The organism is Sphingobacterium sp. UBA5996 (assembly GCF_002429765.1).
Lineage (GTDB): Bacteria > Bacteroidota > Bacteroidia > Sphingobacteriales > Sphingobacteriaceae > Sphingobacterium.
This window is the reverse complement of record NZ_DJAS01000001.1, coordinates 115,343-173,013: the sequence shown is the minus strand read 5'-3', so window position 1 is coordinate 173,013 and position 57,671 is coordinate 115,343. Positions and strand designations below refer to the sequence as shown.

Annotated in this window: 46 protein-coding genes and 1 pseudogene (2 of these 47 running past the window's edge); 22 read left to right on the top strand and 25 right to left on the bottom strand. The window is 42.3% G+C overall.

Features of this window, described 5'->3' with window-relative positions:
• The 3 genes in view from B3E00_RS00680 to B3E00_RS00670 are tightly spaced (at most 33 nt apart) and all read right to left on the bottom strand, a layout consistent with a single transcriptional unit that may run on beyond the window.
• Window positions 1-722 carry the 5' portion of a heme ABC transporter ATP-binding protein gene (locus B3E00_RS00680; RefSeq protein WP_293936268.1) on the bottom strand. 70 nt of this gene lie to the left of the window's left edge, so the window shows 722 of its 792 coding nt (coding positions 1-722); the start codon lies at window positions 720-722; its stop codon lies off the left edge, out of view.
• A 33-nt stretch (window positions 723-755) separates the two neighbouring features.
• Window positions 756-1,787, bottom strand: a complete 1,032-nt coding sequence (locus B3E00_RS00675) for a FecCD family ABC transporter permease (RefSeq protein ID WP_293936266.1) — start codon at window positions 1,785-1,787, stop codon at window positions 756-758.
• 5 nt (window positions 1,788-1,792) lie between these two features.
• Window positions 1,793-2,650, bottom strand: coding sequence for a heme/hemin ABC transporter substrate-binding protein (locus B3E00_RS00670; RefSeq protein ID WP_293936264.1), 858 nt, complete (start codon window positions 2,648-2,650; stop codon window positions 1,793-1,795).
• A gap of 311 nt (window positions 2,651-2,961) precedes the next feature.
• Here B3E00_RS00670 and B3E00_RS00665 point away from each other — a divergent pair, with 311 nt between their 5' ends.
• The 10 genes from B3E00_RS00665 to B3E00_RS00620 all read left to right on the top strand — a co-directional run bounded on the left by B3E00_RS00665 (window position 2,962) and on the right by B3E00_RS00620 (window position 13,850).
• Entirely contained in the window at window positions 2,962-5,340 is a 2,379-nt protein-coding gene (locus B3E00_RS00665) for a TonB-dependent receptor (RefSeq protein WP_293936262.1), read from the top strand.
• A gap of 47 nt (window positions 5,341-5,387) precedes the next feature.
• Complete coding sequence (locus tag B3E00_RS00660) at window positions 5,388-6,143, top strand: HmuY family protein (protein ID WP_293936259.1); 756 nt, start codon at window positions 5,388-5,390, stop codon at window positions 6,141-6,143.
• 29 nt (window positions 6,144-6,172) lie between these two features.
• Window positions 6,173-6,856 (top strand): hypothetical protein, encoded by a 684-nt coding sequence (locus B3E00_RS00655; RefSeq protein WP_293936257.1) that lies wholly within the window; start codon window positions 6,173-6,175, stop codon window positions 6,854-6,856.
• Between the two features lie 223 nt (window positions 6,857-7,079).
• Window positions 7,080-7,820, top strand: a complete 741-nt coding sequence (locus tag B3E00_RS00650; protein WP_293936255.1) for an HmuY family protein — start codon at window positions 7,080-7,082, stop codon at window positions 7,818-7,820.
• 39 nt (window positions 7,821-7,859) lie between these two features.
• Window positions 7,860-8,846, top strand: a complete 987-nt coding sequence (locus B3E00_RS00645; RefSeq protein WP_293936253.1) for a hypothetical protein — start codon at window positions 7,860-7,862, stop codon at window positions 8,844-8,846.
• A gap of 67 nt (window positions 8,847-8,913) precedes the next feature.
• A complete protein-coding gene (locus B3E00_RS00640) occupies window positions 8,914-9,480 on the top strand; it encodes a hypothetical protein (RefSeq protein WP_293936252.1) in 567 nt (188 codons plus the stop codon).
• A 162-nt stretch (window positions 9,481-9,642) separates the two neighbouring features.
• Window positions 9,643-10,557 (top strand): hypothetical protein, encoded by a 915-nt coding sequence (locus B3E00_RS00635; RefSeq protein ID WP_293936250.1) that lies wholly within the window; start codon window positions 9,643-9,645, stop codon window positions 10,555-10,557.
• Window positions 10,558-10,565: 8 nt separating this feature from the next.
• Entirely contained in the window at window positions 10,566-11,708 is a 1,143-nt protein-coding gene (locus B3E00_RS00630; protein ID WP_293936248.1) for a cytochrome-c peroxidase, read from the top strand.
• 189 nt (window positions 11,709-11,897) lie between these two features.
• Window positions 11,898-13,145 carry a S41 family peptidase gene (locus tag B3E00_RS00625; RefSeq protein ID WP_293936247.1) on the top strand — a complete coding sequence of 416 codons (1,248 nt, stop codon included), beginning with the start codon at window positions 11,898-11,900 and terminating at the stop codon, window positions 13,143-13,145.
• Window positions 13,146-13,286: 141 nt separating this feature from the next.
• Window positions 13,287-13,850, top strand: coding sequence for a biliverdin-producing heme oxygenase (locus B3E00_RS00620; protein WP_293936245.1), 564 nt, complete (start codon window positions 13,287-13,289; stop codon window positions 13,848-13,850).
• Window positions 13,851-14,296: 446 nt separating this feature from the next.
• Here B3E00_RS00620 and B3E00_RS00615 read toward each other — a convergent pair whose 3' ends face one another.
• The 5 genes from B3E00_RS00615 to B3E00_RS00595 form a co-directional block, all read right to left on the bottom strand.
• Complete coding sequence (locus tag B3E00_RS00615) at window positions 14,297-15,301, bottom strand: metallophosphoesterase (RefSeq protein WP_293936243.1); 1,005 nt, start codon at window positions 15,299-15,301, stop codon at window positions 14,297-14,299.
• A 9-nt stretch (window positions 15,302-15,310) separates the two neighbouring features.
• Window positions 15,311-16,960 carry a RagB/SusD family nutrient uptake outer membrane protein gene (locus tag B3E00_RS00610; protein WP_293881316.1) on the bottom strand — a complete coding sequence of 550 codons (1,650 nt, stop codon included), beginning with the start codon at window positions 16,958-16,960 and terminating at the stop codon, window positions 15,311-15,313.
• 94 nt (window positions 16,961-17,054) lie between these two features.
• Window positions 17,055-20,093 carry a SusC/RagA family TonB-linked outer membrane protein gene (locus tag B3E00_RS00605; protein ID WP_293887389.1) on the bottom strand — a complete coding sequence of 1,013 codons (3,039 nt, stop codon included), beginning with the start codon at window positions 20,091-20,093 and terminating at the stop codon, window positions 17,055-17,057.
• A 5-nt stretch (window positions 20,094-20,098) separates the two neighbouring features.
• Window positions 20,099-21,157, bottom strand: coding sequence for a FecR family protein (locus tag B3E00_RS00600; RefSeq protein WP_293887387.1), 1,059 nt, complete (start codon window positions 21,155-21,157; stop codon window positions 20,099-20,101).
• 84 nt (window positions 21,158-21,241) lie between these two features.
• Entirely contained in the window at window positions 21,242-21,766 is a 525-nt protein-coding gene (locus B3E00_RS00595; protein ID WP_293887386.1) for an RNA polymerase sigma factor, read from the bottom strand.
• A gap of 274 nt (window positions 21,767-22,040) precedes the next feature.
• Between B3E00_RS00595 and B3E00_RS00590 the strand changes: the two genes are divergently transcribed.
• The 5 genes from B3E00_RS00590 (at window position 22,041) to B3E00_RS00570 (ending at window position 27,628) form a co-directional block, all read left to right on the top strand.
• Complete coding sequence (locus tag B3E00_RS00590; protein WP_293887385.1) at window positions 22,041-23,183, top strand: DUF4932 domain-containing protein; 1,143 nt, start codon at window positions 22,041-22,043, stop codon at window positions 23,181-23,183.
• A gap of 133 nt (window positions 23,184-23,316) precedes the next feature.
• A complete protein-coding gene (locus B3E00_RS00585) occupies window positions 23,317-24,372 on the top strand; it encodes a 3-oxoacyl-ACP synthase III family protein (protein WP_293936241.1) in 1,056 nt (351 codons plus the stop codon).
• Window positions 24,373-24,749: 377 nt separating this feature from the next.
• A complete protein-coding gene (locus tag B3E00_RS00580) occupies window positions 24,750-24,941 on the top strand; it encodes a cold-shock protein (protein ID WP_046676064.1) in 192 nt (63 codons plus the stop codon).
• A 765-nt stretch (window positions 24,942-25,706) separates the two neighbouring features.
• Window positions 25,707-27,257 (top strand): PAS domain-containing sensor histidine kinase, encoded by a 1,551-nt coding sequence (locus tag B3E00_RS00575; RefSeq protein WP_293881294.1) that lies wholly within the window; start codon window positions 25,707-25,709, stop codon window positions 27,255-27,257.
• 5 nt (window positions 27,258-27,262) lie between these two features.
• Window positions 27,263-27,628: a response regulator gene (locus B3E00_RS00570; RefSeq protein WP_209579874.1), complete on the top strand. Its 366-nt coding sequence runs from the start codon at window positions 27,263-27,265 to the stop codon at window positions 27,626-27,628.
• A gap of 89 nt (window positions 27,629-27,717) precedes the next feature.
• Here B3E00_RS00570 and B3E00_RS00565 read toward each other — a convergent pair whose 3' ends face one another.
• The 3 genes from B3E00_RS00565 to B3E00_RS00555 form a co-directional block, all read right to left on the bottom strand.
• On the bottom strand, window positions 27,718-28,089 hold the full coding sequence (locus tag B3E00_RS00565; protein ID WP_293936240.1) for a response regulator: 372 nt from the start codon (window positions 28,087-28,089) through the stop codon (window positions 27,718-27,720).
• Between the two features lie 217 nt (window positions 28,090-28,306).
• Complete coding sequence (locus B3E00_RS00560) at window positions 28,307-29,164, bottom strand: helix-turn-helix domain-containing protein (protein ID WP_293880375.1); 858 nt, start codon at window positions 29,162-29,164, stop codon at window positions 28,307-28,309.
• 125 nt (window positions 29,165-29,289) lie between these two features.
• The gene (locus tag B3E00_RS00555) at window positions 29,290-31,473 is read right to left on the bottom strand and encodes an ATP-binding protein (protein ID WP_293936238.1); all 2,184 of its coding nucleotides are present in this window, start codon (window positions 31,471-31,473) and stop codon (window positions 29,290-29,292) included.
• A gap of 278 nt (window positions 31,474-31,751) precedes the next feature.
• Between B3E00_RS00555 and B3E00_RS00550 the strand changes: the two genes are divergently transcribed.
• On the top strand, window positions 31,752-32,000 hold the full coding sequence (locus B3E00_RS00550; protein ID WP_209579862.1) for a hypothetical protein: 249 nt from the start codon (window positions 31,752-31,754) through the stop codon (window positions 31,998-32,000).
• A gap of 169 nt (window positions 32,001-32,169) precedes the next feature.
• On the opposite strand, the gene B3E00_RS00545 is transcribed toward B3E00_RS00550, so the two are convergent.
• From B3E00_RS00545 to B3E00_RS00535, 3 genes are all read right to left on the bottom strand, one after another.
• Window positions 32,170-34,299, bottom strand: coding sequence for a TonB-dependent siderophore receptor (locus tag B3E00_RS00545; protein WP_293936236.1), 2,130 nt, complete (start codon window positions 34,297-34,299; stop codon window positions 32,170-32,172).
• Between the two features lie 715 nt (window positions 34,300-35,014).
• On the bottom strand, window positions 35,015-37,261 hold the full coding sequence (ggpS, locus tag B3E00_RS00540; protein ID WP_293936234.1) for a glucosylglycerol-phosphate synthase: 2,247 nt from the start codon (window positions 37,259-37,261) through the stop codon (window positions 35,015-35,017).
• 1 nt (window position 37,262) lies between these two features.
• Window positions 37,263-38,252 carry an NAD(P)H-dependent glycerol-3-phosphate dehydrogenase gene (locus B3E00_RS00535; protein WP_293936232.1) on the bottom strand — a complete coding sequence of 330 codons (990 nt, stop codon included), beginning with the start codon at window positions 38,250-38,252 and terminating at the stop codon, window positions 37,263-37,265.
• Between the two features lie 169 nt (window positions 38,253-38,421).
• On the opposite strand from B3E00_RS00535, the gene B3E00_RS00530 reads away from it, so the two are divergent.
• Window positions 38,422-39,741 (top strand): mechanosensitive ion channel family protein, encoded by a 1,320-nt coding sequence (locus tag B3E00_RS00530; RefSeq protein WP_209579847.1) that lies wholly within the window; start codon window positions 38,422-38,424, stop codon window positions 39,739-39,741.
• Between the two features lie 64 nt (window positions 39,742-39,805).
• Here B3E00_RS00530 and B3E00_RS00525 read toward each other — a convergent pair whose 3' ends face one another.
• The 3 genes from B3E00_RS00525 to B3E00_RS00515 form a co-directional block, all read right to left on the bottom strand.
• Window positions 39,806-41,929, bottom strand: a complete 2,124-nt coding sequence (locus B3E00_RS00525) for a cation:proton antiporter (RefSeq protein WP_293936229.1) — start codon at window positions 41,927-41,929, stop codon at window positions 39,806-39,808.
• Window positions 41,926-42,498, bottom strand: a complete 573-nt coding sequence (locus tag B3E00_RS00520) for a hypothetical protein (protein WP_209579844.1) — start codon at window positions 42,496-42,498, stop codon at window positions 41,926-41,928. The genes B3E00_RS00525 and B3E00_RS00520 overlap by 4 nt, the downstream gene beginning before the upstream one ends.
• Window positions 42,499-42,610: 112 nt before the next feature.
• Complete coding sequence (locus B3E00_RS00515; protein ID WP_293936224.1) at window positions 42,611-44,617, bottom strand: BCCT family transporter; 2,007 nt, start codon at window positions 44,615-44,617, stop codon at window positions 42,611-42,613.
• Between the two features lie 353 nt (window positions 44,618-44,970).
• Between B3E00_RS00515 and msrA the strand changes: the two are divergent.
• From msrA to B3E00_RS00500, 4 genes and pseudogenes are all read left to right on the top strand, one after another.
• A pseudogene (gene msrA, locus B3E00_RS22190) lies at window positions 44,971-45,546 on the top strand (peptide-methionine (S)-S-oxide reductase MsrA); the annotation flags it as partial.
• Window positions 45,547-45,570: 24 nt separating this feature from the next.
• Window positions 45,571-46,074: a peptide-methionine (R)-S-oxide reductase MsrB gene (msrB, locus tag B3E00_RS22185; protein ID WP_349681455.1), complete on the top strand. Its 504-nt coding sequence runs from the start codon at window positions 45,571-45,573 to the stop codon at window positions 46,072-46,074.
• A gap of 161 nt (window positions 46,075-46,235) precedes the next feature.
• The gene (locus B3E00_RS00505; RefSeq protein ID WP_209579840.1) at window positions 46,236-46,961 is read left to right on the top strand and encodes a ferritin-like domain-containing protein; all 726 of its coding nucleotides are present in this window, start codon (window positions 46,236-46,238) and stop codon (window positions 46,959-46,961) included.
• A 21-nt stretch (window positions 46,962-46,982) separates the two neighbouring features.
• Window positions 46,983-47,816, top strand: a complete 834-nt coding sequence (locus B3E00_RS00500; RefSeq protein ID WP_293880397.1) for a ferritin-like domain-containing protein — start codon at window positions 46,983-46,985, stop codon at window positions 47,814-47,816.
• Window positions 47,817-47,899: 83 nt separating this feature from the next.
• Here B3E00_RS00500 and B3E00_RS00495 read toward each other — a convergent pair whose 3' ends face one another.
• Together B3E00_RS00495 and B3E00_RS00490 are read right to left on the bottom strand one after the other, a co-directional pair.
• The gene (locus tag B3E00_RS00495) at window positions 47,900-49,093 is read right to left on the bottom strand and encodes a DUF1501 domain-containing protein (RefSeq protein ID WP_209579836.1); all 1,194 of its coding nucleotides are present in this window, start codon (window positions 49,091-49,093) and stop codon (window positions 47,900-47,902) included.
• A 20-nt stretch (window positions 49,094-49,113) separates the two neighbouring features.
• Complete coding sequence (locus B3E00_RS00490) at window positions 49,114-50,490, bottom strand: DUF1800 domain-containing protein (RefSeq protein ID WP_209579834.1); 1,377 nt, start codon at window positions 50,488-50,490, stop codon at window positions 49,114-49,116.
• A 224-nt stretch (window positions 50,491-50,714) separates the two neighbouring features.
• Here B3E00_RS00490 and B3E00_RS00485 point away from each other — a divergent pair, with 224 nt between their 5' ends.
• The gene (locus B3E00_RS00485; protein WP_209579832.1) at window positions 50,715-51,182 is read left to right on the top strand and encodes a DUF6265 family protein; all 468 of its coding nucleotides are present in this window, start codon (window positions 50,715-50,717) and stop codon (window positions 51,180-51,182) included.
• 55 nt (window positions 51,183-51,237) lie between these two features.
• Here the strand turns inward: B3E00_RS00485 and B3E00_RS00480 are convergent, their stop codons facing one another.
• The 6 genes from B3E00_RS00480 to B3E00_RS00455 all read right to left on the bottom strand — a co-directional run.
• Entirely contained in the window at window positions 51,238-51,918 is a 681-nt protein-coding gene (locus B3E00_RS00480) for a type II CAAX prenyl endopeptidase Rce1 family protein (protein WP_209579830.1), read from the bottom strand.
• A 68-nt stretch (window positions 51,919-51,986) separates the two neighbouring features.
• Window positions 51,987-52,568, bottom strand: coding sequence for a Crp/Fnr family transcriptional regulator (locus B3E00_RS00475; protein WP_293880409.1), 582 nt, complete (start codon window positions 52,566-52,568; stop codon window positions 51,987-51,989).
• Window positions 52,565-53,194, bottom strand: a complete 630-nt coding sequence (locus B3E00_RS00470) for a histidine phosphatase family protein (RefSeq protein ID WP_209579826.1) — start codon at window positions 53,192-53,194, stop codon at window positions 52,565-52,567. Before B3E00_RS00470 ends, B3E00_RS00475 begins: the two co-directional genes overlap by 4 nt.
• A gap of 108 nt (window positions 53,195-53,302) precedes the next feature.
• Window positions 53,303-54,424 (bottom strand): glycoside hydrolase family 88/105 protein, encoded by a 1,122-nt coding sequence (locus B3E00_RS00465; protein ID WP_293880411.1) that lies wholly within the window; start codon window positions 54,422-54,424, stop codon window positions 53,303-53,305.
• Window positions 54,425-54,532: 108 nt separating this feature from the next.
• Window positions 54,533-56,551, bottom strand: coding sequence for a RagB/SusD family nutrient uptake outer membrane protein (locus tag B3E00_RS00460; RefSeq protein ID WP_293880413.1), 2,019 nt, complete (start codon window positions 56,549-56,551; stop codon window positions 54,533-54,535).
• Between the two features lie 20 nt (window positions 56,552-56,571).
• On the bottom strand, window positions 56,572-57,671 hold the 3' portion of the coding sequence (locus tag B3E00_RS00455) for a SusC/RagA family TonB-linked outer membrane protein (RefSeq protein WP_293936212.1). It continues 2,236 nt past the right edge of the window; 1,100 of the gene's 3,336 nt are visible here — the last part of the coding sequence; its start codon lies beyond the right edge, outside the window; the stop codon is at window positions 56,572-56,574.

Here is a 57,671-nt window from a genome sequence, read left to right as displayed (position 1 = left end):
TTTGATTCCACCGAAAAGATGGTATAAATTTCCTTTTTGGCGAGCACCTCTACAGGCGTTCCATGAAAAAGCTTACGCCCATTTTTTAGCATGAGGATACGATCGGCATACATTGCCGCAAAATTGACATCATGCACAATCAGCACTACCATAAATCCTTTACGGGCAAGCGCACGGGCTATCGCAAGGACTTTCTGCTGATAGTGTAAATCGAGGGCAGAGATTGGCTCATCCAATAACAGCAGTGAATCCGGATTGTCCCAGACCTGTGCCAAGATGCGTGCAAGATGGACACGCTGCTGTTCGCCACCCGATAAGCTCAGAAAATCCCGCTCAGCGAAAGCCGACACCCCACAAAGCTTCATGGTTTCCGCAACGACACTATAGTCATGTTCCTTCGGTGTATTCTTGTAATGCGGATACCTTCCCATCAGCACAATTTCCTTCACGTTAAAGCTTAGCGTCATCTGCTGCTGCTGGCTCAACAGCGCCCTGCATTTAGAGAGCGTCGCTGGGTCATATGTCGATAAAGCCCTTCCATTAAGATGAACAGCTCCCGAATCAGGCTTCTTTTCACCACAAAGCACCCCCATCAGCGTAGATTTACCCGCGCCATTGGCTCCTAGAATTGCTAGAACTTCACCTTTGCGCACCTGAAAGGTAATATCCTTCAGGAGCTTTCGTCCGTTCACTTCATAGTTGATCTTCTCTACACGTAGCATAATGCGATTATTTTTTAAGCTTCTGCCAAAAGGCTATTTATCTTTTATTAAAATATACAAGAATACAGGTGTACCCAGTAATGCTGTAATCACGCCGATGGGCAATTCGATGGGTGCCACGGCGACCCGGGCAATCACGTCTGCCAATGTCAACACCAGTGCCCCCAACAGAAGTGAACCCGGAAGGACAAAACGATGATCCGCTCCGCCCATCAGGCGAACAGTATGTGGAACAATCAATCCCACAAAACCAATGATACCCGATACGGCAACAGAAGCTCCCACTGCTAATGTGGAGAGGATGACAACCCATCGTTTGACACGGTCCGTGCGCATCCCCAATAGATCTGCCTGCAGTTCCCCCAATGCAAAAGCATTTAGCGACTTACCAAAAAAGGGCAATATCAATATGGGGATCAAAATAAATGGTGCCAAAGCCGTTAAGTTATTCCAAGTAGCACCGCCCAAACTGCCCAGCATCCAGAAAGTGATGGTACGCAACTGCTGTTCTGTAGACAGATAAGTAATCAAACCTGTTAGCGCCCCCGCAAATGCATTAATAGCAATCCCCGCCAATAACATGGTGGTTACATTGGGGCGCCCGTTCTTGCTTGCAATACGGTAAACGAGAAAGGCTGTTAAACCCGCCCCCACAAACGCACCAAAAGCCAATAAATAATAACCGATCCAGGCAGATAATGAAGTAAAGAGGAAAGTCTCAAAGGCAATGATCAATACCGCAAAAAGAGACGCTCCTGACGAAATCCCAATCAGTCCTGGTTCAGCCAGCGGATTACGGAATATACCTTGGATTGCAGCACCGGATATACCAAGCGCTGCACCTACCAAAAGTCCGAGCAAAAGACGCGGCATACGAATCTCAAAAAGAACATCTCCTTGCATATCAGGCACACTGCTGGCACTCCCCAAGTGCAATTTTTGCATCAACATCGTTAAGATATCAGCGGACGGAATATGATAAGCCCCCATCCCCAAGGCAACGATACTGACAACAACCAATACCAGGCCCAAAGCCAATAGTATAAATTTCTGCTTCTTTTGCACCGGCTTTATTTTGAATCCATTACTTTTCCAAAACCACGGTGTAATGCTAAGATAGCGTCTGGCAGCCGATTACTGAAATTGACCAGCAGCGAGGCATTCATCACCAAGATACGTTCGTTTTTACCTGCATTCGTGATACGCATCCCCGGCAATTTAAGGATAGCATCTTGCCCCCCAAGACTACTTGCGCCAAAATCAAATAGCAACACAATATCTGGATTGGCCTGCACCAGTGCTTCCGTTGTGTAGGGTTTGAAATCCGAAAATTCTTGAACCGCGTTTTTACCACCAGCCAGATTAATCATCGCATCCAGGCTACTACCTTTACCCGCTACACTCATGGTACCCGTACCACGGGCATATAAAAACAATACTTTGGGTGCTGCTTTACCCTGATTTTCCTTCTTTACTAATTCCATGGTATGATCCAAGCTTACTTTCGTGCGGGAAACCAGATTTTTACCGGCAGCAGATTCACCGACGGCATCTGCGACTTCCTGGATGTAACGAAGTGCCCCCGGAACAGAATAGTTTGGTTTAATGGAGACAAACTTCACACCAGCCGCACGGATTTGCTGAATGACCGATTTGGATACATCGCCTTCATTCGCAATAACGATGCTTGGCTTAAAAGATAATAAACCTTCGGCCGATACCGAACGGTTCTTGCTTACCCTCGGCAAGGCCGCCGCTGCTTTGGGCGATATACTTGTCACATCGGTAGCGACCATGTGCTCACCTATTCCCAGTCCATAGATCGTTTCGGTCAACGAACTGTTTAACGTAATGATTCTCTGCTGTGCCCTTGCCCATCCACCGATTTGCATCAAAAAACACAGTATAACAACATAAAATCTACTCATTGTAATTCTTTATCTCCACTATGGCGATAGCGGATCACCAGGAATGGTTTTACCTCTCGCCGTTCAACTTGAGTACAAAACAAATCAATAATCAGTCTAAATACAAATTATATTATTTTTTTTAAAACAGCATACCTCAACATAAAAAGCCTGACAAACCTTTAATAAACAGCAACATATAACTAAATCCAAACTACTTTTCACTCCATAAAAAACGGATTAAATAGAATTTATGACATTTTGCATAGAGAAAAATCCAAAAGGATTACCTTTTTTTGTAACATTATTTAGAATTATTAAAAATAAAAATAGTGTTTAAAAGCAGCTCACCTATTCGAACAAGCACACTGATCGCCCTTTGCGCCTGCCAGATCTACACTGTGCAAGCACAGGAAAAATGGAAAATCTCCGGTGTATTGAAAAACGAATCCAATAAAGGCGTCGCCAATGCGACTATCTATCTTTATCCAGATAAATATGCTTTTAAAACAGATACTGCTGGGAGATTTCAATTCTCCCAGCTCTATGCGGGGCGCTACGAATTACAGGTACAGGCCATGGGTTATCAACAGTACCGTCAAGTTATCGATTTGGATGACAAAAATCAGCAATTGACCATTGTGTTAAAAGCTGAAGAACGGCAGATGGATGTAGTTGATGTGCAGGGTAAAGTGCAGGCTGTCGACAATCTCGTTAAGGCCGAAAATGCCGCCATGCCCGTCAAGGTCATCACCAAGCGCGAGATCGAGCTTATGGGAAGCCGTCGTCTGGATGAAGTTTTAAAAGAACAGACCGGCATCGCCATCGTCAACGATATTGCCGGGGGCTCCAGAGCCGTCGGTGTACAGATCCAGGGATTCAGCAGCAACTACGTGATGGTTCTGGTAGATGGGCAACCTATGCTGGGGCGCAACAGTGGCAACTTTGACCTGTCCCGTATTTCGGTGACCAATATTGAGCGTATCGAGATCATCAAGGGAGCTTCCTCCTGCTTATACGGCAGTGACGCATTAGGTGGTGCAATCAATATCATTACACGCCATGGTGCTATCACACCACAGGCACAGGCATCGTTTCTTTACGGCAGTCTCAATACCGTCGATGCCACTTTGGAAGCTGAGACACCTTTTTCTAATCAGCGCGGCAGCGCAGTGTTTTCAAGCAATTACTACCGCACGGATGGTTTTAATACCGACAAGCAATACCTGGACTCCAAGAGCACCACTTTTCCACCCTATACCAACTATAGTTTCCAGGGGCGACTACGTTATCGTACAAGCAAAAATGGCACTTTGGGCGTTACAGGGCGTTATGCAGCCCGAGAATCTGAAATGATCAATGCATGGTCCGAATCGGCCACACTACAGGATAAACAAAAAGATCAGGACATCAATCTTTCGGCGAGTTACGACCATAATTTCGAGTCGGGACTGCGCAGTATGACGCGTTACTATTTCTCGCGTTTCCACTCCCAGATTGCCGCACAATGGTTGCAACAAGGTATTGTTGCAAGTGCCGAGCAATTTGGTCAGAATGTACACCGCATTGAACAGCAATTTGCGTATAGCCCCGCACAGCAGGTTAAACTTACCGGTGGTATAGGTGGTAGTCTTGAACTGATGGACAACCGGGATCTGGATGCCAAGCGCTCTTTGAACAGCGCATTCGCCTATTTGCAGACCGAATGGAAACCTGTAGACCGCTTATTGACGACGCTGGGTCTACGCTACGATCAGACCAATGTCTACAATGGCCATCTGAGTCCAAGTTTGGGTATACAATACCATGTCAGCCCTAAGCTTTTGATCAAAGGTGGTATCGGAGCAGGATTTAAGGCACCCGACTATAAGATGCGCTATCAGGTCTTTTTCAATCCAGCAGCCAACTATTTGGTCGTCGGTTCAGAGCGCGTAGCCGATGTGATTGCAGCCATGGATCAAGCCGGAGAACTGAGTTATAAAAACAGCTATATGCTCAATTTGGTAGCGGGTAATCTCAAAGCCGAAACCAGCATTTCAAACAATATTGGACTTACCTGGAGTCCGTCCAATAGATTTCAGGCCGATTTCTCGGTCTTCTACCATCGGATCAACAATCAGATCAACACAGTCAGTGTGGGTAACGGGACCAAAGTAGCACAGATCTATAGCTACCGCAACCTGCCCAAAGCCATGAATAAGGGTTTTGAAGTTTCATTGACCTATCAGGCGACCAAAGATCTGCAATTGTCGATGGGCTATCAATACTTGATTGCCAAAGACCTGAGTGTTTTGGATAGTATTGCCAAAGGCAGTTATCCCTACAACCAGATCAACGATCCCGCTACGGGCGAATATCGCCAGAGTAAAAAATCGGATTATTGGGGTATTGAGGACCGTTCGAGACACATGTTCAATGCAAAAGCCCAATATGAATATAAACCCTGGGGCGTCAATGTCAATGCGCGTGTCAATTTCAGAAGTGCTACACCTTTTCAGGAATATAATGGCAACCAGTTTATCGACAAATATGACATCTTTATCCCCTATCACACACTGGTGAATATGACGGTAGAAAAGAGTCTGATGAACCGCAGATTGACACTGCGTCTGATCGGTGACAATCTCTTCAATTTTACAAGCCGCTATTTACTCGGGCAACCTGGGAGGGTTATCATGGGCGGCGTGAGCTACCGTTGGATAAAAGAATAATAAGGACTAATGAACAAGAATTTAGCACACCAAGTACAAGATAAAAGATGAGAACGATTCGCATGATTATTGGAGAGTGTAGCATCTGGCTTTCCTTTCACAAGATTGGCCATTGTATTTTTTCAGCACTATTATTATTGACAATCGTATCCTGTGGGAAAGACAGAGACTATACGATCGGATTAGAAGATGGCAAAAGTACCTTGATCAAAGATCTTGCTGGCGATACCGATGCAGCCATGGGCGAAGGTACTGAAGGAAAAGAGCAAAGACCATTTTTTATATTTCTTTTTCGTTTTAAAGATCAAAAGCAAATATGGGTTAATACCAAAGCCGATTCTGCGCAGTGGCTTAAAACAAAAGATTGGGATATTGCCTTTACAGGTCCTTATAATTCAGAGATCTATGTGAACAACTCCCAGCATGAATACAATCCGGGTTATGGCGGCCAGGCAAATAATACCGCTGTGGTTTTACTGCGACAAGCCTATCAGAGTGTCACTGTAGCCCCTTCGGATGAAGAGTTTAATAAAAGTGAAGTAAACAAAATTGGCTGGGCAGCAACAGATGGTTCGGATGGCTGGTTTCGCTATAGTTTGAGCACCCATATTATGCAGGCGCTCCCCAATCGTACCTATGCGATTCGCTTACCCGATGGCAAATATGCCAAATTACAGCTGATCAATGCCTATAAGGGAAATCCAGCGGCGGTAACCAACCTCAATTGGCCTGCCCCATACTATACATTTAAATATTATGTACAGCAGGATGGCAGCAAAGATTTAAATACAAACACATTATAATAAGTAAAAATTACACAATTAAATTAAAGATGAATAGATTATTTACAACGGCAGCACTATTATGTGCATTGAGTTTAGGTTTTACTTCTTGTAGCAAGGATGATGATAAGGTGGAGCAAGTCGAGCCGGAATACCAAGCTAAGGTTATGGTCAAAGACGGTGAAACTGTTGATTTAACAAAGGTTTCCAAAACCATCAATACACAAGGAACAATCAAGCGTACAGGCAATACCTATTCACTTCGTAACTTCAAACAATTTACAATCGATGAAGATGGAAAAGCAACAACAACTGCTGCGCAAACCTATTATTTTGATTTTAAAGAGAACGATGGACTACAAACGACTGATGCTCCATTGACTCTTATAGCGCAACAACGCGTCATGGATGTGATTGCAAACACCACGAAATCATTTACACTATCCTATATAGATAAGGCTTATGAGACCGTCAATTCAGCTGATCAATTTGTAGCATTGACCGACAACAAAGCTGGAATTGTAATAGGTTCTACTGGTATTGGATGGGCAGGTTATAATACGACTACACACCATGTTATAGCTGTTAAGGACCGTACGTTTATTCTTTCAAAAGATGGAAAGCCATATTTTAAATTTAGAGTCAATAACGTATACTCGGATGAAACGCCTAATAAAGCAATTGCGTCAGATAATTATGTTTTCTACTCCATCGATTACCAAGAATTTAAATAGTATCAGCATAGTAGCTGGTTAAAATTCCAGCTGCTTTTGTTAACCAAAAATCAAAAACCGAAAAAAATATATTAAATACCAATTTTCATACACACTTTATCAGCAATAGATTTTATCTTTACCATTATTTAGAATAAATTTAAATAAAAATAACATACTAACAACCCTACTAAATGTATAGAAAAGGGACAAGGTATCAACTAACACAAAAAAACTAGTAACAATGAAAATAAAGAAACGCAGCAACCTATTAAAATTCATACCGGTATTGGCATTTTTAATTGTGTTGGGGGCCTGTAGCAAAAGCGAGCCCACAGTAGTAGAGCCTGAACCAGATCCTGTTGCACCAGAAGCTATGTTCAACCGCTTGATTACTGTTAAGAATTTTGGCGAATACTTACCTGCTGGAAGTGCACCTACAACAGAGCAGTCACCAATATATTACAGCTTAGAGCAGAACAAAGCTATTACTTCCGACTACGTCGGTACCGTCCGTTGGGATATGTCCTTTTCGGGTTTGTTCCGCAGCTTTATCAACTGCAACAACACAGCAAACGGATTTGGTAAAGGCGGCCCAGGCAAAGGCGGTATCTTGATTGTCGAGAAAAAATTTGAAGATGTCATCGATATCCCTTTAGATGCGGAGTTCCGTAAAGGTGAAAAAGCTTACGGTACTGATAATTCCGGCGATTTTGGTGAAGGCTTGGGCTGGTATCTGTATGATTTTTACGGTACGTTCAAAGGCGGTGGTGCTGAAAACAAAAAACACGTTGCTTATCCAATTGAGGGGCATACAATAATTGTTCGTACGGCACAAGGAAACTATGCCAAGATTAAAATGCAGAGTATCTACAAAGACCTATTGGACCCAAAAGATTGGTTTAAAGATTCACCAACACCATTCTTTACATTCCAATATGTACTTGCTAAAGCTGGTAGTACCAAATTTACAATCACTAACTAAAAAAATAAGTATAGCGCACTTTTTAGACACTAAACTAACATGAAAAGATTATACAGCATTTTAAGCTTCCTTTTTGTAGGATTGCTACTAACCCGCTGCACCAAAACGGAAGAATTAGCCTTACTTCCAGCAGACAAAATACTGGAATACAAAGTCACCAACCTCCCCAATGACGAAGTTATTTATGGAGCCGTAGACAATGAGGCCAATACCATTACGGTATATGTCCCTTACTACTATGGGCTATTGGTGATAGATCCGAGCATTAAACTCTCCAATGGAGCCAGTATAGCCGAAGAAATTTTACCTGTTAAAACAGATGAAAAGAACCAGACGTATACCGTAAAGTCCGCTACAGGTACCACTAGAACTTATAGCTTAAAGATTGAACTACAAAGTACACCATCTTTTGAAGCCGCTTTCGCCTCTACATCGTCCATTTCACTTACAAAAGGGCCCGGCACTGGTTTTCCAGCGATAAATGGAACGTTTATGCATACCAATCCTGCATTGGTAAGTATTGCGCTAATTAATCAAGAAACGAAAAAACGGTATCAAATGGCAACGCCCAATAGCTTAAAAGTATCGGGGATTGGATACCAATTAAGCTATACGGGTACCGAACGGGAAAACCGCATTCCATCCGATATTTTGGCAGGAACTTATGATGTTGAGGTCACCAATCTAAACCACGCCATTATTTTGGCCAATCCGCTCAAGATTACGTATCGCCAACCCGATGTATATATTAGCTTATTGGGACTAAATTTGGCAAAAAATAAAGACTGGACCATTACAGCCAACTTGGACAAAGTGATTTTAGATCCGACAGCTGTTATTATGACACTCAATGGCAAAGATTATCCATTGATTATCAAGTCGCACACGAGAACTGAAATGACAGTTTCATTACCTGCAGATCTTCCGACGGGAACATTTGAAAAGGTACAGGTCAAATTCCAATTTAAAGACTGGGCCGATGTGGTAAAAACGGAGCAAAATCCTAGTACGATAACAGAATCCTAAACAGACATCCACGAGATGCCATGGTGGCATCAAAATTAAATAAATTAAAACAAGAGAAGATCTCAACATGAACTCAAACATCAAAACTATCTTAAAATCAGCGATGGCCGTGACTATGCTATCGGCAGCAGTATGGGCAGCAGCCCCAACAACAGAATCAGCAACAGCTCCTTTGGCTTTAAACCAGGCTAAAGCAAACAGCAACTACACTGTAGTAGGTCAATGGTGGAGTCCTTCGGCAGCGGCAACTTGGCCGGCAGTCTATGTAGACCTTTCAACCGGAGCGCAAAGCCTGAGTAGCTCTGGTCAGGTTGCATTCTTTAGCCATGTGAATGGATCGATCAAAGCAAATTCTGGCTATTCAATCAGAACTATAACAAAAGACATCTCTTCCGTTGCAGCCGGAGATTGGGCTAGTGCTACTCCTGTGACATCACAAGGTAATAACGAATGGTATGAATATGACTTAGATAGCCATGGTAATGTAGCCGTTTCGGATCTTACCGTATTGGTGGGTGATGTAACTGGTGCTAAATATGCAGTCAAACTACTTAACTTCAGCAATGTCAGTCAAAGAAATATTACTGGATTAGAAGTAAAAGCAGATGTGAATATCGAAGTTAAGGCATTATAGTCTTTCCTATTTGATGAATAAAAGATTCCGCAACCTGGTGGATGGGTTGCGAATCTTTTTAGCCTAATTAACATCCGCATAACGATTTTTTTAACCAAAAAAATTATGCAACACTCATTTTTGAAAAAACAAATACATATCCTTCAATTCCTAGCTATTTTTATGCTAGCAATAACATGCTGGTCCTGTAAAACTGAATACCCAAGCCTGCCCTACAATGACATCGAATCTTTTAGTATTCAGGATGCTGACGGCAAAACCTTATCGGCAAGTATTGTAGATGACCAGATTATCCTATATTGGCCTCCATTAGTGAATCAACCCGAAAGCATTACACCGACGATTAAAGTTTCGGATTTAGCGACTATTACGCCGGCTTCGGGTACTGCCATACAGTTGCAATCCGAAAAACCTATTACCTATACCGTACGGGCACAAGATGGTTCCAGCAAAAATTATACATTGGTATTCCAGTACAACCAGCCCCTAGTACAGGCAAAAATGAATCTTCTAGAAGGTAAATATTACCTTAGTCACCCAAAAAATGAGGATTTGGTAGTACGAGGAGAAAATATCCTCCCGGAAGAGAACCAAACCAAGGGCTATCTGGTCGATAAGGATGGAAAAGAGACCTTACTTTCTTTTTCTCAACCTCCAACATCTTTCATTGCACAATTTAATACTCCAGAAGATCTCAAACCAGGCAAATACCACATCAAACTGATCTCCGGACGTTACACGAAACTCACCGATGTTTTTGAGGTATTCTTACCAACATTATACAATGTCATAAAATGGCAGGATTATACTGGCAAAAAGGGCGGCGACCTGGTGCTGAACATAAACAGTAAAGAGACTTATGAACTTTATTTCAAGGCAGATTTTGACCATTTTATAGCGATTGATAACCTCAATAACGAATATACTATCAACAATGTAGTCTTTGATGTTGCGACGATGACGATAAAGCTATCCATTCCCGTATCTGTACAGGGAAACGCAATTAAATCCTTGAAGATGATGGATAAAAACGGAAACTTATTATCAGAAGGCAATTTTAACATCTCTTTAAATTAATTAACACCTTGCCTAAGATATTTTTGACCGCATATTTTCGCAATCGTACAAAACCTTTAATCACAGCATGTTTCGCGGCACTAGCAGTATGCAGTTGCAGCAAGAGCGCTTCTGTCCCAGAAGAGCCTACAGCTCCTACTTTGCCTGAAGAAACCTTACGCCAACAATATAGTAAATCGGTAACGCAATGGCCAGCTGCCACTTGGTACAACAATATCAAGGTACGTGAACTGGCCGCTTTACCCGAAAACCCATCTAAAGATAAGGCCGAGCTTGTAGCACTTGGAAAAGCCTTATTTTTCGACCCCCGCACCGGTAATGGCATGAAGACTTGCGCTTCATGTCATAATCCGGACACCTACTGGATCGACCAAAAAACAACGGCAGATGGTATCGCACTGCATCACCGCAATACACCTTCCATGGAAAATGTCTGGTACCTGGAAGGCAAACTCTTCCACGACGGCCGCGCAATGACTTATCGAGAGCAGATTGCCGAAGCCATCAACTCCCCCATCGAAATGGGCGGAAATACGACTGCTTTACCCGCTAAGCTGCAAGCTATACCAGGCTACCTTCGTTTATATGAGGCGGCTTACTCGAGCCAGACGATGAGCGTCGAAGGATTGCTAGATGCCATAGCAGCGTATTCAAGATCAATTAGCAGTGGTGAAACCGCCTTTGACCGTTTTATCCAAGGAGATTACCAGGCATTAAACGATGCACAGCTCGAAGGCCTCCATCTGTTTCGCACAAAAGGGAAATGCATCAACTGCCATAATGGTGCCTTCTTTACCGATCTCGATTTTCATAACCTGGGCTATGCTGTTACCAGCAAAGGTGCCTTGGACAATGGTCGCTTTGAAGCAACAGGACTGGAAACAGACAAAGGTAAATTTCGCACGCCGGGTCTGCGCAATGTGATCCATACTGCACCCTACCTGCACAATGGCAGTATTTCGAGCTTAGGTGAACTGATTAACCTGCTGAGTCAGGGCATGCCCCAAAAGACAGGACAACAGATCAATGGCACCTTATCGCCGCATATTCAAAATGTCCGATTAAGCAGTAAAGAACAGGAAAATATCTTGGCTTTTTTGGAGAGTTTATCCAGTGTACCAAACAAAACAGAACGACCTGTATTGCCCTAAAATAAAAAATCCCAAAGGGGATACCTTTGGGACATTTTGAGTGCTCCACAGTAGCGGAGGCATCAAAAATTAAATAAATTGGCACAAAATTAGGCTTTTATATTAAATAAAAAAGTATTAAATTTCAGATAATTATCCATTTTGTAGCGAATCAACTACAAGGATGAGGAACAAAATGCGCATCAAATAATGAGTCGAATCCGCAAAATAGTTGGTCTATTAGTTACAATAACTGCTACAACAGCTTGTCAGAACGGCAGTAAAACAACAACTCTGCCCGATAAATTTATTAGTCCAAAAACAGGAACAAAAAAAGAATTGACGCTCGACTCAATCTACCTATATGCCAAACAGCTATACCGCTGGCAGGAATCACTCCCTTCATATACCACATTTGATCCGCGGACGAAATATACACAGATAGACCCCGAACAAACGGCTTATGAGCGGGCACTTTTTGCCCTCAGCCAATACGCTTTACACAAGAAAGATAGACCCTACGAATTGTCGACCATCCCCAATAAACCCAAATATTCATATTTGGAGCGTCGTCGTAACGACAATAAAAGTAGTTGTCATATGGCTAGCATAGAAACACCCTACAGGTATGCTACACACCTTTCCTACTGGTCTGCGGGAAACAAACGGATTGCTTATGTTTATCTCCCCTCTTTTCCCCAGCTCCAGACAGTGAAGGCCGAACTGGATCAGCTTGCAGCCGAACTGGCTCAAAAGCAAGTTACTCATCTCATCCTCGATCTACGTCATAACGGTGGCGGTTATGTGGAAACCGCAGAGTATTTAGCCAACCTCATTAGCCCAGCCAAACTGGATAAAAAAGTTATGTTCAGCGAGCAATTTCATCCGAATGTACAGCAAGGCAAGGCAAAACTACTCCTTAAACAACCTTATCTGGATGCCAATGGCAAAGTGGTCCAATACAAAGGACGCCCTGCCACCCTCGCCGATGTGGATTATAGTGAAAAAGCCAATACGCATTATTTTATCAAAAAGGGACATTTCAATTCTTTGCAGCAGTTATCCTGTATTGTCTCTGAACGTACAGCTTCGGCTAGTGAGCTTTTGATTAGCAGCTTCAAACCCTATCTTCCCCTGCGACTCATCGGTCAGCAGACCTTTGGCAAACCCGTCGGATTTTTTTCCATACGTGTAGGAGCCTTCGATATTTACCTGGCTTCATTTCTCATCCGGAACGCCGATGGTTGGTCGGATTATTTTGATGGGATCCCAGTCGACCTGCCTTTAGCTCCGCTGGAAACCTCCCGCCATCCCGGGGATCCGAAGGAGGCCTGGCTTGCAGCAGCCCTAAAGGACATTACAAAAGACGAAAATCTCACAGCAATTTCATCCGTGACTTATTTTTCGATGCCAGCAAATGAAAATTTGCTACTCAAAACAAATTTCAAATTAAAGTAAGAAACTTATTGCAGCTGGATTTTGTCATACTCTTGTTTAAATTAAAACCATTTTTCATAGATGATAAAGCAGAAAACAGCATAAATTTGTGGAAATAAATACGAATCTTTGTATAGAATCGTTATAAATAAAAATAAGAACATGTTAAGTCAACATATCAAAGAGCAAACGCACGCAGCTCACCAAAACGTAGAAGGAACGATCGTGCGCCAATTGAAAAATATTCGTTCTGAAGCAGATTACGCAGAAGTATTGAAAGGCTTTTATGCATATTTCCGTGCCGTAGAAGATCGCATTGCTCCTTTCGTTACTGCCGAAGTATTGCCAGATTTGGCCGAACGCCGTAATTCATCGTACATCAAAAGCGATATCGAAGCTTTGGGTGGCACTGTAGATAACCTTCCGGAGGCAACTGCTCCAGCAGTAACTAATGTACAGGAAGCACTTGCATCATTATATGTCTTAGAAGGTTCCATCATGGGTGGTCCGTACATCGTGCAGATGCTCAATAAATATGGCGTTACCAAAGGAACTTCTTTCTTTGAAGGTTATGGCGAAAATAGCCGTGACATGTGGGCTGGTTTTACAACAGTATTAAACAAATATTCCGAAGATCCGTCAACTTATGACCGCGCAGTAGAGATTGCTAACCAAACTTTTTATAACTTTGGCGAAGTATTCACTCCTATTGCCAGTGCAAACTAAAACAAGTGCGATAGTGTTTAATTCCTTAAATGGAGCAAAAAGATTACAAATCAAAATGGCTTAAGCGCGCCGGAATTGGAGCATTCCTCTTCTTTCTGGCCAAAGGACTTGTATGGCTCGCTGTGTTCTTTTTCGCAGCTAAGTCCTGCAGCATATCTATTTAACACAAAAATATGAAGCCTTCATCTAACGCTCAAAAAAGGCGTCCGATGAAGGCTTCTTTTTTAACGCAGGCTAGCCTGTGTGTTTTTTATCTCGAACGCTAATGTCTTCATATTGTCTTCGTATTGTGTTCGTACCACCTTCGGAGATGGACAGACTTGCAACCATTATTGACCAGCTTCCGAACAGATAATTCCTGTTCAGGGTCTGGACGATATCTGTTCAGTACCTGTACAATATCTGTATCGCATCCGAATAAGGTACGAAGCAGGTACGAATCTGGGTTATACTTTTGTAACCACCGTCCGATACAGCTCTATACCCTCATGACTGATAACCTGACAAGCAATTTCTCCACTATTGACCGAGAAATAGAAAAACCCGTATTGATCTTTCGCAAAACGGCCATACGGTAAATCTGTTTTCACCGGGGTTACTTCGGATCCTGCTCCCGAGATAAACTGATGAAACTTCTTGCCTTCAACTTTCAAATGCTGCAGGGAATGCTCATGTCCAGAAAGGTATATATCAACTTCCCGCTTTTCAAAAATAGATTCCAGGACCTTTCGCACGGCCAGCGTGTCATAATTCGTTGTACGCGGTCCTGCCGTATACAAGGGATGGTGGCCGATAACAATTTTCCAATGTGCATCCGAATTTTCCAGTAGCTGATCCAGCCAGGCGAGCTGTTTCTCGGGTTGCTGTCCCGCAACATGTGGCCCATACTCGCTGTTACTGTAAAATTCAGGAATCATCGGGTTGGTATCGATAAAAGCCATCAGGACCTTTTCCCCATCCTTGAGCGCAAATGTCTTGCTGTAATAACGCGAAGGCATCTTCCAGCGCCTGCTGATACCGCTATAGCGCACCTGCGCATCGGGATCTGATTTATAATCGTGGTTTCCCAAAATGGGATACCAGTCCCATTGCAGCGAAAATGCGGTATAGATATTTTCAAACGAATAATGCCACAAGGGATCATGCTCACTGACCACGCCGGAGGGGTAAAAATTATCACCGGTAGAAATGATAAAGTCATTGGGGTGCTGATCGGCCCATTGGCCCATCTGTCCTGCTACGGCCAACTGATGGTCAGCACCGTTGCGTCCCCAGTCGCCTACAGCCATAAAATGAAGATCATAAGCATCTTTGGGCTTTAAATGCTGTCGTATATCTTCGCTTTCAAGTTGCGTGGGTTTTGTCAGGCCGAAGCTGCTGAGCGTAATTCCGCCCAGGCCGGCTGTAATCGCCGTGCCCAGGGAATTTTTCATAAAAGTTCTGCGTTTCATCAATAGATTTTAATAACCAGGATTCTGTTGCCAGTGGGTGTTTACGTTTAATACAGTTGTTGGTACGGGAAAAATACGACGGAACTTCTCGCTCATCCCGGCAGGATACAGCGATCGGAATCCCCAGTTATCTTCAAATTTTCCGTAACGGATCAGATCATTTCTACGCCAGGACTCGTCGGCAAACTCCCTTGCACGCTCATCCAATACATCTTGCAGATCTGGGGCTGCCGTGAGTACAGGTGCATTGACATAGGTACGGATCTGATTAACCAGGGATTGTGCAGTCTGACCACTGGTGGCAGCAGCCCCACGGAGTATAGCCTCCGCTTTCATCAACAGGATATCGGCATAGCGAAATACCGGTACATCGTTGCTCTGATTCCGCTGATTGGCTGAGGTAACGGCTACGTCCATATAAAACTTAATGGATCTGTACCCCATCGAGCGCCCCTTTTGGTCATTACCCACATTGAGCGTGGCCGCGCCATCCGAACGCAACGTAATTTCTTTCGTGGTCTCCAGCTGCCAATCAAACTGCGCATCTGCATCTGCAGCATTATAATCCTGATCTATGCCGCGTTTGGAAGTTCTGATCAGAAAAGGACGAGTCTTATCTTCTACATAATTTGACCAATAATATTGCTTACCACCGATATATGAAGCATTCCTTTCGTCGCCTTCCAGATTAAATTTCTCCAAATAGCTTGGTAATACACGAAAAGTTCCCCCAACACTTTGAGGTAGTGTGGCAAACTGATTCTGCGCACTGCGATGTATCCAAAAGCGTGAATAGGTCATACCCTGTTGTTTTTCGCGATCGTAAGGTATGGCGAAAATAAAATCCTTTACCTGATAACCATTATCGGGGCGAAATTTGGCCATAAACTTGTGACTTGTCAGATTAAACTGTCCCGAGGAAATAATCTGATCGCACATCGCAACTACATCATTTAATTTTTCATTTTGTGCACTTGGATTGTAATTGGCTACATCCGCAGCCGTATAAACAGCCCAGTTGAGATACAACTTGGCCAGTAATGCTTCGGCCATATATTTCGTTGCTTTTCCATAGGTTGCTACAGAAACTGTGGTCGGCAGCAAGTCCTTCACCGCAAGCAATTCGGTCTCAATAAAACGGCAAATTTCAGCACGGCTTGAACGTGCAGGAACGGCATCAACAGGCCCTGTGATCAACGGTGCAGCACCAAAATTATCCATCAGTATAAAATAATAATAAGCACGGATGGCACGGGCGGGTGCCGTCAGCTTTTCTTTATCTTCCCCAAATAATTCAATGGCATTATTGGCTAAGGTTATTCCAGTGGAAGCATCGTTCCAGATACTTGGTAAGAGGCCGTTGTCGGCATTCCAATTGTGCACATGAAATTCACGGTATCGGCCGCCATCAAACCAGTCTGTCCCCATGGAAACACTCACGGCCTCATCTGCTGAGAGTGTTTGGGCCATCCAATGATCGCGCCCCATTGCGCCACGGTAAGCTGCATATACATCAGCAAGAATTGCCTCAGCTGCACGTTCCGAATCTGGAAATTCCGTCAGCTGTGATTTTATATCAACATCCAGATCGGTACAAGATCCCAGCGAAAAACTCAATGCTGATAAAGTAAATAAGCGAATAAATAGTGTTGGTTTCATATAAATTATTTCTTGTTCTATAGGCCGTGTGGCATACTCCATTTATGTCAACAGGATTGTTTCGATAAGAAGTTTTCCATCCCACAGCGCTGTCTTATAAATTAAAATTAAGGCCAAACATAAACGTACGTGTGCGTGGGTAGGTCTGGCGGTTATCGATTCCCGGTGTCAAGCCTCCCAAGCCCACCTCGGGATCAATTCCTTTATACTTCGTCAGTACAAACACGTTATTCATCGTTGCATATACCCTTAGATTTTTAATCGGTATATTTTTCATCGGTATCGTATAGGCCAACGTAACATAAGCCAAACGCAGGTAGCTTCCATTTTCCAGGTAACGATCGGATAGGTAATGCGCATTGATATCCGTCATGCGCTCGGTTTCCACGACACTCGCAAGCACGTTTTTCTGTCCTGCGTTACCGACAACGTTGGAATTACGCGCTCGGGTAGCATTCATAATTTTCTGTCCAAAAGCACCTTGAAACATTCCGTTTAAAGAAAAATTCTTATACGAAAAACTATTGTTCCAACCCAATGTCAACTTGGGTTGTGGACTTCCCGTCACAGCCTGATCTTTCTTCTGTGGTGTGGTGGTCGTTTCGCCGGTACGTTCTCCAGTCTTCTCATCATGAACATAAAATACCGACACGCCTTCATCGTTGTAGCCTGCCCATTCCCAGGTATAAAACTGACCGATAGGCGCTCCTGGTGTCAGCCTCTGCTGAAAAACATTGGTCTGTCCAGCCCCACCTAGATCCGACAATTCGATATAATCCTGGGTAAACTGCTCGTTAGCAATGCTCACCACCTTATTGGTATTGTGCGATAGCACCAAGCCGGTATTCCATTTGAAATGTTCTTTATCGATCGCCTTTGCATTTAAAGTAAGCTCGATCCCGCGGTTTTCAATTTCCCCGACGTTGGCCGTCAATGTCGGATAGATATATTTCGATTTGCTTACCTGATAATCATAAATCAGGTCACTTGTTTTCTTTTTATAGACCTCCAAAGATCCTGTCAGGCGATTTTTCAGCAACCCGAAATCCAAGCCTAGATTAATCATGCTGGTGGTTTCCCATTTGAGGTTCGGGTTACTATTGCGAAGCACCATCAAAGTGCGCAATGGGCTTACCTGACCATCGGCACTGACATAATCGAAAAACTTGGATGAGGCACCGCGAACAGACTGCGCAGTAAAAGCATCAAAACCCAGCGAGTTGCCGCTCACACCATAACCCGCACGTAACTTCAAATCATCAAAAATTCCGCTTTCACGGATGAATGATTCCTCCGACAGGCGCCATGCTGCAGACACCGAAGGGAATGTCGCCCAACGATTGTTGGACCCAAAAGCCGAAGATCCATCACGTCTTACGGTCGCCTGTAGCAGATATTTACTGTTATAAGCATAATTCACCCGGCCATAAACAGATATCATACGCAAGGTGGAAAGATAATAGTTCCCAAAGCCCAACAAATCAACTACATTCGCCATCCCAGGGTTATAGTAACTTAAATCATCGTTATAATAATCGGAGGTCGTCAATTGAAAGCCATCGTTATTGTTGTTCTCCTCCCATGAATAACCGGCCAGTGCAGCTACTTTGTGCTTTCCGGCAAATGTCTTTTCATAGCTCAGGTTCATTTCCATCACTTTCCGTTCATCTTCTACTGCGGCACGGATAGATTTGCCATTTTGGCCACGTGCAGCCATTGAAGACATCGCGTAGTATTGCGCGTTGTTGAACTGCCTATTTTGCATCGAAAGATCAATATTATAGGTCAGCCCGGGCAAGATCTCATAGCCCAGTTTGGCATGTGCCTGAAGGACCTTTGTTTTAGAAAAATTTGTATTCTCCTCAATTAAGGAAAGTGGATTGGCATATTGCGAACGGTCGGGTTTTTCAAACCAGGAGCCATCGGCATTTCGGATCGGCGATACAGGCAGGTAATAATACATTGCATCATATACACTGAGTCCCTGATCCAAAGCGAGTACATCATTCTGCTTGGTGATACTTGCGTTGATATTGAAAGACGCCGTCAACCGGTCATTAAGTGCCTTGGTCTGCAAAAATGCTCGAGCAATCTGACGCCCCATATCTGTCCCTTTGATAACCCCATTGTTTTTGATGGTATTGAGACTAATGCTATACTGTGTTTTTTCTGCACCGCCAAGAATGGATATATTATGGTTGTTCGATACCCCTGTCCGCTCCACCGTTCTTTGCCAATCGGTATCTGCCCCCAGGTCGTCCGTTGGTTCCATCGAAAACCCATTATCATTGACATAGGACCTATATTGCGCAGCATTCATCATCTCATAATGCTTAGCCACCTTATCGATCGCCAGATAACCGTTGTAATTGATGTTGGTCTGCCCTGATTTCCCGCGCTTAGTTGTGACAATAATAACGCCATTGGCCGCTTTTGAGCCATAAATTGCGGTCGCTGAGGCATCGCGCAGCACGTCGATCGAGGCAATATCATCTGGCGCCACCAAGGCCAGCGATGCGCCCGGGACACCATCGATTACATAATAAGGTTCCATCGCTTCACCGCTGCGTAAGGTTGAAGCACCTCTTAGGCTAATAGAAGGCGTGGCATTGGGGTTACTGTTATTTGTCGAAATGGTTAGCCCCGCAACTTTACCCTGCAGCATCTGTGCTGGTGAGGTAAATACACCAACATTCGCATCTTCCGCTTTAACACTGGTGATCGAGCTTGTCAGATCTTTTCTGGACACACGACCATAACCAATCACAACTTCATCCAATTTAACCAAGCCTCGCTGAAGCTTTACATTCAGGGACAACGGTTTTCTCGCTTCAATGACATAACCCGAAAGCGTATCGGACTGAAATCCGACAGCCGAAAACACAAATTGATAACCAACATGTTCCACTAAATTCTGAAAATGGAATAGTCCCTGGCTATTCGTACTGGTGATCACACTAGAGCCTCCATTGACCTGAATAGCTTTTACGCTGACACCAGGGAGGAACTCGCCCTTTTCATTTTGAACAGCGCCTTTCACCTGTTGCTGCTGTGCATGAAGTTGGGTAAGTCCAGCTGTAAGCAATGCAAAAATAAGCAGATTCCTTTTTTGCGGATTTGTTTTTCTGAGCATATTTGTTAATTGTTTAGATGTTCGGTAATCGTATTTTCCTGCTTGTAAAGCGTGTAGCTGCCGTCCGCATTGGCGACAAAGCGCAATTCATTGATTAGACAGATGGTTGTCAAGATATCTTTCAAGGAATTTTGCTGTACATCAATCTCACCAGTATAGTGAATAGCCGCTATACTCTTGTCCCCCAAATGAATCTGCTTCTTGAATGCTGTTTCTAAACCCAATATCAAAGCGGACATTGGCGTGTTTTTAAGATTTAATAAATCAGGTACAGCGAAGTCTGGTACTTTTATTGGTTTTTCTTTATGCACGGCGTCCAATCGGGTTGTTCCGCCTTTATAAACGGTCAGATTTTGACCTGGGCCATCCAGAAACACGTTTTTGAAATGATCGCTCAGGGACGAAACAAGCACCTTACCGGTATGCAGTGCAACAGTCACAGTTTGATGTTTTAATTTGGTATTAATCGTAAAGGATGTACCGAGCGCCGTCGTTTTAGTACCATTGGCAAGTACTGAAAATGGACGTTTTGGATCTGAAGCCACATCAAAGTATGCTTTACCCACAAGTTCAATGTCGCGGGCATTGTCAGCAAAATCTTTCACATAGCGAATTTGACTTTGTGCGAATAAACGCACATGAGATCCATCAGGTAGATCTAGAACTATACTCTGGAGATTTCTATTTTCTTTCGAAATCCACGCCATATCTGTAGCTTCTACAACCGGATTAGCTGCAGACAGCTGTTCAAAAGGCTGCGGAACTGAATCTTGCGTCCACCATGTGACAAAATGGAAGGGAAAGAAAACGATAATTGCCGCCGCAGCACTGTATCGAAGCATCTTGATCAACCGATACCGCCGTAAAACCTTGCGACCCTGTGCATCTTCCTCGTCTTGAATGGCATCTTGAATCTGCGATTTCATCGCATCTGTGGGTACAACGTCCTCCATCGCTGTACTATCAAATTGCCCCCATTCCTCGTCCTTGAAAATTTCGTCTACCACGAAGGGCATTTTCCAGATCTGCTTTTTAATCTGATGCTGCTTTTCGTCATGCTTCATACTACTATTACGCAGGTCGGCACGACATCCCTTAGTGCTTAACAATTATTTAATATAGGAAAGCGACATTTAAAGTTGCCGAACCTAGAGCATGATGGAATAAAGATGTTGTTTGAGCTGAAGAAGTGCTTTACTGATATGCTGTTCCACCGTCTTTGTGGAAATAGAAAATTGGGCCGCAATCTCTTTATGGGAAAGACCTTCCTTACGGCTCATTTCAAAAACTTTACGACGCATTTTGGGCATGTTCTGAATATCCTTTTCCATCATACGCAAAAGTTCTTTGTTTTCTATCGCACGGATCAAACTGTCTGTAAAAGGAGTTGCAGCGGCCTGTCCCTCATATTTAAACCTTGTTGCCTCTTTACGCAATAAGTCGATCATCACCTGCCGCGCCATCCCAAATAACTGTACCAAGATACTAAGCTGATCGTCAAGTCGCTCTCTTTGGTTCCAGAGTTTAATAAAGGTCAGCTGTGTGACCTCCTGTGCGATATAGTCCGATTGCGTACGCTTGAGTACAAAACCGAAGATCTGTCGATGGTACTTATCGTATACGATATTAAAACTTTTCTGATTGGAAGATTTGATTGGCTGAACATGTTCCATTGCGATGTCAAAATTAAAAGCACAAGATTTCTTCAATATTAAGTTAAAATCAATATTAAATTAAAAAAACCAGATACACAAGCACTCCACATCGCGCAATTCATTCTTACTTGAACAAATTTTATTTAAAAGACAGCAGAAATCTCCCTATAATTGCATGGTGGAATATTTCATATAATAATGAGAATCCATAATTGTTTACAACTCCGCCGGGCATATAAAGGCTGAAGCATGGAAGGTATACCGTCAATAATCGTGTAAAAGCAACAATACAATGAAAAGAAATCTAATTTTAGTTTTAACAAGTTTTATCTTAACCTGGAATCTGGCCCTATGTCAACAACGCGAGGTGGATTTTAGCAATGCCTATATTGCGCATAACGATGGCAAGACAACTGTGGAAATCAATGAAGCACAGGAACTCGTTTATATTATCTTTTCAATAACGGACTTTGGAAAAGAAAATCCAAACATGACCAAACAGAATACCGAATATTTTGAAGAGGTCAAATCACATTTTACGGCATTTTCGGATCTACCTATAGTGAAGAAATTTGACCAACAACTGCGAGAGAATTTAACGAATTATTTTCTTTTAGCAGCAAATGTTTATGGCTTCAAGTTCAAAGACGATGAACTAATACCGACGAACATCTATATTTTTCCGGCAAAAGGAGTTGGAAATTACCAGATCAAATCAAACCCCATTCCGGCTTATAAAAAAGAACTGGAAGAGTTTATTAGAAAATCTGGATACCGGGCATTTTATAAACAGCATAAACCCTACTACGATAGTCTTCGCGCCGCCTATGAAGAATATGCTTCCATTGCCGAACAGAAAGAATGGTTAGAAAAAAGATTCAATTACAAAATCAACAGTTATCGTATATTGACATCGCCCCTCATTGCCGGGATGAATGCAACACACACCTTCAAATATAAAGGATTCAAAGAAATATTACTTTTTCTGCCCACGCTTCGTGAAGACGAATCTTGGAGTCCCAAATTTAAGAAAGCAATAAATACCCGGATCATTTTCACAGAAATAGACCATAACTACGTCGGACCTCTGAGTGAAAAAAATAAAAAACAGATTGATACCATATTTAACAACCGGGAATTCTGGATAGATGCATCGAATAAAAGTACAGTCCATTACCCAAGTCCGGTCAAAGTGTTCGACGAATACCTAACTTGGGGACTATTCATTTTGTATTGTTATGACAAATTTGGCGAAGATTATGATCTATTTGGACAGATTGTCGAAAACGTCAATGATATGATGGTGAACAAAAAAGGATTTCCTAAAGCAGATGAATTTAACGCCGAATTGTTTAGCCGCTATAAAGACAATAAAAACAAAGATATGGAATCTTTATACAAGCCCCTATTAGAATGGTGTTCAAGACAAAATTAGTCCCATTCCGACAATATTTAGTATATTAATAACGATAAAAAATAAAACGTTAGAAATATGCATGTAGCGATCACAAGAAATCAGCGTAGTTAACAGTATTTAAATCCGTTCAAGGCCTACAAAGGAAAATATTATGAATATTAAGATCATCGGATCGGGCAGCTTCGTCCCATCAAATCGCATTAAAAACGATTACTTTAAAAATCATCTTTTTTTGGATGAGAACGGGCTACCATTTAAACAGTCTCAACTAGTCATCGAAAAATTCAAAGCAATTACCGGAATTGAAGAGCGTCGCTACGCCGATGCTAACCAAGTCGCTTCCGATCTAGCTTTTAAAGCCGGTCAACTTGCCATTGATGATGCGGGTATTGATGCAGAAACACTAGACTATATTATCTTAGCCCACAATTATGGTGATATTCCATATGGTAAAATCCAGTCAGATACAGTACCATGCCTAGCGAGCAGAGTGAAGAAAAAACTTGGTATCAGCAATCCCAAATGCGTCGCTTATGATTTATTATTTGGTTGCCCCGGCTGGAATGAGGGTGTTCTGCATGCCAATGCTTTTATCAAATCAGGGATGGCAAAGCGCTGTCTCGTTATTGGTGCAGAAACGCTATCACGTGTGACTGATCCTTTTGATCGAGATTCTATGATTTACGCAGACGGTGCCGGCGCGGTAATTGTCGAAGCAACCCATGACAGCCGTGGCCTCTTGGCCTTTGAAAGTGCAACGTACGCCATTGAGGAATCCGACTACCTTAATTTTGGACCTTCATACCAGCATGAGCAGCATACGGAAACGCGATATATTAAGATGAAGGGACGCAAGATTTATGAGTTTGCCCTCAGCAAAGTTCCTTTGGCCATGCAAGCTTGCCTTCAAAATGCTAGTATCGATATCAGAGCGATAAAAAAAGTACTGATCCACCAAGCCAATGAAAAAATGGATGAAGCCATTCTCAAAAGATTTTACGCATTGTACAATATGACGGTCCCAGCCGATGTCATGCCAATGACTATCCATAGCTTGGGAAACAGTAGCGTCGCAACCATCCCGACACTATATGATCTCATCAAACGAGGCGAGATTGAAGATCAATCGATACATGAAGGCGATATCATCCTATTTGCTTCGGTAGGTGCTGGAATGAATATAAATGCTTTCCTATATCAAGTTTAAAAAAATGGATGTGCAAATTTATTTTGTCTGTAAAACCTACTTTAGAATGGCCTAATCGCGGAATTACTCATTCATTTTAATAATAGGCTCATAAATACTATGTTTAATAATATTTTATAGTTATATTTGGAAGATAATCGGCTCAATTTGCTTCTCTGAAATCGAAAAGTTATAACACTTCCCGCTCAGTTTCGCATCTTCAGAAGTAATTTTTGTTGTCAAAATAATAGGTGAAGTACCTTTTTGAACTTGAATATACCCAAGCACATTAAACTACAAACATCATTTCTTGCAAACAAATCGATTGAATAGGGTTAAGATATCCGTATCGTAACGCGAATTTATTTATAGAATACTTTAATATAATATATAAAACAATGCAAGAAGGAACTATTAAATTCTTCAACCAAACAAAAGGATTTGGTTTTATTACTCCAGCTGCTGGTGGAGATGACATTTTCGTACACGTATCAGGATTAATCAACGAAGTACGCGAAAATGACAGTGTAACATTTGATGTAGAAAACGGTAAAAAAGGTGTTAACGCAGTTAACGTACGTATCGCATAATTAAGTAAACACACAAGGAGATATCTATTTATCTTCTTGCGAAGTGCACCGGGCAACCGTTGCACTTTTTTTATATATCCGCCATACATCAACTACATTTAATCCGTCAGAAAGACGTTATGATGTCTTTTTTAAATTAGCCCCCAACTTCAACCCCTTGGCCGCTTGTCCACTTGCCTTGTCACGTAATACAGAAGGTCTTTATGTTTAGGAATAATTTTTATTCTCAATAACCCAACAGCTTAATTCACATATTACACCTTTAGTATATATAAAAAACACATATCACTGCACATCAATACAATATGATATTTATAAAGAAATATTCCCTTCAATTTATTTGCTGTACGGCTCATGTTTTAGATGATTTTTCAAATAGGATTGCTCATAAAAGGAATATAACACGATAACAACACTCTGGCAGTGCATGACAAAGGTCTCCAAGAGGTTTTCGACATTCCTAGACCGACAATAAGGAAATAGAATTAAAATTATCAACGGTTAAAATCAAAAATATTTTTAAACATAAAAAACTAAAAATAAACAATTTAACAAAACCCATATAAACTTATGAAATATCATAAATCTACTCAGCCCCGCCCATCGGTTATGTTAAATTTCAAGTTTACTCTGCAGTGCCAATACGAACTTTGTCGTCACCCGCATTTATACGGTATTTCAAATTAGTTATTGCAGTTTTCCATTTAATTTCGAATTTTAAAATTAAATTCGCGCACCATGGTTAAGCATGGTATACTATAGTATATGAGAAAAAATCCTTCCGGAAACAGCAATGCAAAGCAACGTAGTGAGAACAAGAACAATGATATAGATCTTTATCTAAAAGCATTGAATTCAGCCTATTCGGGAATTATTATTACAGACAATTTGCAGCATGACAACCCTATTATTTATTGTAACAAAGCTTTCGAAACCATCAGTGGCTATGCACAAGAGGAAATAATAGGTCACAACTGCCGCTTTTTACAAGCGCAAGATCGTTCGCAAGAAGAACGTAGAATTATCAAAGAAGCGATTCTGCGGGGTGAAGAGTGCAAAATCGAAATTCGTAATTACCGCAAAGACGGAACCCTTTTTTGGAACGAACTTTTTATTTCCCCCGTGAAAAACGAAGACGGACAGGTGACACATTTTATCGGTGTTCAAAATGATATCAGTGATCGAAAAAAAGCAGAACACGATCTTCGTGAAGAAAAGTCACATGTCGAGCTCAAAATACAGCAGAGGACGAAAGAACTTCAGGACAAAGAAAGTTTTTTATCCAGTATTATTGAAACAGTTAGAGAGAGTCTCTTGGTATTAGACGCGAATTATGATGTTCTGAGCGCAAATAAGCATTTCTTAAACTCTTTTAAAGTCACTACAGAGGAAACTGTAGGAAAGCAGTTATTTGACTTGGGTAACCAGCAATGGGATATTGCTTCGTTAAAGGAAATGCTTACACAGATACTGCCTACCAATAATCCAGTGATCGATTATGAAGTGGATCATACGTTCCCTTATATTGGGCGAAAAGTGATGTTGCTGAATGCCTACCGCATTGAATTTGAAGGCAAATACAAAGACCGGATCCTCATCGCGATCGAAGATATCACTGAAAAGAAAGAGCAAGACCGACGTAAAGATGATTTCTTGTCTATCGCAAGCCACGAGCTCAAAACGCCACTGACAACGATTAAGGGGCTTTTTCAGATTGTACAGCGGCTCAGTGTCGAAAATACAGATCCAAAGTATATTTCTACATTAGATAAAATAGCATCCTATATCGACCGGCTAAACCTGCTTATAGCCAAACTCTTGGATACTTCTAAAATTCAATCTGGAAATTTGGAACTGCACATGGAACCATTTGAGATCGATAAGACGATTCAAGACGCCGTAGAGAGTATGCGACTGGCCGTGCCTGACGCTGATATTCATTTTTCAGGCAGTTCGGATAGTATCGTGGAGGGTGATGAACTACAGATTATCCAAGTACTCAATAATCTGCTATCAAACGCTATTAAATATTCGCCAGAATCTAAGAAAATTGAAGTTAGTATTCATAGGGTTGCTAACTTTGTAAAGGTCTCTGTGCGAGATTACGGTATGGGAATAAGCTATCAGGACAGATTAAAGATTTTCGAAAGATTTTTCCGCGTCAGCCATATACAAAAAAAGTTTCCGGGTTTGGGCATTGGTCTCTACGTTTCGCACGAGATCATTGTCAATCACAACGGTACATTGTGGGTAGAAAGTGAGCTGGGGGAAGGATCTACTTTTAATTTTACATTACCCATTGTAAACAATAACTAACAAATATGCAGACTAAAAAGATAATGATCTGTGATGATGACCGAGGGATACTCGAAATGCTCGAACTTTTTTTAGATATGGAAGGATTTAATGTCATATGCGAATCAAATAGTACCAACCTGACGAAGCAATTAATTTCTCATCAGCCGGACCTATTGTTATTGGATCTTTGGATGCCAATAATTTCCGGCGATCAACTGATCAAGATGATCCGAAGCACACCCGAAATTAAAGATACCCCCATCATCGTGCTTTCGGCGAGCGTGGATGGACCAGAGATCGCAAGCGGCTTAGGGGCCAATGGTTTTATCGCAAAACCCTTTGATCTGGTAGATATCACCCAAAAAATTGATAATATACTGAAGAATTAGTCCCTAAATAGGCCGTTGAAATATACTCATTAAAATTTATAGAAGCACTTTTAATCAAAAGTGCTTTTTAATTGAATACAAATAGTATATCAGCGATATGATGGTCGACTCAATTTATCGACCAATAAGAATAGATCGTCCAATTCAAATGGTTTGGACAAAAAGGCGTCGGCCCCACATTCTAAAGCAATCTGTTTGCCGTGCGACTTCGCAGACATCAAGACTACCGGAAGATCGGCGTGTTTCTCCGAATTTCTAAGCTCGCGTACAATATCGTCACCAGCTATCCAAGGCATATCAATATCCAATATTAAAATATCAGGGTATACTTCGTCAACCATGGCCACAAGTTCCCTGCTCTTTGAAACAAGATAGACATTGCTTCGTTCATTTTTTAAAGCCAGCTCCAATACGTTAAGGATGAGCGCGTCATCGTCACAAATAACAATTTTCTTTTTCATTTTTTGATTGTTTATAAACACCGCAATGATTGAAAAATATGGTCTTGGAGAGAATTAAAAAAATAGACCTAAGCTGGGCAGATAATTGGTTACCAAACCTTTTATATCATCTTTCTTTGAGATTTCGACAAGGTAGTCAATTTATGGGATAAACAACTGCTTTATTTATTAAATATTGCTATCACCCACGTCCGACGCTGGTGATAGCGTTGTTTAATCAAATAATGGAAATCCGAAAATCGAGCGGGGTAATTTGTGTTTTTCTTTTGAACAATCGCGTTAGCGACTGCGGATGCTCAAACTTCATTCTTTCCGCTATTTCCGCAACAGAAAGATCCGTTTCGGCCAATAGCTGCTTGGCAACGGCAACTATAAAATTTTCAATATGATACTGTGCTGTCTTTCCCGATACTTTTAGCGAGATGTCATTAAGAAATCGTGCTGTACAATTTAGTTTTTTCGATAATGATGTAGCGGTCGGTGGCGCTAACATACAACGTCGCTCCTGGTCGAAAAATGTATCCAGCTCCTTTAAGAGTTGACACTGCAATGCATTAATTTCATCCGATTTATCTTCCATGAAGCGTTGGTAAAGCCTTTGCATATGGTATAACAATAGATTCAGATAGGACGCGATTATTGTCGAATGAATTTCACTTTGTGGCATTTTGGTCTCTTCAACCAATAGGTTGAAGAGTTTAGCAATAAGATGGTGATCGTTGTCTTTTAAAACCAATGATTCCTGCATTGAGTATTCCAGAAATCCAAGATCCTTTAATCTGTTCCGCAGGCTGTAGCCTTTAAAAAGATCCGATCGAAAGGCAAAATAAGCGCCTTTTTTCAAATACCCTTTTATTTCGGAGGCCGGAAAATAATACTGATTGAAGAATAATAATTTGTTGTACTCTTCATCTCCATCGTTAAATGCTCCATAAACGATTATGAAGCATTTATCTTCAATCAGTTTTTGAGCAGCATTTAGAAATTCATCATCATGATCGAAATCGTCAAAATAATAGGTATGATTTAATTTAAAAGCATATTGCAGTTCACTCATCTTGTCGGCACTCAGCATATATAATTATGTAATGGGTATAAATTATCAAGGTAATGATGCTAAAAAAGTCTCATTATCCTTATGAACCCATACATAATAGCGATTGTTTCCGTTTTTTCAAAATATCATCTCATCCATCGTCACTATATAGCTACAGCAACATCATTGAAGGTGACTGAAAAAGTAGTACCGATGCCAAGTTCACTTTCCACATGTAACGTTGCATTGAGCTTATTAGCAATTTGCTTCACAATGGATAGACCAATGCCCGAACCTTCATAACCTTCGGTATTTGACATACGCCCAAAAATTTCAAAAATTCTTTCACTCTCCTTCAGATCTATACCAATTCCATTATCTTTTACATCATAACGAACGGTATCCCCCTCTCTAACGCTATTGACAGTGACTTTTGGATTTTCCTTCTTACTGCTGTATTTTATTGCATTGCCGATAAGATTCAGAAACAATTGATATATCAAGGTTCTCTCCCCCATAATCGGTAATGTTTGTCCCATTTTAAATTCCAAATGGGTTACCTGATATTGCTGCTTGCAATTCTCAACGATATTAAGAATCTTTGACCGCGGATTGATCGGCTCAAAGACAAAGTCAACATGGTTTACCTTAGACATTTGGTAAACTTTGTCCATCATATCATTCATAAGTTGCGTTCCTTCCAAGATATTTTTCATTGACTTTTCGAGAAACTCCCGAGAGACATCCTTTTTATACAGCAACATCTGAGCCGTTAGCTGAATGGTAGTCAATGGATTTTTAAGATCGTGGGTCAACGTGTACCCAAATGTATCAAGAGCATTATTAGAGCGCACCAGTTCCTTGTTAAGTTTGTCAATTTCTCCCCCGCGCTGCGCAATCGACTGCTGAATGATATGCGTAATGTTTTCAATAAAAGCAAGTTCTGACGGACGCCATTTTTCGGCTTTCCCTTTTGTAATCTTCTTCCAGGCTTCAAACGAAGTGCGTGGCGAAGGAAAAGCGATCTTTTTTTCTGCGTCAATCTGCATCACTTTTTCTGGTTTCCCTGCCCATACTTCTTCAATCAAACGCTCCTTCCTAAAAATATATAAGTACCAATTCGTTACAGGCAAAATACTAATACGCAAGACACCGGGAAAAACCTCCACATCGTCACCAAAGCCAGTACACTTAAATCTATTGGTGACGAAAAACTCCTTAGTTCCAATCTCTTCATCGATCTTTTTAAGAATCTTTTTGTCAGGCACCTCACCGACAGTCATGGTCGCACGATCACGTTTAATGATGAGCCCCTGCCCATTCATGACCTCCATGATCCGCGTTGCATAATTCTCCAACACATCATACAAGTCACGTTTAATCAACAAATCACTTTTTAAACTATGCTCCAGCTGAGACAGGCTTTTATGCATACGAACTTGCTCTTTCTGGAAATCTGCAAGGTAACGGTTTACGGCATATTGAGTCAGCAATGTACATAAATGGCGCTGCGAGAGATCCACATGCATAGGCTCCCGATGCTGACAGGCAACGAGTCCCCAGAGTTCATCATCGACAATGATACTAAAGCTGGCACTGGCCTTTACGCCGGCATTTTTAAGGTATTGCAAATGCATGGGTGAAAGCGCCCTTAAGCTACAACGTGTCAGATCAAAATTTTCTGCAGCCTTGCCCAGGATTGGAATTGCTCGCTCATCCACATCAGCCGTGTGCCGCGCATGGAAGATACGGTAGAGTTCCCGAGCCTGTGCTGGTATATCAAACTCCGGATACCGGTAGTTTAACAGCGATTCTAATTCCTCGCTCCTGCTTTCCGCAATCACCTGACCGCTATTATCCTCCATAAAACGATAAATCATCACCCTATCAAAGTGGATGATATCCTTTATCAGTTCCGTCAGTGCCTGCCAGCAAGATTTACCTTCACGTTGATCTTCCAGATGCTTCGCGTAGTAGTATAATTTGGTTGTCTTTACGGCTTGGGGATTACAGTCTTCAATCTCAAGATATATTTTTCCGTCATACCGATATAAACTGAGAAAATAATCTTGCTGATGAATCGTCACACGCTCGACAAATCTGGCAAATAGACTTTGGGAAACTGCCTGTTCAATTTTATCTCCACGAAGCCCAAACGACGGCGCGACATGATCCAGAACAGCTTCAACGGTCATACCTAACACCGTAGGACATGCTGCCCCCATAATCACTGCACAATTTTCACTTACACCGACACACTTATCATCCTCGAAGATAAATAGATAGCCAAAAGACTGAATATTACCACAAAGATGAATCTTTTCATCATGACAATTAACTTCACGCATACACCTACTATTTCATTAAATAAAAATATGGTAAAATCAATAGTCTTATTCTCCATCAACGCTATCATATCATGCTAAATTAATAAAAATTTTTAGAATGTTAAACTATCCTATTCACACCGCAAACACATGCGGAAATCTTGATCCATTCCGAGGCAATTCTACACCGAAAAACGCACTACATTAGGCATCTTTACCTGCAATTGTAACAATGGCGTTAGCATAGTTTATGGCTTAGATACAAGAACTTTCATATTTTTTTTGTATATTGTCTCACTATGAAGATAGTAGATATAACAAAAGACACGCTAATCAGTGCTCAGAAAGAAGGATTTACCGTATTGATAACCAAATTTAATTCAGATCCATTAAACCCAACTTGGATTGTGGATAAGGTTGAAAAAGACAAGATAGAATCGAGCAAAAAAATACTGAGCGAAAACTACCAATTATGCTATTCTATTAAAGAAGCGATAATGACAGTTGACAGCCGCCCGTTTATTGGGAAATTACAGCTGAATAACTAATCGCATTTAATCGATTTATAAATTCTAACGCATTATTTTAAGCCTCGATAGCTAAGGCACTACATACAACTATTCATTTCTAACCCAGTCAATCGCTTAGGTGATTGACTGGGTTAGAAATTAACATCAATGCTATAAATAATTGGAGCACTGCCTTTAGATTTAGCCGTTAAAAGTGCAGTGACATCGACAAGATACACTGGCGCAGGTTACCTGGGGTGATAAAGCCTCTTCCCCCATAATAATACCGAGTATCAAATAGATTATCGGCAGTCAGATTACATTTAAGTTGGCGGTATGCATAACCAATGTTACCATTACAAAGGATATAGGCATCGGTATAAAAACTCCCCGCATTTTGGCTGTTGATGATTAGATCTCGCCCCACATAGTTCGCCCCGAATCCCACATTCCACTTGCTTTCTTTGGCGAGAAGCCGTTCATAACTTACATACCAAGTGGAAGACCATTTGGGCCCAGCATTCACCGGTCTCAACCCCTCTACCGCTGCGTCAGCAACCGTTATTTTGCTTGTGTTGTGCGCGCCACCTGCATGTATAAAGAGATTGGGTAAGGGTTCTGCCTGTATATCAAGCTCCAGACCGCGGCTATATTGCCGCCCCCCCTGTGTATACTTCGTGGCATCATTAGGATCTGTCATCACCGTGTTGCGTACGTTGATGGCATAATAACTCAATGTCAAGTCAAGTGCATTACCAGGAACCGCTATTTTGACGCCAGATTCTAGCTGACTACCGTATTGCGGTTTGAAATTATACAAAACACCATTTGTACTCGTCGGCGCGAGATTTTGAAAGCCGCTCATATAATTCCCAAAAAATGTCGCCACTTTTGGAAGAAGCTGATAAGTGAACCCTATCTTTGGGGTAATGGTTGATTGTTTATAATCCGCAGTAGTCGTGCCTGTCAGCAAATCTTTCGTCCCCAAATTGATCAGTCTATCATACCGCGCACTGAGCATCAATGTCAATGCATCGGTTGGATGGATAACATCTGAGATATAAGCCGAATAACTATTTTGCGGAGCAACGGAATTGCTGGGCTGTTTAGAAAGCACAAGATTACGGATCAGGTCTGCATGCAATGAATTTGCTCCGGCCAAAGGATTGGCCATGAAGATCGTATCTACATAACCGGCATTTTTATAATTTGCAGCATAGCTATAGCGGTGGTAATCAAGACCGACCAGCAATTTATTGTCCAGCCCCCCTATATTAAAATGACCGATAAAGTTTTGCTGCACCTGATAATTACGCATACCCTCCTCATCATAGTGCAATACCCTCCTTGCTACGGCAGTATTATTTTTGACCAATAAATTTGTTTGATAATCGCCGCTTGATGTACTGTTTGTACCGGCAAAGTTTGTTTCAGACTGCCAATCCGGCGAAATGGCGTAACTTATCTTTGCGTAAAAATTCAGTGAAGACGTTTGCCATAGCAAAGTGTTGTCGGTGTAAGATTTAAAGTAGTCCAAATTCAGGCCGCTGGAATGCTCAACATTGATCAAGCTTCCACCGACGAGCGGATTAGCTGGCGTAAATAAAGGACTATTTGTCGTATTTCTTCGCAAGAATTCTGCTTCTAACCTCACCTTAAGATCCGGACTTAACTGATAACTAAAACTCGGAGCGAGAAAAATACTTTTGTTTATTCCTGCATCCTGAAAACTCTTGTGCGACGTATAGGTACCAAACATTCTGAACAGCGACTTATGGGTTGAATCTAAATGCGTATTTAGGTCGATACCGATGCGCTGCAAAGCATTATTGCCTGTAGCCAGCGAAAAATTCATAAAGCTACTATCAACGGGTACATACGTCAGTACATTGATCAGTCCGCCAAAAGCCATGTTTGTTCCTCCAAACAAAGTACCGCTCGGTCCCTTTATCACATCAATTTGCTGGATATTGCTATTTTCATCACTATACTGTAAATAAGCATTCAAGCCATTTCTAAAATTGCTCCGCGTCCGGAATCCACGAACAGTAAAGTAAGGCGCTACTCCGGCCCAGCTTGGTGTTACACCCGCCGCATTCGATAGCATCGCCGTCTGGGTTGTGTAGTTTCTATTTTTAGTTAGACGTTTACCCACGCTCGCAGTTACCTGTGGATTTTCGTAGTCAGGGATATTCATGCGGGCAGACTGGAAGCTGGCTTTATCTTTGGCTCTGAACCGTGCGTTGATATAAACAGAGTCAAGCTGTTTGGGCAATAGTGAATCTTTGTATTGCGCCCTTGCAGTGCTGCTACAAATGGTTAATAAAAGCGTAAACATGAATGCGTACGCTAAATATATCGTTTTCAAAAGCATTATAAGTTAAAGTGGACCAATAATAAATGTGAATTAAAACTAAAATACAGTATAGCGAATTCCAGACAAACCGAAAGTCGTCATAAAGAATTATAGATTTTATCTCAAAAAAAGGGGATAATCTGGTAGAATTAAGCTAATGAAAAAGATGGGTGGTCTGAGTATTTCATGAAAGAAATCAAACTTAATAAACAAGGTTGACCGCGCCTTGCCAACAGAGCGCTCAGACTTTGGGGTAAAGATTTTTGGCAAAATTGTCGGAAAATAATGGTGACAGAAAAAAACCGGCGTTTTTGAGAAATATTCGTGAACATCTTTCTCCCTTTGCGTTTCCTTTTTCAACATACGCATAAGAAAGCATTTACCATCACAGTGTAAGGATGGCTTACCTTTATTGATACAATAGGTACTTGCAATTTCGGTACGATTCGCATAAAAGCTTAGCACAATAAAAATCTTGCTAAAACTCATTAGGATGACGCATAGCAGCAGCAGGATTATTGTAATCGATTTAAAAATTCTCGCAACCATTATTATAGCCGCAAATATAGCCATTCTTCAGCGAAAAGGGCCAAATTTTTATCAAATTTGACCCTCCTAATCCGTACGAATAAGACAACGGCATCACTATACCCATGATATGATCCATAGGATATCAATTGCCTAAAGCGAGCGCCCATCAATACCTAACAGATTTTTCGAGTTCCTTTACAAAATCCTTCCCCCAATAATGGATATCGTAATGCTCAATATGCTCATACAGCCGACGCGCCCGCACATGAGCCTCGCCCGGTTCCATCACCAAAGCTTTCAACAAGGCATCTTTCATGCTCTTGCGGTCATAGGGGTTTGTCAAAATAGCATAGGGCAGTTCCACCGATGCTCCTGCGAATTCAGAAAGTACAAGTGTTCCTGAAGTGTCCAGTAATCCATGGGTGGCAATGTATTCCTTTGCCACAAGGTTGAGGCCGTCGCGCAAAGGTGTGATCCAGGCAATATCGCTTAACGCATAATGCTTGATGACCTCCTCAAAAGGAAGCGCTCTATAAAAATATTGTATCGGAGTCCAGTTCATCGTAGCATATTTCCCATTGATCTCACCCACCGCCTGATTTACCTGATCGCGGATTTCATCGTAGATTGTCATGCCCTGCGATGGCGGTGTACACACATTCACCAGTTCAATCTTACCCCTAAATTCGGGGTATTCTGCTAAGAACTCTCCAAAAGCCTGAATTTTCTCCAACGGGCCTTTTACATAATCTAAGCGCTCTATAGATATAATACGCGTTACTCCTGATTCGTCTTTGTTTCTTTTGAGCGTATTAATCTCCAGCCTCACCTGGTCATCCATCAAAATCTGTTCGATATGATCCTTGTTTACGCCGACCGGTTGAGCTCCCAACCTGATCTGTCTGCCGTCCACTTCAATGACTTTCGTCATCTGATCTACTCCGAGAGCGCAGCTATAAGTGAGAAATTGATTGGCAACATTCACCTTTTTGATCACTTTAAAAGGGGTATGGCTACGGATCACATCCACAAAATTTTCTACATAACGTGGGATATGAAAACTGATAAAATCGCAAAGCAGCAGACTTCCGATAATTTCTTTGCGCCAAGGAATGATATTAAAAATATCAGCTGCCGGAAAAGCGGTATGATGAAAGAAACCAATTTTCAGATCGGGTCGCACGGCCTTTAAAAACGATGGTACCATCCACAGGTTATACTCATGGATCCATACGAGGGCCGCATCGTCGGCTTCTCTTGCTATACGCTCGGCAAAGTGCTTGTTAATCATCAAGTAGTGATCCCAATCTTCGTGGTTAAACTTTGCACGGTCCACAAAGGAAAAAATAGTTGGCCAAAAGGCCTCTTTTGAGAACACGCGATAGAATTTATCTATGTCTTCTTTTAATAGCGATATGGTGGATGCCACCAGGTTGGGATACCTGCTTTCATCTACCAACTGATTAGGAACCGGCTGTCCATCCGGCTGCAAAACTTCCTCACCGATCCAAAGACCTGAACGCCCCTTTTCAAATAAGCCCAATAATGAAGGAATAATTCCGTTTGGACTTTTCGGAGCCACCCGCACTGTCTTCCCATTGATCGATTCCTTTTCAAAAGGCAATCGATGATAAACCATCACCAGCTGATCGGATTTTTTAGTCCTGCCTTTTTGAGGTGCTATTTTTTGTTCAGTACGGATGAGTTGCTGGAAAGGGCGATATTTACTCATATACTCTAATATACCCCCCGCTCCGGCGGCCTCGGCGGCGTAAGCTGTCTCCATTTGATCAACAGCTTGAAGCAGACCGTCCTCCGACTTTCCTACGGCAACACCACGAAAACCGATCTCAAACAAGGCCAGATCATTGAGGGTATCCCCAGCCACCATTACATCGTCCGGCTCGACATCCAAAAATTCAATCAGCTTTTTAAGCGTTGTACCTTTGTTTACACCTCTCGGAAGCAGGTCTAGATACTGATCGGCCGAAGTAATCATGTCACACTCATACCTGTCGGCCACTTGCTTCACTAGATTGAGGTCTACCTCAGGTTCATAATAAAAAGAGCTGCGCCGCTGTTGTGGTACATGTTGATAACGCAATTGCGGAATCTCATCCAGCGCTGAACGGATCGCATAAGTCTGCGGCCATTTTTCCTCAATTTCGCTCTGCAATGGTTCAATCGCTTCGAGGCTGTGGCCGTTTACCACTGTAGCCCCCACGTCAGCTATAATAAAATCTGGCACCGGAATAAGTGGATCGCTCAGCAAAGGCAATACAGACTCCAGCCCCCTCCCTGTCACAAAAACCAGCTGCATATTCGCACTCGCCTTTATCAATCGATATAATCTGAGGCGATCTTCCATTTTACCCCTCAAAAAAGTTCCATCTAAATCTGTTGCTAATATCATATTATCTTATATTCCTTTCTAAAAGTTTAAATTCATCTTTTGCTGCCATATGGTTATACAACACCCGGTAGGCAGTCTGCAACAGGGGCATATTGAGTCCGAGACTTGATACAGTATTCATTATCCCCTTTGTCGCATAATAACCTTCGGCAACCATTCCCATCAGCCCACGTGCCTCAAAAACCGAAAATCCCTGACCGAGATAATGACCAAACTTCCGGTTGCGGCTATGCTTGGAGTATCCCGTCACCAATAAATCACCCAAATAGGTCGAGTTGCCTAGCCGAGAATTGGGTAGACCAACAGCTTGCAGCAACAATCCAAGTTCGTCGATTGCATTCGCTACCAACACCGCCATAAAGTTGTCGCCATAGTGCAATCCTTCAGCCATACCGCAGACAATACCAACCACATTTTTATAAATGGCCGCGTATTCCACTCCGATCATATCAGCGCTATAGTGTACCTGCATATAAGCTGATGCAAATCCTTTCGAAATCTTTTGAATAACGCTTTTATTTGATCCACATAAGGTTATATAGGTTTTTTTGCTTCTAGCAATTTCTTCCGCGTGGCAAGGGCCCGCGATAATTGCCTGCTGTAAGTCGGTTAGCTCAAAATACCTGGCAATGAAAGCACTGGGAAGCAAATTATCCGGCCCAACGGTTCCTTTTATTGCGGTCATCACAAATTTGCCGCTCATGTCCTTTTTGGGGATTGCTTCGCAAACATGATCCAGGTGCGCACTTGGAACGACAAATAGGATTACTTTCGAACGCGCCACGATCATATCCAGCTGATCAGAAGCATAAATTTTTGTATTATCAAGTTTTAAAAAAGATAGGTAGTCGGGGTTGACAGCATCTTCATTGATCGAGCGTACCTGTTCGGAACGCCGCATATACCAGTTCACATGGATGCTATTTTCTGTCAAAATTTTAACCAGGGCCGTGGCCCAACTCCCACCACCAATCACACTAATCTCATTCAAATTATTGGGGGTTTTAAAGATGCAAAAGCAGCGATCTTTTGCTATCGGATTATCTATTAATTTACAAAATTAGCAAAAAATTAATCAATAAGCAAAAATTAGTTAATAAAGGCGTATTTACACCCAGAAAAACACGTGTTAATATTTTTTCTTAAATTTGTCTGTTCATATGAAAAATTTAAATATGCTAAATCTCAGTGAACAATCATCAAATTCAATCTATCAGTACATTTTCGATCTCTTCTCAAAATTAGGCTTACCCGAACAGCAGGCCCACATAGCAACCGCAGCTGGGCTCCTTTTGACCGCAGCGTTACTCCTCTACGTGCTCGACTATATCATACGTCGCGTATTTCATACAGCGCTAAATAAAATTGCCCTTCGAACCTCAACCAAATGGGATGATTACCTTTTGAGCAATAAGGTACATGTCCGCCTAAGTCGCACTATTCTCGTTCTGCTGGCACGCCAGCTATTACCAATAATTTTCCTGGGCTTTCCAGTGTTAACGGTTGCTTTGGTCAAATTTCTTGATTTAGTGGTTTTGCTGACTATCTATCATCTTGTAAATAGCTTATTGAAAACCTGCCGTGATATCTTCCGCACTTCAAATGGTTTTAAAGATAAGCCCATCGACAGTTACCTACAGGTGGTGCAGATCTTTTTAATTTTTGTGATCGGGACACTGGCTGTTTCACTTCTAACAGGAAATTCACCATGGTCCTTTCTCGTGTCGCTGGGCGCAGCGTCCGCAATTCTGATGTTGGTATTCAAAGACACAATTTTGGGATTTGTAGCCAGTATTCAAGTGTCGGCCAATGACTCCGTACGTGTAGGCGACTGGATTGAAATGCCCAAGTATGGTGTAGACGGCGATGTGCTACAAATTAATCTTAATAATGTCAAAATACAGAACTGGGACAAAACCATTGTCACTATACCGACCTATACGCTTCTCAGCGATTCATTCAAAAACTATCGCGGAATGCAGGAGACTGGCGGTCGTCGTATAAAACGTGCACTGAATATTAAAATGTCATCAGTAAGGTATCTTAGCGAGGAGGAAATAACAGCCTTGAAAAATATCCGCATATTATCACCGTATATTGATCAGCGCGAACGCGAGATTGCCGCGTACAATAAGACGTGGAATACAGACAATTCTTCGCCAGTTAATGGGCGAAGAATGACCAATATTGGTTTATTTCGGGCTTATGTCCTCGCATACGCAAAAAATAACCCTAATATCCACCAAGAATTGACATTACTGGTACGTCAGCTGGCTCCGACAGAATATGGCATACCATTAGAGTTATATATGTTTACCAAGGGAACACAATGGGTATATTTTGAAGATACGATGGCCGATATTTTTGACCATCTGCTCGCAGCAATCAAACACTTTCACTTGCAAATCTTTGAATTGCCAGCGGCAGACGATTTGCGTTTGCTTGTATCGAAAAAAGAACGTGCTGAATCTAGTTTGTAATAACCAACTAAGAGTGCCTAGTGGTTTTCATATGAAAACCACTAGGCATTTATCATTAAATGGTTTATCGGAATACCCGTTGTATCAGTTTACCGATCTCCGCAAAATCCTGGTGATTGCTAATCGCGCGCTTTTCTGACACATCACTGTTATTTTCAGTAAAGGGATAAATCAGCAGATAATTGTTTTCGATCTGATTTTCGTTTAGGTATTGGGTAATGGTATGAATAGGCGATCTATACGAAAAACGGTTACGGTCGGCCATTAGCACGATTAACCCCTGATCAGATGTTAGTCCGCCGATAACCTGATCCACTTCTTTCCAGTCGGATATGTTAACAAATGAAGCTTCCACAGCAGACTTTTTGATAATCCGATGGAGAATTTCGATGATATCAGCTGTACTGTAGAATATAAGTGGGGCGCTCGAATTGCGGGCAATATTCCATATTTTTGATAGCGCTTCAAAAAAGCCGGATTCCCGGTATGCCAATGGCGGGATAAGCACAACATACTCTTTTACAGTTGAAATCGGTTGAACGGCACGGTACAACATCAAATTGACATGCTCATTTTTTAAGTAGCCGTTGTACAGATTATACATAAAAGACGTTGAAAAGCCCTTATCTTTATCCAGGCCGATGATAAGATCCGAAATGGATTTTTCTTTGATCACATTATTTATTCCGTCAACTACTCCGTTGTCATGCCGGGTAATGGCCTGCAACTGGACATCAGCCGCTGCTCCCAGCTTCACTGCAGATTCAAGAATCCTTTCTGCATTTTTTACAGAAGACTCATTTTTATCCTCACTGATGATATTTAAAGCAAAAAGCTGGTCGTCTTTTGATTTTGTACGAATCAGCAGTCCCAAATTGACCATCTTTTCAGTCATCTGTTCCGTATTGATCGGCAATAGGATATGAGCATCGGGAAGCTTATCCCCTGCTATGGTATCTTCCCGATCTGCCTCCGCAATTCGCTGCGCACTGGACATCGACACAAAGGATGAAATGGTACAAGAAATTAGAATCAGCAAAATACTTCCGTTCAGCACATGCTCGTTGAGCAAACGAATAGGTTCACCGTCTGTCGTTTGCCCAAGGATAATATTATAACCAACCATAACCGCAGCCAATGTGGCGGCGGCAGAAGCCGAGCTCATCCCAAATATAAGCATCCCCTCTTCCCTGCTAAGGCAGAAGGTCTTTTGCGTCAGCAGGGCAGCTATATACTTACCACCAATAGAGGCCACCAGCATGATCGCTGCCACACCCAGGGTTTCCCAGCTTTTAAAAAAAGCCGAAAAGTCAATTAGCATTCCCACGCTGATCAGAAAGAATGGAATAAATATAGCGTTTCCAACAAATTCGATCCGATTCATCAAAGAGGAAGTAAGTGGAATCAGGCGATTCAGTGCCAGTCCAGCAAAAAAAGCACCAATAATGGATTCAATACCGGCCAGCTCCGCCAAAATCGAAGCCAGATAGATCATTACTACTACAAATATATATTGCGAGATCTTGTCCGATACATTTTTAAAAAACCAGCGCGCTATAATCGGGAACACTAACAGAACAACCAGCGCAAAAGCAACCATAGCAACACTTAAACGAATCCAAAAGGCAGTGCTCACATCGCCCTGAGAAAGGCCGACAATAACTGCCAATACCAAAAGCGAAAGTACATCTGTAATCATTGTCCCTCCAACGGTAATATTGACGGCAAGATTTTTTGTTATGCCCAAGCCACTGACCAATGGGTAAACGATCAGTGTATGCGACGAGAATAAACTGGCAAATAGAATCGACGTTGATAGCGAAAAATGTAATACATAATATCCCCCGATAAATCCGAGTATAAAGGGCGCCAAAAAAGTATAGATTGAGAACGTGATACTTTTCCATTTATTTTTCTTAAAGTCACCCATATCGATTTCTAGACCAGCTAGAAACATTATGTAAAGCAGCCCTGTCGTTCCCGTCACCACGACACTGCTGTCTCGAGAGAGCATATTGAAGCCGTAGGGCCCGACGATCGCACCTGCAACCAGTAAACCTAGCAGATGTGGAACTTTTATTTTATTGAGTAGCAGAGGCACCAGCAATATAATGAGCAACTCGATAAAGAACTTAAGTAAAGGGTCTTCAACCGGAAAAGTAATGTGGTGAATACTGGCTAGGATCATTTTTCAGTGGGTGTAAGTTCAATAGAAAAGTTTGCTTGGCAATCGCCTTTCGTGCCGACCGTCTGTGTTCCGCGCATGATCTTAGAACCAATCAGATCAAGGTTCATTTGCACCCTCGCCCTACTTTCGTCCATACTGTCTTGTACTTGGACCAGGCTAATCCGATTATCCGATAAAGAACCTTTAAAGAGTCGCATCGTTTTATTTTTGGTATAGGTCTTTACATAAATACCTGAAGCATCAGCCACAAATTGCCATTGCTCGTTCCTTTGGTCACCAATTACATAATTGTTGCAGTTCGACGAACGGCAGACCAATCTACTGCTCCATTGTCCGGCGATCGAATCTGGCCAACGCTGAACGATGGTGTCGGGCTTAAGCTGCTTGGATTCTGCCGCATGCAGACTATCTCGCATAGCTAACAATGCTTCGTATTCGGACTCTTTCTGCGCAAATTCGTGTTCTTTCTTGACAAGCTGTTCTTCACGATTTTGTAAATCTGCCCTTCCCTTCGAATCGCATGATATGATGAGAAGAGAAAACAATGTTAAATACAGTATCTTTTTCAATCTAATTACTTTTTAATATTTATAAATGTCAAGTAGTCTTGCGAGCTAAAAACACCCTAAATCCTTATAAAACCACTATTTTTTAAATAGACAAGATTTCTTTCGTTAAACATCATCGGAGGTTTTCATTGGCATTGCTACTGATAAAAATTTCATTTTTCTCTTCCGAGATAATTTCCAGAAAACGGTCGTAGTGCTTCAATACATCGCTGATTAATTCGTTTTTCGTAAAGTACTGAACGTCATAACCCTCACGTGCATCCCCAAAATAAGATTTGGGAAAATACGTTTTATTATCGTCGAAGTCTGGAAGATTCTCTTCTTCAACCACATAATCAGAAACCACTTTGACCTGGCTTTTTACACCATAGATAAAATTGTTGATTACGTCATGCCGGATTTCAATTTGTATCCGCTTGGGTTGCTCAAACTCGCGAATATTTGCTTCTATACGATTATGCTTGAATTCCGCCTGCAAATCCTCAAACGCTAACATCACGGTGTTCTTCATAAACTCTTCAACAGATTCACGACTTTTGAATGAGACAATCTGTTGGAGGCGATCTTTCCAAAATTCGCCCGACCAGGGAACCGTACTGACCGAAAAATCACGTTCATAATAACTTCGATCAATGGTCAATGCTTTGACCAAACTGACGCAAAAAAGCAACATAATCAGCGAAAAAGGCAAAGCTGTGATAAGTGTCATGGTTTGCAATGCCTGCAGTCCACCCGTATTTAACAACATAAGTGCTAAGATTGCCAACAAAGCACCCCAAAAAACCATTTGCCATTTCGGTGACTTCTCCGCATTCTTAGTAGAAATGCTATTCATCACAAAGATCCCCGAATCGGCTGAAGTCACAAAAAAGATAATGATAATCAAAATGACCATGTAGCTGACTATCTCGGAGAACGGTAAGTAGTCCAAAAACCTAAACATCAAGGCATCAGGATTATCAGCCAAGGCACTCAGTGCACCTTTGGCAAAATGCAGATCAAACCACATTGCACTGTTACCAAAAACAGACATCCATACAAAATTAAATATGGTGGGAATAATAAGTACGGCCGCAATAAATTCGCGAATGGTCCGCCCTTTGGATATCTTAGCAATGAATAATCCTACATAAGGCGACCATGATATCCACCAGGCCCAGTAAAGAATTGTCCAATTGTAGAACCACGGCAGCGTAGCTTCGTCATAGACATGCGTATCGAAAGTCAAACTAAAGAAATTGTTCACATAATTACCGATTCCTTCCGTAAAACTTCCAATAAGGTAAACCGTTGGTCCTAAGAAAAGTACAAACAATAGCAGGACGACAACGGTGATTATATTAATTTTACTCAAAAGCTTTACTCCCTTATCCACCCCTGAAGTTGCGGATAAGATGGATAAGAGAGTCAACACGCCAACAATCAAGATTTGATAAGCGAAGTTATTTCCCGAGACAAGTCCTAAAGTTTGCAAGCCTGCATTGACTTGCACCACCCCAAAACCGAGCGTCGTCGTAATACCAAAAAACGTACTGCAGAGGGCAAATACATCAACGGCATTACCCCATTTTCCATTAATCTTGTTTTTCAACAAGGGATAGAAACAACTTCTTAGCGAAAGCGGTAGTCGATAACGATAAGCGAAATACGATAAAGAGAGTCCCACAACGCCATAGATCGCCCAAGCATGAATACCCCAATGAAAAAATGTATACAGCTGAGCAGTTTGAACCCGATTAATATTGTGATGTCCAGCAAATGCGTCCGTTGAAAAATGCTGCATCGGCTCAGCAACGCTGAAATACATCAAGCCAATTCCCATACCGGCAGCAAATAACATGGATATCCAGGAAAAGAATGTATACTCGGGCTTACTGTCGTTACTTCCCAACTTGATATTACCAAATTTACTAAACATCAGGTAGAGGAGGAAAATAACAAAGAGCGTAACGGCCCATACGTAAACCCAATTGAGGTTAACAAAGATAAATTGTTTGACCGTATCTAGCATACGGACAGCCAAAGTCGGAAAAAACACCGACAATAGACAAACGCCTACAATGAAGATCACACTTGGAATGACAATTCCTCTATTAAACGTCGATTTTGACAAGCTCACAAGAATTAAGTTTTGTTTATACTGCGGTCTTACAACCAATTAAGATTTTATGTTACGAATTAGTGCGCTTAACGATATTGCACTTCGGAAATAGATTGTAGTTTTAACAACTAACTGGCGAAATTGTTTGTAAACCATCTTACTCAACTGTAGTTGTTCGCCAAAAAAAATAGTAGATTGTCTTCTGTAGGTAAAAAAGGATTCCATTTTGAAAACTTTTCCTTAATACTTTATGGAAATTCATAGCGAAACCTATCGTAAGATAACGGAGTCAAGATCCTCAATTTTCAAATTGATTAAAACCAATTCGGGTCTTTACATCGTATATTAGAAAACAAGAACGGACAATCGCTATGAAAAAAGCATTTTTATTACTATTACTAGGGTTAGGCTTATTTATGCTTAGCAAATTTGGGTTTTCACAGAAATCGGATCCATCCAAACCGATTGAGAAACAATCGGCGGACCATAGAGCCAAGCATGATCAGGTTATTTATTTTGCCGGCGGATGCTTTTGGGGTACCGAGCATTTTTTCAAACAGGTGCGCGGCGTTACGGGCACGGAAGTAGGCTATGCCAATGGTAATTTTAAGAATCCAAGCTATGAGCAGGTTTCCACCGGAAAAACAGGCTTTGCTGAAACGGTCAAAGTCACCTATGATCCACAAATAGTTGAGCTTAAGCTTCTCGTAGATCTGTTTTTAAAGACAATAGATCCCACGTCCCTCAATAAACAAGGGAACGATATCGGAACACAATACCGTACCGGTATTTACTATACCGATAACGCAGTTATTCCAGTTATTAAGGAAAGCCTAGCCGAACTGGACAAGAAATATCCGGCAAAAATAGTTGTTGAACTCGAGCCCTTACAGAATTACTACGATGCGGAGGCGTACCATCAAAAATATCTAGACAAAAACCCGGGTGGCTACTGCCATATCGTTCCAGAGATGTTTGATCTAGCGCGCAAAGCTAACCCTGCTCCCAAAGATGTTACTGCGCCGAAAAGTTACCATAAAAAAGATAGAAGCACGCTCAAAAAGGAACTTACACCACTGCAATATGATGTAACGCAGAATCAGGCCACTGAACGGGCCTTTGACAACGCATACAATAATGAGTTTAGAGATGGCATTTACGTGGATATTACCACCGGTGAACCGCTATTTGTTTCGACAGATAAATTTGAATCAGGTTGTGGATGGCCCAGCTTTTCCAAACCGATCAATCCCGACTTAGTCGAAGAATTATCTGATAACTCCCACGGTATGCGCCGCACAGAGGTACGCAGCAAAACCGGAGATGCTCATTTGGGACATGTTTTTGATGATGGTCCGGCGGACAAAGGCGGTTTACGTTATTGCATTAATAGTGCATCGCTCCAATTTGTGCCCAAAGAAGAGATGAAAGCCAAAGGCTATGAAAAATATCTGCCTCTACGGGTCAAGAAGTAAAACGAATCACTTCAACGCTTCTTTAAAAAACTGGTGCAAGTCTGCATCAGTTTTTTTTTGAAAAAAATAAAAAAAATTTAGGATTTAGAAATCCAAGCTTTCCAAAAAGTCGTAAATGATGATAAGTACAGAAAAATATTATAAACTAAAAGACTTTTGTTATGGAAAAGATAACAACTCCCCACAACGATTCGCTATTGACTCCCAATGGTGAAATAGACAAAAAGGATCTCCGCAGAAGAGATTTTTTAAAGTTTGCAGGTGCCAGTGCAGCATCGCTGGCCATTCTCGGTTTGTCGAGCTGTAAAAAAGACCATGATGATAACATGGATAACGGCGGAAAAGGACTATATTTTGGTAGTGGCGATATAGCTATCCTCAATTATGCCTATGCCCTCGAGCAACTCGAAGCTGCTTTTTACATTCAATTGGTCAATAATCCCTACTCAGGCATGACCGATATGGAAAAGGCCTTCTTTACGGATATCCGTGATCACGAGATTGCACATCGTGAATTTTTTAAAGTTGCGCTGGGTGCCAAAGCAATCTCCAGCCTTGAATTAAATCTTTCAGGTATTAATTTTAGCAGTCGGGAAAATGTCTTGGCAACCGCCAAAACATTTGAAGATCTCGGCGTATCCGCATATAATGGTGCTGGATGGCTTATCAAAGACCCTAATTACCTGCTGTTGGCCGGAAAGATTGTTTCGGTAGAAGCGCGGCATGCCGCTTGGGTAAGGGATATGATCGATAATGGCAGCTTCGCCAACCCGGAAGTTGTTGATTCCAATGGACTCGATGTTGCTAAAAGTCCCAGTGTCGTCCTGAGCGCCGCCGCACCCTTTATCAAATCTAAAATTGATGTATCGGATCTACCCACTTATTAATTCACCTAAATACGGATTATCATGAATCTTTTAAATGTTTTTGACCAAATAAATGCTGTAGATCCTGAGTTCAGCGATCGTATCAGCCCACGTCGCGAGGCTATTAAAAATCTAGCTTCCATGAGTAAAAAAGTAACCTTGGCAGCGCTGCCCTTTTTTGTCAGTGAACTTTTCAAAAAAGCGTACGGTGCAACCGCTCCTACGGATGTCAATGGCGTCCTTAATTATGCACTCACGCTCGAATATTTGGAGGCCGAATATTATACAATGGGGGTTGCTAAATCTGGACTTATTCCTTCGGGTAAACCACTTGGCGCTATTACGACCATACGGGATCATGAAGTCGCCCATGTCAACTTTTTGAAACAGGTATTGGGTAGTAAGGCTGTATCGAAGCCAACATTTGATTTTACAGCCGGTGGCACTTTTGGAAATGTCTTTAGCGATTATGACACATTTTTGGCGGTTGCACAGGCGTTTGAAGATACAGGTGTACGGGCTTACAAAGGCCAAGCAGGCATCTTAGTTGGCAATCGGGTTGTCCTTACTGCAGCACTGCAGATTCATTCGGTTGAAGCTAGGCATGCATCGCATATCCGTCAGATGCGTCGTGCACGCGGGGGCGCTGCTGCAAATCAAAAACCTTGGATCACTGGTGCAAATGATTCTGGTATCGGTACCGTGGTCGACGCTGTATACGCTGGTGAAGATAATGTAAAACAGGCAGGTGTTGATATTACGGCACTCACCAGTTCCATGGGAAAGATCTCCACAAATGCGGCTACACAATCTTTTGATGAACCATTATCTGCAGAAGCTGTACTTAACATTGCAGGTTTATTTATCAAAGCTTAATAGAAGTCAAACTACCTGTAAAAACAGCCCTGGTCTGCTATTCAGATCAGGGTTTTTATAATATACCTCATACACAGTATGTTTCATATAAAATCATAAATCCCATTTTTCCAGCCTAATATTTTGTCAGAATCGGCATTAAGCCAGCTTTTAAGTAACGTAGCATACACCTTTCTGAAATCCTCGGTATACTGGAGATCACCCTCATTCAGTTGGGTCAGATCCGGCAAATCATTCAGTAATCCTTGCTTTTTTAATCCGCCCGAGAGAAAGAAGAGCTGATTGGCTGTACCATGATCGGTACCATTGCTCGCATTCTGTGCCACCCTCCGGCCAAATTCCGAAAAGGTCATGAGCATAACATGCCGGAAAAGTCCATTTTTCTTTAAATCCTCTACAAAAGCTTCTACTGCATCGTTGATCGTGCGGAATAGGCTCTCCTGCCGTTGATTTTGATTGATATGCGTATCAAAACTACCGATCTGCAAATAATAAACCTGCGTATTGATATCCGATTTAATCAACGAAGACACCGTTTTCAGGTCCTTCCCAAGCACCGAGTCTGGGTACGTCGCTGCAGTTTTACTAGCTTTGCTCTGTTCAAAGATATAATCGGCATTGTTGAGGGTATCCCCCAGTGTCTGGTACAGATAAGCAACTGTTTCGTCTTCATGTTGATGCTGATGTTCCTGATACAGCTTTTTAAAATACGCTTCACGACTTGTCTGATAAAGCTTTTTGGGGTCTTTAAACGCAAACGCTTTTTGTTGCCTTCCTTTGAGCGCGAGGCTAAGCATATCGTTCACCTCCAAAGCTTGCGTAGGATGGTCGCAGTCGTAACAGACCTGATCAAGATAGCGTCCTATCCAGCCGCTATCCAAGTATTCATCACTTCGGCTCGCGCTATGCCAGATATCCATGCTACGAAAATGCGATTTGTTTGGATCGGGATAACCGACATTGTTAAGCACTGCCAGTTCGCCACGATCAAAAAGTGTTTTAAAAAATGGCAAAGCTGGATGAATACCCGCTTCATCCGTGAGCCGCAGCGCATCATTGATGGCAATCGTCTGTCGTTCCCGAAAGTAAATATCGTTACGGATCGGAATTATCGTGTTAAGCCCGTCGTTGCCCCCGCTGAGCTGCACTATCACCAGTACCTTATGCCGACTTTCCAGCGCACTGGACGAAGATAGGGCTTTTAAGAAATTAGGCAACAGTAGCGATGCCGACACGAGTGACCCCGCTTTGAGAAATTGCCGTCGTTTAAGGATCATAGTATTCGTTCTTCTAACAGTTAACAAAGCTGATATTCGGGAATACTCATGGCTTCAATAATCGCCATTCGACTGTTTTCACGGTCATATTCATCCCGTAATGCTTTTTCAAAGGATATCTGCCGCTGCAACAAAATACGAAAAGGGTCTCTCTCCCCAAAACTATCTTCTACAGTGGACCAGTCAATGGAAATTTTTGGATTTTTATAGGCTTTTGCCAGTGCCCTTGACTGTTTCATGCCCATGTCGAGGTCGTCGTCATTCTTGACAGCTAGGTCGAGCGGGCGCAGTCCGCTCCATATCTGCGGTAGTTGCATGCGGAGCAACAAGGTAGAGCTGTCTATCCAGGCTTTTCCTGAAGGCCAACCCGACACGTTCGGCGGATACAAAAGCATCTGCCCCAATAATTTCTGATAGACAATAAGGTTTTCTGGGTACGCGATCTCCATGGGTAAAATGCGCATAATACCAGCAATAAGTTCTATTGGCGACTTTACTTTGTTGCCGATATGCTTGGAATCGTAAAACCAGTCTGCCGTAAATAGGCTGTTGACCAGTTGCTTGATATCATAACCCGAATGATAGAAATCACGGCTCAGTAAAGAGACAATTTCCTCATCCACCTGTTCGTTGACCAAAAAACGGTATAGCTTTCGGCTAATAAACCGGGCTGTAGCAGGCTGCTCCAATATACTATCCAAAATATCGTTTCCATCAAAATTTCCCGTCTTACCCAAAAATGTTTTACTGCCGGTATCATGAAATTTTCTGCGCTCCAGAAACTGACCATCCTTATCGTAAGACCACCCTGTAAAGGCGCGGGCAGCCTCTCTGACATCCAATTCAGTATAATTACCTCTTCCCATTGTGAAGAGCTCCATCACTTCCCGCGCGAAGTTTTCGTTCGGATACCCCTTTTTATTCTGCTGGTTATTCAGGAAGTTGAGCATGGCTGGGGCTTTAGAAACCGCAAATAGCAGGTCCCGAAAATTTCCTAGGGCATGTTTTCTGATTTCATTGAGGATGTGCGCACTAAAATTGGCATTAATGACCCTGCTGGCAAAATGTCCATGCCAAAAAAAAGCCATTTTCTCCCTGAGCTGGTCCTCACCATGCACCATTGCTTTCAGAAAATTAAGATTGATTTCAATATTACGCCTGCGGTTGAGCTGCTGTACCAGCTTTTTATCAGAAGCATTCAATTGAGATAGTGCCGTATAATCAACTTCCCCCTGCTCCGAACTGAAACTGATCGGGTGGAATGGATACGCATGCGCATATAGCTTCCATATTGCGGTGGGAGATTGCTGTTCAAAATCCGTAATCTGCTGAAGACTCATCCCAAATCCCGCTCGATTGGCGAGATGCTTATTTTTTATAAAATCAGAAATCATCATGCTTCCATTTATACCTAAATAACGAATTATTTATACATGTTAGCATAAAGCTGCAAAGATTTAACAAACATTAAGTTAAATTAACAGTCTAACTATCAATCACTTTCAAAACTTCTAATTTTTTATTAAATTTAATGAGATATGGGCATACGCTAATTCACCTTACCGTTTCATACATATTTTACAATCGACTAGTTGACAAACCTTTAAAAACCGAATATCATATGCTAAAATTAACCAAGGTATGGGTATCATTATCCTTTTTTCCAATTTTCATACAATGTGTGGGAAGTCAAAAGGAGCCGTCCGAAAATTTCGATTGGCTCGTAGGAGAATGGCAGCGCACCAACGAAGCCAAAGATAAAAAGACCTTTGAATATTGGAAGAAAATGAACGATTCTGAATATGCAGGCTTTGCATTTACATTGCAAAACATGGACACCATTCATCAGGAAACCATGCACTTGCTGAAATCTGACGGCAACTGGAATTTAAGGGTTAAAGTGCCTGACGAGAAAGATTTTATCGCATTTACAATGACCATGATGAAAGATGGACTGTTCGAATGCAATAATGATTCGCTTCCCTTCCCAAAAAAGATTTCTTACTGGCGCGACGGTGAGCAATTGAAAGCGAATGTCGCAGGCGATAGCCTCCAGATTCCTTTCGAGTTTAGCAAGATTTCCAAATAGAGGGCAGTCCAATCCTTTGACGAGCAAAGCCAACTGAAACATGTCAGTTGGCTTTCTACACTGATGCCGCCAGTTTCATCTTTTTTCGGAGCACCAAGGCAATCACCCAAACAAGTAGTAGTACACCCAAAATTGCGCCGCTTTTAGCGTTGATACCGGGAAAGAAATTATTGAGGGAATGAAATGCACTAACAGCAACCAGTGAACCCGTTGCATCGGCGACTTTACCTATCCCCCAACTTCCCAACACCAAAATGGCGAAAAACGAGAACTGAACCGGCGTAAAATCAAAATTGAGATGCCATAAAAACCAAAGTAATGACAGCAGCAATATGTTGTAGATAGGCTTCAATGCTTTGAATTCCTGATAGAGAAAGCCCCGCCATCCAATTTCTTCCAGCAGACCGTAGATCAGGACAGTAAAAACAGTCAGATATGGAATAGTACCTTTTGAAAAATAAGACACCGTGCTGATCAAAGCTACCGGAAATACCCAATATAATGTAATCGGATAAAGGAGACTCTTATAGTTTCCTTTGAGGGAGAGTATAGGTTTTATCTTGAAAGCCACAAACACAAGCCCAGCTCCAAGCGCAGGCCCCATTCCTGTAAGAATGGATTTTAAATACGGATTGTCGATGGAATGTAGTAATTCAGTTTTGTTGGTCAAATAGCGGCATGCGATGGCAATAATATAATAAACAATAACGGCCCAATAATTGATTTTTCTTTTCATCCTATTTGTATAGCTTTTTTGCAATGCCTAAAAATAAATGCATTAAAACAAAAAACACTTGACGAAAGTTAAGAAATCTTTTTTCTTATTCTGCTCAGGCTCTCCGGTGCTATACCCAGATAGGAGGCGATAATTTTAAGCGGTGTACGCTGAAAGATATATGGTCGCTCTTTTATCAGTTTCAGGTATCTTTCGGTAGGTGGCAAAGTAAGCAGATTGATCTGCTCAGACTGTTTAGCCGTAAACATGATATCCGAAATGGCCTTACCGATAAGGAGCGATCGGTCGGACTTTCCATAAAGCTCCTGTAAATTCTGATGGCTTACCGACCAAAGTTCTGTATCTTCGAGGCATTCCGTTTTGATGACAGTCGGCCGCTGTGATACGAAAGAGAGGTAGTCGCTGAATAGCTGGTTTTCGTAATATAAATTGATACATATATCTTTATGCTGATAAGGCACAAAATGTCCTACCGAACCTGAAACGAGAATGTTGATAAACTTTTCGGTCTTATCGTATGCCTTCACGATTTCGTTTTTTGCAAAACTCCGACATTCTACCACTTTTGCAAATTCAACCCAAAATTTAATGTCGACGGGATAATACGTATCAAATACTGCTTTGATGTTTTCAGGAGATGGAGTCTTCATATTGCTTTGCTTTTATAATACGAAGTGTCGCTCATCCGCCTAATGATTCTCTTTCCCATTTCTGTTTGGTACAAAAAAGAAACGCCACCACTGACTCCGTATAGATCCATTGTTTGAAGGCTTTCCACCGGCAATCCAAGCCACATGACATTGAAGATACTTAAGCTATCGCCGTGCGAAACAAGGATGATATTCTCTTTGTTACCAGACATTACTGTTTCATAAAAGGGAATCATCCTTTGCCAGACGTCAAATCTGGATTCTGCATCACTAAAACATTTGTCGTAGATTGATCGTTCTTCCGCCTCGATATTGTCTTTAAGCCATTGAACCGATTGCCCCACCGCTCGTCCAAGGTAACGTTCTTTTAGTGCAGTTGCCCCTTGGGGAACGACATTAAACTGTTTTCCAATGATCTCAGCGGTCTGGGTTGTTCTGCTAAGCGGTGATGTATACACGGAAAACTTCGTATCCCGAAACTCCGACTTTAAATTAGCAGCGATATTTTCCGCTTGTTGTATCCCTTTTTCCGTTAATGGCCAATCGTTCCAAGAGCCAATCATGCCGTTTGTATGATGCACGGATTCCGGATGTTGTATCGTAATGATATTTTTCTTTTGAGACATACGTATATAAGCAGGCAATTAAGAAAAGCTGACGGCAACTTGGTTGCCGTCAGCTTACACTGCATGCTGTCCACAATGGATAGCGTGTGGTTCAAAAATACCGAAACTTTAGTATAACGACAAATTGTCGCTGGTTTCCAATAGCGCATTGATACACCACATGTAGGCAGCCTGTCCATGATAATCGCCTGTATGTCGAGGACGATCGTAATAATACTGCTTATCGTTCTTTTTATTGGTACCCACACAGATTTCCGATACCGCTCCTTGCCCGTCAACATATTTTGCAAGCGCGAGCCAAGCTCTTCGAGCAACGGGACCATATTGCTTTTCATTTAACCAGCCGTGCTTTACCCCGGTTATGATCGCATAAGCAAACATTGCCGAGCCCGAAGTTTCTGCCCAACAGTCGGCTTCATCAATCAGCTGATTCCACATGCCACTTTTGCGCTGCTCTTTTTTCAAACTCTCCATCATGGTAAGATAGCCCTTCAAAATACGGGGCCGGTCAGCATGATCTTTCGGAAGCATGCGCAGTAATTCGGTCATACCCGCGGCCATCCAGCCATTACCACGACCCCAATAGTAAGGAACATCAGGTGCATGGTAAAACAATCCGTTGGGGCGTTGTAATTTATCTAAATAAAGCACCATCTCTTTAGCCGCGCGGTCGAGATATTTTGATTCACCAGTTGCTTTAAATGCAGCCGTCTGTACAATGGTAATCATGTACATATCGTCAATCCACATCCGGGTCTGCCAGGAGTATCCTTGCTGCGCCCAGTTTTTAGCCTCCTGCCCCGCATTTTCTGGTACCTGCCATTGCGTATCCGCGTAGGGCAAGCCCAAGTTGAGGTAACTTTCCTCCTTGGTCAGTTGGTAAAGACGCAAAGGTAGACTTCCAAACATATTTAAGTCTACGTGGTTTTTCGGTGGCAGCAACTGCGGCTCGCTGGATACGAGTTTGGAAAATCGATCTTTCATTGCCTGCATCAGCTTTGCATCATTTGTTACACGCGCATAGTTAATTGCACCCGTCCAATAAAAGGTCTCCGGATAGCTGATCCATTTACCCGCATGTAGCATATGTTTGCCCGCAGTAAAACGATGCGCGATGCGATGTCCTACCTCCATTGGGTCTGCCTCGGCCGGAAAATTTACCAGATTCGACTGTGCGATTAACAGTTGAACTGGAAGTATCAATAAAAACAAAAGGGTCTTCTTTATCATATGAATTAGTTTTATGTACTTATAAACTGATTTTAAATTATCAAATATGGTATTAAAGAATCCCGAACTTATTGCGCGCATGCGCAAGGGCTCGGGACCTCTTGGGGGCTATTCCACTTTAGACTCATCCGCAACAGCATCCTCCCATTGATCCCATACTGGGGTAGCCGGATTATAACCATCGTAGCCATAGTTTTGCTTTAACTGGCCTTTAATATTTGAGGTAATAGCTACATTGGGTATTGGCCAATACATATTCTTCTTATCCATGGTATAATTGATATCACTTAGCCCTGTTGCATTGACATGAATGATGCCTTTGTTGTATAAGCTATAATGCACAATGCGTTGATACCAGTAGCTACCCCCGATGGCATCTGTACCACTTTGCTTATCAAAATTATCCAGATGGTATACATTTCCCCATTCATCCGGTTTACCACTACGTGCCAGGCAAAGCGATACCCGTTTCAATTCCACATTACGCCATTCCTCCCAGTAGAGCTCGCGAGCCCTTTCATTCATGATATCTCCAATGGTAACGGCCCCATCATAGAGCTCGGTACATTTTGCCCGTTTACGAATGGCATTTAAGTCGTCTTTAATTGTCCCATCAGACGGACTGATATAATATTTTGCTTCGGCGCGCAAGAGATAAGCTTCAGCCAGGCGATAGAGGTACCAGTCTGCGATGCTACCGTTGGTAGCCCCCCGTGAACCGTCTGAACCGCTGATATTGGCCTCACTTACCGGGTCGTCCAGAAAAAATTTATAATGTGGCACATCGTACCAGCGACGGATGGTATCGCTACAAAGGAGTTTGCCTGTAGCTGGATCGTTGAGTAAAAGTGGTTTACCAAAATCTTTGGATGCCTTATTGTTGACCTTGTAATCTGCCATGCGCACCCAGTTTCCCACTTTGGAACTGTGGCGCAGGTCGCCCTCATCTTGCTTTCCATTGACAGCCCATACCCCCTGGGACTGGAAAGAAGTGGGGCGAAAAGTTCCTATACCGCGACCAAAGGCCCGCATGTAATCATATTTAGCATTGTAATCCCCGCTGTTACGTTTGATGTTCAACAAAGCCTGTTTCCCGTCTGTCGTTTGTATCCGCGAGTCGAATACAAAGGGATATAAGATCCGCATGGTGAGCATTTTTACAAAAGACTCCGCATCGGCACCACGGTTGGGCATCCCCATGATTACCTCACGGTTGCTGGCGATCAGTTTATTTTCGGGGCGGTGCATATCCCAGATCACATTACGCGTAATAGGCCAGGTCTGCGCTTCCCCGCCATCGTTAAATGTACCGAAGCTTTCAGTCATCAAAGCATAGCCCGACTGGTCAATCAGGATATCGGTTTGCTCTTTGGCCTTTTGGTACTCCCCTATGGCCAGATAACATTTTGCCAGCAACATACGGCAGGCCCCTTTGTTGATCATACCGATCAGGCTCATATTTTTCTGATCCGGTACCCATTGGACGGCAAATTCCATGTCCTTGGTCATCATCTGCAAAATGGCATCGCGCTTGGTACTTCGGTAATTCTGTTTGGGCACATCGATGATTGTCGTTACTAAGGGGACATCTCCGTACTCAAACACCAATGCCATATAGCGGAAAGCCCTATGGAAATAAGCCCGTCCTTTGTAAGCATTCCGATCTTGCTCGCTCAGGGTCTGAACCTGATCCACGTACTTGATAATGGTATTGGCATAACTGATCCCTTTATACGTTTCCTGCCACAGATACCATAGGCTGTTGGATCGGTCGAGATTCTGTAAGCTGGAGTTGTCACTGGTCGGCGTCAGCATATTGGCCACATCCGCCATCATGCTGCGTTTGTCGGTATTGCTGGCCACCATCAGTTCAGAAAAGATGTATTCTGTACCCAGGGTCAGCATCTCGTTATGATCTGTGGCCCAATACCCCTTTAGATGGCGGTCGCAGATAGCCATTGCAGAAAGTAAACCAGACTCGGTATTAAAAGTTTCGTTTGGTAAATAAATTGACAGCGGATCGGGCTGCAGAAATTCCTTCGAGCAGCTGCTTATCGCTAGCGTACTGGCAAGCAAAAAGGCGATGCCTCTGCCTGCGGATCTGGATTTGTTTCGTATATCGTTCATGTACATCACAATTAATCAGGTTATAAAGATAAATTAACACCGAAGGTAAATACCCTTGAGGCCCAGGATTCCGTCTCTGGATCGCCGTATTCCCAGTCCTTTGCCCAGGTCGCCACATTGCGCACCGTACCATACAGCTTCACCCGGTTGAGGTTGTATCTGGAGGTCAGATTTCTTGGCAGCGTATAGCCTACCGAGATGTTGTCGAGCCGGATAAACGAGCGGTCGTATAGCCGCGCTGCACCCTCGGCACCGATCGGTCCCTTGGCCTCGATACGGCCATAGCGATCGGTGGGATTGTCCGGCGTCCAGTATTCCTTTGCGGGCAGATTAGCCAGCCCATAGGCCATACGGCCGCCATCATCATCGTTATTCAGGTAATTGCCCGACAAACTTTTGTGTCCCATGGCCGAATAGATATTAAACGAAAAACTAAGGTCGTTCCATAGGATAAACTCATTGCGCATCGACCAACGGAAACGGGGATCCGTCTGCCCTAAAAAAACCTTGTCATTATTATTATATACAGGTTTTGTTACATCGCCGTTCACAACATCATCTGCGGTATACACATTGGCTACTTTCGGATCACCAGGAGCCTGCCCATATTGAGCAGCCTCTGCCACTTCATTGGCCTGCCAGATCCCCGTCACGTGATAATTCCAGATGGCACCAATAGGCTGTCCGATAAACCAATTGTTCGAAATCTCATCCATTTCCTTACGGCCGACCACATTTCCATTGGCATCCAGCACATCTTGGTAGTTTTTATAAAGATGTACGATCTGATTTTTATTATAGGCGAAATTGAAGCTGGTAGACCATTGTAGTTTTTCTTTCTTCAGGTTGACGGTGTTTAAGGTCAGTTCAATTCCTTTGTTGTCCACCTGCCCCAAGTTGGTGGTGATACTTCCAAATCCGGTAAAATTGGGCAACTTCTGCTCCATGATCATGTCGTGGGTTTGCATCAGATAATACTCCAGTGTTCCTGAGATGCGATTTTTAAAAAATCCGAAGTCCAGACCAAAATTCCATGCTGTGGTCTTTTCCCACTGCAGGTTTGGATTGGCCAGCCGATCCACCATCAGGTAGCGGTATTGGACCAGCTCACCGGCCGAGT

Coding starts and splice junctions, on each gene's coding strand:
- B3E00_RS00670 (WP_293936264.1), bottom strand. CDS start 2,650: ATGAGTAGATTTTATGTTGTTATACTGTGTTTTTTGATGCAAATCGGT.
- B3E00_RS00660 (WP_293936259.1), top strand. CDS start 5,388: ATGAGAACGATTCGCATGATTATTGGAGAGTGTAGCATCTGGCTTTCC.
- B3E00_RS00655 (WP_293936257.1), top strand. CDS start 6,173: ATGAATAGATTATTTACAACGGCAGCACTATTATGTGCATTGAGTTTA.
- B3E00_RS00650 (WP_293936255.1), top strand. CDS start 7,080: ATGAAAATAAAGAAACGCAGCAACCTATTAAAATTCATACCGGTATTG.
- B3E00_RS00645 (WP_293936253.1), top strand. CDS start 7,860: ATGAAAAGATTATACAGCATTTTAAGCTTCCTTTTTGTAGGATTGCTA.
- B3E00_RS00640 (WP_293936252.1), top strand. CDS start 8,914: ATGAACTCAAACATCAAAACTATCTTAAAATCAGCGATGGCCGTGACT.
- B3E00_RS00635 (WP_293936250.1), top strand. CDS start 9,643: ATGCTAGCAATAACATGCTGGTCCTGTAAAACTGAATACCCAAGCCTG.
- B3E00_RS00625 (WP_293936247.1), top strand. CDS start 11,898: ATGAGTCGAATCCGCAAAATAGTTGGTCTATTAGTTACAATAACTGCT.
- B3E00_RS00620 (WP_293936245.1), top strand. CDS start 13,287: ATGTTAAGTCAACATATCAAAGAGCAAACGCACGCAGCTCACCAAAAC.
- B3E00_RS00615 (WP_293936243.1), bottom strand. CDS start 15,301: ATGAAACGCAGAACTTTTATGAAAAATTCCCTGGGCACGGCGATTACA.
- B3E00_RS00610 (WP_293881316.1), bottom strand. CDS start 16,960: ATGAAACCAACACTATTTATTCGCTTATTTACTTTATCAGCATTGAGT.
- B3E00_RS00605 (WP_293887389.1), bottom strand. CDS start 20,093: ATGCTCAGAAAAACAAATCCGCAAAAAAGGAATCTGCTTATTTTTGCA.
- B3E00_RS00600 (WP_293887387.1), bottom strand. CDS start 21,157: ATGAAGCATGACGAAAAGCAGCATCAGATTAAAAAGCAGATCTGGAAA.
- B3E00_RS00595 (WP_293887386.1), bottom strand. CDS start 21,766: ATGGAACATGTTCAGCCAATCAAATCTTCCAATCAGAAAAGTTTTAAT.
- B3E00_RS00590 (WP_293887385.1), top strand. CDS start 22,041: ATGAAAAGAAATCTAATTTTAGTTTTAACAAGTTTTATCTTAACCTGG.
- B3E00_RS00585 (WP_293936241.1), top strand. CDS start 23,317: ATGAATATTAAGATCATCGGATCGGGCAGCTTCGTCCCATCAAATCGC.
- B3E00_RS00580 (WP_046676064.1), top strand. CDS start 24,750: ATGCAAGAAGGAACTATTAAATTCTTCAACCAAACAAAAGGATTTGGT.
- B3E00_RS00575 (WP_293881294.1), top strand. CDS start 25,707: ATGAGAAAAAATCCTTCCGGAAACAGCAATGCAAAGCAACGTAGTGAG.
- B3E00_RS00570 (WP_209579874.1), top strand. CDS start 27,263: ATGCAGACTAAAAAGATAATGATCTGTGATGATGACCGAGGGATACTC.
- B3E00_RS00565 (WP_293936240.1), bottom strand. CDS start 28,089: ATGAAAAAGAAAATTGTTATTTGTGACGATGACGCGCTCATCCTTAAC.
- B3E00_RS00560 (WP_293880375.1), bottom strand. CDS start 29,164: ATGCTGAGTGCCGACAAGATGAGTGAACTGCAATATGCTTTTAAATTA.
- B3E00_RS00555 (WP_293936238.1), bottom strand. CDS start 31,473: ATGCGTGAAGTTAATTGTCATGATGAAAAGATTCATCTTTGTGGTAAT.
- B3E00_RS00550 (WP_209579862.1), top strand. CDS start 31,752: ATGAAGATAGTAGATATAACAAAAGACACGCTAATCAGTGCTCAGAAA.
- B3E00_RS00545 (WP_293936236.1), bottom strand. CDS start 34,299: ATGTTTACGCTTTTATTAACCATTTGTAGCAGCACTGCAAGGGCGCAA.
- ggpS (WP_293936234.1), bottom strand. CDS start 37,261: ATGATATTAGCAACAGATTTAGATGGAACTTTTTTGAGGGGTAAAATG.
- B3E00_RS00530 (WP_209579847.1), top strand. CDS start 38,422: ATGAAAAATTTAAATATGCTAAATCTCAGTGAACAATCATCAAATTCA.
- B3E00_RS00525 (WP_293936229.1), bottom strand. CDS start 41,929: ATGATCCTAGCCAGTATTCACCACATTACTTTTCCGGTTGAAGACCCT.
- msrB (WP_349681455.1), top strand. CDS start 45,571: ATGTTTGATCTAGCGCGCAAAGCTAACCCTGCTCCCAAAGATGTTACT.
- B3E00_RS00505 (WP_209579840.1), top strand. CDS start 46,236: ATGGAAAAGATAACAACTCCCCACAACGATTCGCTATTGACTCCCAAT.
- B3E00_RS00500 (WP_293880397.1), top strand. CDS start 46,983: ATGAATCTTTTAAATGTTTTTGACCAAATAAATGCTGTAGATCCTGAG.
- B3E00_RS00495 (WP_209579836.1), bottom strand. CDS start 49,093: ATGATCCTTAAACGACGGCAATTTCTCAAAGCGGGGTCACTCGTGTCG.
- B3E00_RS00490 (WP_209579834.1), bottom strand. CDS start 50,490: ATGATGATTTCTGATTTTATAAAAAATAAGCATCTCGCCAATCGAGCG.
- B3E00_RS00485 (WP_209579832.1), top strand. CDS start 50,715: ATGCTAAAATTAACCAAGGTATGGGTATCATTATCCTTTTTTCCAATT.
- B3E00_RS00480 (WP_209579830.1), bottom strand. CDS start 51,918: ATGAAAAGAAAAATCAATTATTGGGCCGTTATTGTTTATTATATTATT.
- B3E00_RS00475 (WP_293880409.1), bottom strand. CDS start 52,568: ATGAAGACTCCATCTCCTGAAAACATCAAAGCAGTATTTGATACGTAT.
- B3E00_RS00470 (WP_209579826.1), bottom strand. CDS start 53,194: ATGTCTCAAAAGAAAAATATCATTACGATACAACATCCGGAATCCGTG.
- B3E00_RS00465 (WP_293880411.1), bottom strand. CDS start 54,424: ATGATAAAGAAGACCCTTTTGTTTTTATTGATACTTCCAGTTCAACTG.
- B3E00_RS00460 (WP_293880413.1), bottom strand. CDS start 56,551: ATGAACGATATACGAAACAAATCCAGATCCGCAGGCAGAGGCATCGCC.